43 protein-coding genes, 1 tRNA gene and 3 rRNA genes (2 of these 47 cut by a window edge) are annotated in these 57,671 nt (G+C 42.7%); 21 read left to right on the top strand and 26 right to left on the bottom strand.

Going from position 1 to position 57,671, the window contains the following annotated elements; all coding sequences use genetic code 11:
• On the top strand, positions 1-3 hold the final stretch of the coding sequence (locus PPIS_RS22985) for a TonB-dependent receptor (RefSeq protein WP_010379253.1). It extends 2,379 nt beyond the left edge of the window; only the last 3 of its 2,382 coding nucleotides appear in the window; its start codon lies beyond the left edge, outside the window; its stop codon occupies positions 1-3.
• A 61-nt stretch (positions 4-64) separates the two neighbouring features.
• Here PPIS_RS22985 and PPIS_RS22980 read toward each other — a convergent pair whose 3' ends face one another.
• From PPIS_RS22980 to PPIS_RS22955, 6 genes are all read right to left on the bottom strand, one after another.
• The gene (locus tag PPIS_RS22980; protein WP_010379251.1) at positions 65-2,074 is read right to left on the bottom strand and encodes a TonB-dependent receptor plug domain-containing protein; all 2,010 of its coding nucleotides are present in this window, start codon (positions 2,072-2,074) and stop codon (positions 65-67) included.
• Positions 2,075-2,210: 136 nt separating this feature from the next.
• A complete protein-coding gene (locus PPIS_RS22975; protein ID WP_010379248.1) occupies positions 2,211-2,471 on the bottom strand; it encodes a CBU_0592 family membrane protein in 261 nt (86 codons plus the stop codon).
• A 171-nt stretch (positions 2,472-2,642) separates the two neighbouring features.
• Positions 2,643-2,894 carry a hypothetical protein gene (locus PPIS_RS22970; protein WP_010379245.1) on the bottom strand — a complete coding sequence of 84 codons (252 nt, stop codon included), beginning with the start codon at positions 2,892-2,894 and terminating at the stop codon, positions 2,643-2,645.
• Positions 2,895-2,900: 6 nt separating this feature from the next.
• A complete protein-coding gene (locus PPIS_RS22965; RefSeq protein ID WP_010379243.1) occupies positions 2,901-3,311 on the bottom strand; it encodes a DUF1761 domain-containing protein in 411 nt (136 codons plus the stop codon).
• A gap of 51 nt (positions 3,312-3,362) precedes the next feature.
• Complete coding sequence (locus tag PPIS_RS22960) at positions 3,363-3,878, bottom strand: response regulator transcription factor (protein WP_010379240.1); 516 nt, start codon at positions 3,876-3,878, stop codon at positions 3,363-3,365.
• Positions 3,859-5,043: a sensor histidine kinase gene (locus tag PPIS_RS22955; RefSeq protein WP_248694224.1), complete on the bottom strand. Its 1,185-nt coding sequence runs from the start codon at positions 5,041-5,043 to the stop codon at positions 3,859-3,861. Before PPIS_RS22955 ends, PPIS_RS22960 begins: the two co-directional genes overlap by 20 nt.
• Before the next feature lie 237 nt (positions 5,044-5,280).
• Here PPIS_RS22955 and PPIS_RS22950 point away from each other — a divergent pair, with 237 nt between their 5' ends.
• Positions 5,281-6,351, top strand: a complete 1,071-nt coding sequence (locus tag PPIS_RS22950; RefSeq protein ID WP_010379235.1) for a ketoacyl-ACP synthase III — start codon at positions 5,281-5,283, stop codon at positions 6,349-6,351.
• Positions 6,352-6,458: 107 nt separating this feature from the next.
• Positions 6,459-7,931: an aminoacyl-histidine dipeptidase gene (locus PPIS_RS22945; RefSeq protein ID WP_010379233.1), complete on the top strand. Its 1,473-nt coding sequence runs from the start codon at positions 6,459-6,461 to the stop codon at positions 7,929-7,931.
• A 260-nt stretch (positions 7,932-8,191) separates the two neighbouring features.
• Here the strand turns inward: PPIS_RS22945 and PPIS_RS22940 are convergent, their stop codons facing one another.
• Both PPIS_RS22940 and PPIS_RS22935 read right to left on the bottom strand, forming a co-directional pair.
• Complete coding sequence (locus tag PPIS_RS22940; RefSeq protein WP_010379231.1) at positions 8,192-9,553, bottom strand: leucyl aminopeptidase family protein; 1,362 nt, start codon at positions 9,551-9,553, stop codon at positions 8,192-8,194.
• 55 nt (positions 9,554-9,608) lie between these two features.
• A complete protein-coding gene (locus tag PPIS_RS22935) occupies positions 9,609-9,983 on the bottom strand; it encodes a hypothetical protein (RefSeq protein ID WP_010379229.1) in 375 nt (124 codons plus the stop codon).
• A 532-nt stretch (positions 9,984-10,515) separates the two neighbouring features.
• On the opposite strand from PPIS_RS22935, the gene PPIS_RS22925 reads away from it, so the two are divergent.
• On the top strand, positions 10,516-13,113 hold the full coding sequence (locus tag PPIS_RS22925) for a TonB-dependent receptor plug domain-containing protein (RefSeq protein ID WP_010379225.1): 2,598 nt from the start codon (positions 10,516-10,518) through the stop codon (positions 13,111-13,113).
• Positions 13,114-13,211: 98 nt separating this feature from the next.
• A complete protein-coding gene (locus PPIS_RS22920; RefSeq protein ID WP_019647617.1) occupies positions 13,212-14,678 on the top strand; it encodes a tetratricopeptide repeat-containing sulfotransferase family protein in 1,467 nt (488 codons plus the stop codon).
• On the opposite strand, the gene PPIS_RS22915 is transcribed toward PPIS_RS22920, so the two are convergent.
• Positions 14,620-15,540: an alpha/beta fold hydrolase gene (locus tag PPIS_RS22915; RefSeq protein WP_010379222.1), complete on the bottom strand. Its 921-nt coding sequence runs from the start codon at positions 15,538-15,540 to the stop codon at positions 14,620-14,622. The two genes, PPIS_RS22920 and PPIS_RS22915, sit on opposite strands and share 59 nt — an antisense overlap.
• Positions 15,541-15,716: 176 nt before the next feature.
• On the opposite strand from PPIS_RS22915, the gene rlmF reads away from it, so the two are divergent.
• Entirely contained in the window at positions 15,717-16,574 is an 858-nt protein-coding gene (rlmF, locus tag PPIS_RS22910; protein WP_010379220.1) for a 23S rRNA (adenine(1618)-N(6))-methyltransferase RlmF, read from the top strand.
• 290 nt (positions 16,575-16,864) lie between these two features.
• Here rlmF and rrf read toward each other — a convergent pair.
• The 3 genes from rrf to PPIS_RS22895 all read right to left on the bottom strand — a co-directional run bounded on the left by rrf (position 16,865) and on the right by PPIS_RS22895 (position 21,956).
• Positions 16,865-16,978: ribosomal RNA gene (gene rrf / locus PPIS_RS22905) — 5S ribosomal RNA — on the bottom strand.
• Positions 16,979-17,144: 166 nt separating this feature from the next.
• A 23S ribosomal RNA gene (locus PPIS_RS22900) occupies positions 17,145-20,029 on the bottom strand.
• Positions 20,030-20,423: 394 nt separating this feature from the next.
• A 16S ribosomal RNA gene (locus tag PPIS_RS22895) occupies positions 20,424-21,956 on the bottom strand.
• The 16S, 23S and 5S rRNA genes sit together here, the layout of an rRNA operon.
• A gap of 587 nt (positions 21,957-22,543) precedes the next feature.
• Between PPIS_RS22895 and PPIS_RS22890 the strand changes: the two genes are divergently transcribed.
• The 3 genes from PPIS_RS22890 to PPIS_RS22880 all read left to right on the top strand — a co-directional run bounded on the left by PPIS_RS22890 (position 22,544) and on the right by PPIS_RS22880 (position 25,647).
• Positions 22,544-23,962, top strand: a complete 1,419-nt coding sequence (locus PPIS_RS22890; protein WP_010374768.1) for an alanine/glycine:cation symporter family protein — start codon at positions 22,544-22,546, stop codon at positions 23,960-23,962.
• 163 nt (positions 23,963-24,125) lie between these two features.
• Positions 24,126-24,202: transfer RNA gene (locus PPIS_RS22885), tRNA-Pro, on the top strand.
• A gap of 677 nt (positions 24,203-24,879) precedes the next feature.
• A complete protein-coding gene (locus tag PPIS_RS22880; RefSeq protein WP_010374770.1) occupies positions 24,880-25,647 on the top strand; it encodes a DNA/RNA non-specific endonuclease in 768 nt (255 codons plus the stop codon).
• Between the two features lie 98 nt (positions 25,648-25,745).
• Here PPIS_RS22880 and PPIS_RS22875 read toward each other — a convergent pair whose 3' ends face one another.
• The gene (locus tag PPIS_RS22875; protein WP_010374772.1) at positions 25,746-27,374 is read right to left on the bottom strand and encodes a cyanophycinase; all 1,629 of its coding nucleotides are present in this window, start codon (positions 27,372-27,374) and stop codon (positions 25,746-25,748) included.
• A gap of 489 nt (positions 27,375-27,863) precedes the next feature.
• Here PPIS_RS22875 and PPIS_RS22870 point away from each other — a divergent pair, with 489 nt between their 5' ends.
• The 3 genes from PPIS_RS22870 to iadA are packed head-to-tail and all read left to right on the top strand — an operon-like array spanning position 27,864 to position 33,408.
• Positions 27,864-30,788 (top strand): TonB-dependent receptor domain-containing protein, encoded by a 2,925-nt coding sequence (locus tag PPIS_RS22870; RefSeq protein ID WP_010374773.1) that lies wholly within the window; start codon positions 27,864-27,866, stop codon positions 30,786-30,788.
• A 45-nt stretch (positions 30,789-30,833) separates the two neighbouring features.
• On the top strand, positions 30,834-32,237 hold the full coding sequence (gene yfcC / locus PPIS_RS22865) for a putative basic amino acid antiporter YfcC (RefSeq protein WP_019647440.1): 1,404 nt from the start codon (positions 30,834-30,836) through the stop codon (positions 32,235-32,237).
• Positions 32,238-32,241: 4 nt separating this feature from the next.
• Positions 32,242-33,408 carry a beta-aspartyl-peptidase gene (gene iadA / locus PPIS_RS22860; protein ID WP_010374777.1) on the top strand — a complete coding sequence of 389 codons (1,167 nt, stop codon included), beginning with the start codon at positions 32,242-32,244 and terminating at the stop codon, positions 33,406-33,408.
• A gap of 91 nt (positions 33,409-33,499) precedes the next feature.
• Here iadA and PPIS_RS22855 read toward each other — a convergent pair whose 3' ends face one another.
• Positions 33,500-34,201 (bottom strand): MauE/DoxX family redox-associated membrane protein, encoded by a 702-nt coding sequence (locus PPIS_RS22855; protein ID WP_019647441.1) that lies wholly within the window; start codon positions 34,199-34,201, stop codon positions 33,500-33,502.
• A gap of 358 nt (positions 34,202-34,559) precedes the next feature.
• Here PPIS_RS22855 and PPIS_RS22850 point away from each other — a divergent pair, with 358 nt between their 5' ends.
• Positions 34,560-36,104, top strand: a complete 1,545-nt coding sequence (locus PPIS_RS22850) for a methyl-accepting chemotaxis protein (protein WP_248694173.1) — start codon at positions 34,560-34,562, stop codon at positions 36,102-36,104.
• A gap of 325 nt (positions 36,105-36,429) precedes the next feature.
• Here PPIS_RS22850 and PPIS_RS22845 read toward each other — a convergent pair whose 3' ends face one another.
• On the bottom strand, positions 36,430-36,822 hold the full coding sequence (locus PPIS_RS22845; RefSeq protein ID WP_010374783.1) for a tellurite resistance TerB family protein: 393 nt from the start codon (positions 36,820-36,822) through the stop codon (positions 36,430-36,432).
• Positions 36,823-37,248: 426 nt separating this feature from the next.
• On the opposite strand from PPIS_RS22845, the gene PPIS_RS22840 reads away from it, so the two are divergent.
• A complete protein-coding gene (locus tag PPIS_RS22840) occupies positions 37,249-37,656 on the top strand; it encodes a hypothetical protein (protein ID WP_010374784.1) in 408 nt (135 codons plus the stop codon).
• Positions 37,657-37,747: 91 nt separating this feature from the next.
• Positions 37,748-38,665 (top strand): M14 family metallopeptidase, encoded by a 918-nt coding sequence (locus PPIS_RS22835; protein ID WP_010374786.1) that lies wholly within the window; start codon positions 37,748-37,750, stop codon positions 38,663-38,665.
• A gap of 121 nt (positions 38,666-38,786) precedes the next feature.
• Here the strand turns inward: PPIS_RS22835 and PPIS_RS22830 are convergent, their stop codons facing one another.
• Positions 38,787-39,374, bottom strand: coding sequence for a CBS domain-containing protein (locus PPIS_RS22830; protein WP_010374788.1), 588 nt, complete (start codon positions 39,372-39,374; stop codon positions 38,787-38,789).
• Between the two features lie 589 nt (positions 39,375-39,963).
• Between PPIS_RS22830 and PPIS_RS22825 the strand changes: the two genes are divergently transcribed.
• Complete coding sequence (locus PPIS_RS22825) at positions 39,964-40,920, top strand: FHA domain-containing protein (protein ID WP_010374789.1); 957 nt, start codon at positions 39,964-39,966, stop codon at positions 40,918-40,920.
• 48 nt (positions 40,921-40,968) lie between these two features.
• Here the strand turns inward: PPIS_RS22825 and PPIS_RS22820 are convergent, their stop codons facing one another.
• The 8 genes from PPIS_RS22820 to norR form a co-directional block, all read right to left on the bottom strand.
• On the bottom strand, positions 40,969-41,481 hold the full coding sequence (locus PPIS_RS22820) for an Mpo1 family 2-hydroxy fatty acid dioxygenase (protein WP_010374791.1): 513 nt from the start codon (positions 41,479-41,481) through the stop codon (positions 40,969-40,971).
• A gap of 90 nt (positions 41,482-41,571) precedes the next feature.
• Positions 41,572-41,940: a DUF1294 domain-containing protein gene (locus tag PPIS_RS22815; protein WP_010374792.1), complete on the bottom strand. Its 369-nt coding sequence runs from the start codon at positions 41,938-41,940 to the stop codon at positions 41,572-41,574.
• A 1-nt stretch (position 41,941) separates the two neighbouring features.
• Positions 41,942-44,095 (bottom strand): exonuclease domain-containing protein, encoded by a 2,154-nt coding sequence (locus PPIS_RS22810; protein ID WP_010374794.1) that lies wholly within the window; start codon positions 44,093-44,095, stop codon positions 41,942-41,944.
• Positions 44,096-44,173: 78 nt separating this feature from the next.
• Positions 44,174-47,485 carry a response regulator gene (locus tag PPIS_RS22805; RefSeq protein ID WP_010374796.1) on the bottom strand — a complete coding sequence of 1,104 codons (3,312 nt, stop codon included), beginning with the start codon at positions 47,483-47,485 and terminating at the stop codon, positions 44,174-44,176.
• The gene (locus tag PPIS_RS22800; protein WP_010374797.1) at positions 47,482-48,711 is read right to left on the bottom strand and encodes an ABC transporter substrate-binding protein; all 1,230 of its coding nucleotides are present in this window, start codon (positions 48,709-48,711) and stop codon (positions 47,482-47,484) included. The genes PPIS_RS22805 and PPIS_RS22800 overlap by 4 nt, the downstream gene beginning before the upstream one ends.
• 152 nt (positions 48,712-48,863) lie before the next feature.
• Positions 48,864-49,346, bottom strand: coding sequence for a bacterioferritin (bfr, locus tag PPIS_RS22795; protein ID WP_010374799.1), 483 nt, complete (start codon positions 49,344-49,346; stop codon positions 48,864-48,866).
• A 3-nt stretch (positions 49,347-49,349) separates the two neighbouring features.
• Positions 49,350-49,820, bottom strand: coding sequence for a bacterioferritin (gene bfr / locus PPIS_RS22790; RefSeq protein ID WP_010374801.1), 471 nt, complete (start codon positions 49,818-49,820; stop codon positions 49,350-49,352).
• A 241-nt stretch (positions 49,821-50,061) separates the two neighbouring features.
• A complete protein-coding gene (gene norR / locus PPIS_RS22785; RefSeq protein ID WP_010374803.1) occupies positions 50,062-51,624 on the bottom strand; it encodes a nitric oxide reductase transcriptional regulator NorR in 1,563 nt (520 codons plus the stop codon).
• A gap of 161 nt (positions 51,625-51,785) precedes the next feature.
• Here norR and PPIS_RS22780 point away from each other — a divergent pair, with 161 nt between their 5' ends.
• The 5 genes from PPIS_RS22780 (at position 51,786) to PPIS_RS22760 (ending at position 55,733) form a co-directional block, all read left to right on the top strand.
• Positions 51,786-52,010 (top strand): hypothetical protein, encoded by a 225-nt coding sequence (locus PPIS_RS22780; RefSeq protein WP_010374807.1) that lies wholly within the window; start codon positions 51,786-51,788, stop codon positions 52,008-52,010.
• Entirely contained in the window at positions 52,011-53,228 is a 1,218-nt protein-coding gene (locus PPIS_RS22775) for an NnrS family protein (protein WP_010374808.1), read from the top strand.
• Between the two features lie 25 nt (positions 53,229-53,253).
• Positions 53,254-54,423, top strand: a complete 1,170-nt coding sequence (hmpA, locus tag PPIS_RS22770) for an NO-inducible flavohemoprotein (protein WP_010374809.1) — start codon at positions 53,254-53,256, stop codon at positions 54,421-54,423.
• A gap of 128 nt (positions 54,424-54,551) precedes the next feature.
• Positions 54,552-55,025 carry a low molecular weight protein-tyrosine-phosphatase gene (locus tag PPIS_RS22765; RefSeq protein WP_010374810.1) on the top strand — a complete coding sequence of 158 codons (474 nt, stop codon included), beginning with the start codon at positions 54,552-54,554 and terminating at the stop codon, positions 55,023-55,025.
• Between the two features lie 63 nt (positions 55,026-55,088).
• A complete protein-coding gene (locus PPIS_RS22760; protein ID WP_010374811.1) occupies positions 55,089-55,733 on the top strand; it encodes a 2OG-Fe(II) oxygenase in 645 nt (214 codons plus the stop codon).
• A gap of 39 nt (positions 55,734-55,772) precedes the next feature.
• Here PPIS_RS22760 and PPIS_RS22755 read toward each other — a convergent pair whose 3' ends face one another.
• Entirely contained in the window at positions 55,773-57,062 is a 1,290-nt protein-coding gene (locus tag PPIS_RS22755; protein ID WP_010374813.1) for a sensor histidine kinase, read from the bottom strand.
• Between the two features lie 8 nt (positions 57,063-57,070).
• Positions 57,071-57,671 carry the end of a sigma-54-dependent transcriptional regulator gene (locus PPIS_RS22750; RefSeq protein WP_010374816.1) on the bottom strand. It continues 740 nt past the right edge of the window, so 601 of the gene's 1,341 nt are visible here — the last part of the coding sequence; its start codon lies off the right edge, out of view; its stop codon occupies positions 57,071-57,073.

The following is a 57,671-nucleotide window of genomic DNA, read 5'->3' as shown; positions in this document are numbered from 1 at the left end:
TAAGTGATAAAAATGTGCCACCGTGTAGGTGGCACATCCATTCTAGAAACACCTACCCCATCAGCTAATTAAAATTCTTAATATACTGAATCACTAAATTTCTGCCCTGTTGTGGCACATGACCGTCAATCAATCTTGGATCAAATACGGTGTATTTTTTATCAAAAAGATTTTCAGCTTTCAGTTGAATTTTAGCGTTATTATCCAAATTGAAAGAAACGGTGCCGCCGATGAGGTAGTAATTTGACTGCTCGAAATCATCAACAATTGACTCAGGGGGAGCTGGTATAAATGTTGTGTCTCGCCAAATTGCATTTAAAGTTACTTCTACCGCCTCTCTTTTATGAGTAAAGGCAAGTGCAGCAAACTTTTTAAAACTGCCATTTAATGGCTCGTCAAATAACTGGGTGTATGCGCCTTGTATCCAAGTTGTGCCACTCAGATTAAAATTAGCATTAACTTCAATACCCTGCATGCTCGTCTCAAAGACGTTATCAAATGTAAACTCCGCTTGTTCATCGTCTATTGGTACTAGATTAATGAAGTCTTCAAGCTCATTATCAAATAACACTACATCAAACTGTTTAGACTCATCTTGATAGTGCCAAACAAGCTCTGTGGTTTTTACATATTCTGAAGTTAACTCCGAATTACCTGATGTAATATCATCGTTTGAATTAAGTTCGTTGCTCACAGGGGTACGAAAAGACTCACCATATTGCAACTTAAAAGTGTTAGCCTCATCGTAACCATAAACGAACGCTAGTCTAGGCGATAATTTATCATCTATGTCTTTCACTTCGTCGTATCGTGCACCCGCGAACATACTCAGTTGCTCGCTAAACCGATACTTTGCTTGAACGTATCCAGCATAGGAATCAAAGTCTTGTCGCAACGGATAAAAAGGGGTGTAATCAGATATGGTTTGAATATCACCTAAATAAGTGTGGTTATAGATGATGATATCATCGGCACTTTGATCGTAATATGAGGTTCTAACACCTGCTTTACTTTGTTCTTCTTTTGATAGCTCAACGCCAAAATTCCACTGTAACCGGTCGTTTTGTTTATAACCACCATCTAAGTTATAAGTTAAATCTCTGGATTGCCAAGCTGGACCAACTAAGAAGTCCCCTCCTTGCGTGATACCAATTTCTGCTGCTGTAACGATGAGTCCTGCACTTTCTATATTATGCTCAATAAAGCTTAGCTTATGCGTTAACTCTAGTTGCTCAGTAGCTTGCCAATGATACTCAAATGTTGCTGCATAGTTCTCACTTTTATGCTCGTTTTCAGGGGAATAACGGGAAAGATTTAAAAACTCATCGAGTTGAGTACGGTTAAACCTTACTTGCCATGTTAACGCTTGGTGGCTACCTCCAAATACAGCAAAAAGTGATTCTAATGGGTCTTTTACAGCACCTCCAAAATAGCTATCCCCTGAGCGTTTATTAAATGCTACATTGGCATAGAGCCGCGTTTTATCCGACACTTGCCTTGAAAGATTAATTGCTGCTTGCGCACTACCATGCTCACCATAGCCAACAGAAAGCTGATTATTACGTTTTTTGGTAATAATATTCATCACACCAAGAAAGGCGTTACTCCCATAGAGGGCAGAACCAGGACCTCGGATAAATTCAACTTTATTGATAATCTCAATCGGAATGTAGGGTGTGTAGACTGATGCTTTACCAAATGAGGACTCATTGAGCCTTTGACCGTCAATCATCACTAACACGTGCCCAGTATCCAAGTATACACCACGGGTATGCTCTTTTGGCACAGCTCCTACCCAATCGCCTCGAGTAGATTGAAAGCCAGGTACGAAGTTCATTAAATCATAAACATTGTCGACACCTAGGCTATTTATTTGCTCTGAATTAAAAACAGTAATACTAGAGGGAACCGATGCTCTCGTTTCGTCGGTTTTGGTTGCGATAGAGACATTTACATTCAACAGCTCTTCAAATGAAAGCTGATAAAGGTCGGAGTCCGTAGCTTCTGGTTCAGCGACTACCGCAAAAGGAATTAATAATGGCGTGACTTTAATTAAAGCGCTTAAGTTTTTCATATTATACGAGCTCTATGTTCCCACACTTCACTCGTAGTGTTAGATTACTCTAACCTACGTAGCAGCATATGATTAACTTAATAATACTTGCTCCTAGCCACTACGCAAGTTTTTGATTAGCCTTTTCTTTTAGACTCTAAGCCGATGCCAACTTTCTCGCTTTGAAATATTTAAATAAACCAATTAAAGACGCTGCGATCCAAAATAGCTCAATCACAAAGCTTGCAAGGTTAAAGTTATAACAAAGACTAATCAGTAGTAGGATCGCACCACTTAAATTCATTAAGTTATACGTTAAACTATCGGGAGATGCCTTTTCCAGCTGTAGCATAAAGAATGCACCAACAACCAAGAAAGTGCCTGTCATACCGATGATATCGAACATTAAATCGATCATGTTTTTTCCATTTAGCGAGACCCAAGAGGCTGGCCCAGTTCCATGGGAAGGGTCATTTTCATTCGTTGAAACAGCAAAGCCAAACGGCGAGATAGTAACAAATTGGAAAATTCAAGACAGGACATTTGTCTGATAACAACAATAAGTGAGCAATAAGAATTGAAGTAATGACTACTTGAAGGTGACCTTGCCACCAATTATTTTCAGTGCTGGCGCACCTCTCACTAATGTATCGCGGGCAAACTCTTGCTCACAATGAGGGCAGTTTATTTGGTTGGTGGTAAAATCTTGGGTGATCCGTTCTTTAAAACATTTAACTAGGCTGCCCTTGCCTCCCTTACGATACTTAAATAGCTGCTGGCGGCATCCTGCACAATAAATATCGACAGTTCTAACAGGGCCTTTTTTATTGGGTTTTGCCATACCGAATTAACTCATAATCCTGAGTACAAATGCAATGAGCGTAAACTGTAACACATGATAGCCACCGTTGACTAAAAACAGTTTCATCGGGCGCTGCTCAAATATATAGCTTATTCCTAGTGAACAGGCGACGAAAAAGATCCCCACACCAAACCCAACTCCGGTAGCCGCTAGCAAAGAGAGCGATAGATCAAGCATCACCGCCATAAACACAGCGGATAACAAAGACAACAAAAATGCGACGCCAAAAGTCATCTTGGGATCGCTCGTTTGTAGGTCAAGCTCTGTCAGTCCACATCCCTCCATCCAGGCTTTTTGAAACAGCATAGGCGAATACCAAATACCACCTAACATAAAGGAAGACAAAGCGGCGAGAATAATTGCCCAAAGGTTTAATGCTTCAAATGAGAGTATCATCGACTAACTCAGCATATTTCATTTTATTTAATAATGAGTATAAGTGAAAACCTACTTATAAACAGGTTTCTTTTGTAATTTCCTCTGCAGCGTTCTTCTGTGCATGTTAAGTTGCCGCGCGGTTTCAGAGATATTACCTTCATTTGCCTTTAAAACTTGCTGAATATGTTCCCACTCTAGTCGTTCTGGAGACATGACTTCTTCCACAATTTCTTGGCCTTTCTCTCCCAATAGCGTTTGTACTATCAAGCTGGTACTTGCAGGTTTAGTTAAGTAGTCGTCAGCGCCCAATTTTATCGCCTCAACCGCAGTCGCAATGCTGGCATAACCCGTTAATAATACAATGCGAGCATTTGCATTGAGCTGCTTGATTTGTGTTATGAAGTTTATTGAGTTGGCCTCGCCAAGTTTCATATCCAATAATATGTAGCCGAAAATCTCTTGTTTACACGCCACCTGCATATCTTCAATGGAAGTAACATGTTCAACACTAAAACCTTGTTTTTCCAAGCGCCTTATTAATGTCTGCGCATAAGGCAGATCATCTTCAACAAGCAGTAACTTCATCACTCACCTTTGGTAGTTTAACTGTACATTTAGTGCCATAAGTAAGGTCGCTTTCAATCAGCAGATGTCCACCAAGCCGTTCAATTGTCGCATGACTCAGCAGTACCGCCATGCCAAGCCCTGATTCACTATTCACTACATTGTGCCCTAACTGCGCTAGCCTTTCTTCTGCAATTCCCTCACCTCTATCAAGTATGGTGATCACATGTTCAGTCGACTCTGAGGTAAATGTCACGTCGATGTCAGTCTGTTTTGCTTGCTCATTTGCTCGCACACCGTTGCTAATCAGGTTTAAAATCGAAGGCATCAACATAGGATCATCGCACAGTGCCCCCTGAACATTCGTGATATCGAATCTAAAATGCTGCTGTGGAAATTGTAAATTCGTTAATTCTTTTAACTGCTCTGCAAGACGCTCTACAGTTATCATTTGTTTAGACGCTGACTTTAAATAATCAGTAAATTCTCTAAAGACATTAAGCTGCTCCTTACATTTCCCAAGCGGTTCTGACATTTCTTGAACACATGCCTCTTTTGGATACGACTCCTCCAGCTCTTCGTGTAATAGAGCCAAATGTGCGATTGGCGTGGCGAGTTGATGGGTAGCTTGTGCAGCCGCACTACCTAGTGCAATTAATTGCTCTTGCTGAAGTTGCTGCTCTCGTAGCATAGCAATTGCCCTTTCTTTTTTTCGATTTTGCTTTACCAATATGCTTACGACGGTAACAACGACTATGATAGTGAAAGTAAAGTTTACTAACATCCCGAGCAAGTGAGTGCTCATGTCCATGTGGTGGACATGTTCATGAGACATTTTTATATAAAGATAAAGATAAGCGCCAATCGCCCCAGCCGACACCATCAACATATTGATAGTTGGAATCGTTACTGCTGCAATAACCGTTGGCAGTACCAACAAGGACACGAAAGCATTGGTTGCTCCGCCGGTCAGGTCCAACAAAATAGTAAGAAACAAAATATCCGCCAACAATTGCATTGTCATACCAATAGGCGCTGCTTCTTTTGTGTTACGGTAGGCGTATATACTTAACAGCTGAAATACCGACTCCGCAGCTACCACTGCAACTACCGAAACAAAATCAAATTGTTTACCAAAAACGACAGCCGCTATCGCTAGCATCACAATTTGGATAGCGATTGCCACTGACCGCAACAACAAAAGTTGGCCCAATGCAGAGTTCGGAGAAAACGCAATTTTCATGAAAATGTAAGAAGCTAAGCTAAGATAAAAGAATTATACCTAATCTAACAAAAATAGGTGTGATCGAGGTCAGTTATATCGCGTTAATACGAACCTCTGCTTCGCTTTTATGGCAATACTGTGAAGGATTTGGTATAAATAAAAAATTGGCCAACTGGTCGGATTAGATTAAGAGACACTATGGTTTATGCAAAAATTACGGGCTGGGGAAAGTGTATTCCACCAGCTAGCATCAGTAATGATGAAATTAGTACTATCGTTGACACAAATGATGAATGGATAAGTACGAGAACAGGTATCAAATCCAGACGCGTTAGCCATGTTAGCACTGCAGAGCTTGCAACAGTGGCCAGTCAACACGCTTTGGCATGTGCAGGGCTTGAAGGTAAAGATATCGATCTTGTGCTACTTGCCACCTGTACACCGTCAACTATGGTGGCAAATACAGCTTCTTTAGTACAAAAAAATATTGGCGCTGTTGGTGCTGCAGCATGTGATACCAATGCAGCCTGTTCAGGCTTTTTGTATGCATTACAAAATGCTACCGCACAGATCCAAGCCGGTATGATTAAAAGAGCCGTAGTTGTTGCAGCTGAGCGTATGACTTGGTATGTAAACTGGGCAAAGCGTGACAGCGCAGTATTATTTGGCGACGGTGCTGGTGCTGTCGTGCTTGAAGCAAGTGACGAACCAACCGGGTTATTAGGCACCAAAACTGGCTGTGATAGCACAGATAGAAGTATATTACACATTCCAAACTATGGTACTGATATGGACCGCTGTGCAGGCACCGGACCTTCTGACCTCTCTTTTGAGGGACGTGAAATCTTTAAGCGTGCTGTAAAAGGTATGAGTGAAGCATGTGATGATGTACTCAACCAAGCACAGCTATCACTAGAAGACATCGATGTACTTATCCCGCATCAAGCTAATCTTCGTATCATTCAAGCTATCCAAAATCGCTTGGAAATTGCAGATGATAAAGTCATGGTTAATATCGACAAGTATGGTAATACCTCAGCTGCAACAATTGCAATTGCACTGTGTGAAGCTGTCGAAAATGGTCTTATTAAGCCACACGCTAATATTATGTCGGCGGCATTTGGCGCAGGATTAACCTGGGCTGCCAGCTATTTGAAATGGGGAGAAAGAACGACCCCAATTGCGGTGTCGGATGCACGTTTACCTGATTGCGATAAAACAGGCCTTGAATTGATTGCACCAGCAGTGGCCGCAAGTCAAGCTCAATAAGTAACCAACTCTCTCTAGTTACTGAAACTTAGGGTCAAATGCTCGATCTTGCCCTTGGGTGGGTGGTAATATTGCAATATTATTATCGCTCATCCAAGGAGTCTACTGTGCTCAAAGCGCATACTGAGATCAGTCAATTAGAACCACAAGCAATTTGGAAGTTTTTTGACCAAATTTGTGCCATTCCCCATCCTTCAAAACACGAAGAAGCACTAGCAAGCTTTATTGTTGACTGGGCTAAAAGCAAAAATTTAGACGTACGTCGTGATGAAACTGGTAATGTGTTCATCAAAAAACCTGCGACAAGTGGCATGGAAAATCGTAAGCCCGTTGTATTGCAAGCGCACATTGATATGGTGCCACAAAAAAATGATGATACAGCACACGACTTCGTTACTGATCCAATCAAGCCATATGTTGATAATGGCTGGGTAACTGCAACTGGCACGACGCTAGGTGCAGACAATGGTATCGGCATGGCCTCATGTTTAGCCGTTTTAGACGCTGACGATATCAAGCACGGTCCACTTGAAGTATTACTAACCGTTGATGAAGAAGCAGGTATGAGCGGCGCGTTTGGTTTGCAATCTGGCTGGTTAGACGGTGAAATCCTACTTAACACCGATTCAGAGCAAGAAGGCGAGATCTACATGGGTTGCGCAGGTGGTGTAGATGCATCCTTAACTCTACAACTCTCGCGAGAAGCGTTACCTAAACACCATAAAATCTTTGAGCTGTCTCTAAAAGGCTTACGCGGCGGACATTCTGGTGTTGACATTCACACAGGTCGCGCCAACGCCAATAAATTGCTCGCAAGATTCTTAAAGCATCATATCGCAGACTTTGACCTAAGACTTATCGAGATCAGAGGCGGCTCCCTGCGTAATGCAATTCCGCGCGAAGCATACGCAGTCATTAGTTTTAATGAAGCGAAAATAAGCGAGTTCCAAACGCTGATTGAAACTTATGAAACCATCATTAAGCAAGAGTTATGTGCCATAGAAACCGGGATCACATTTGCACTCAGCACTTCAACAAGCACCACATTGCCAATGAGCCAAGCTTCTAAAAGTAAAGTATTAGCGCTTCTCAATGCTTGCCCTAATGGTGTTGTACGCATGAGCGACGATATACCTGGTGTTGTTGAAACCTCACTTAATATGGGCGTAATTTCTACTACAGATAACAGTCTAGAAGTCCTATGTTTGATCCGTTCATTAATTGATTCTGGTCGCAGTGATGTCGAGGGTATGTTGCGTTCACTGGCTGAGCTGACGCAAGCTGATATTGAATTTAGTGGTGCTTACCCAGGCTGGAAGCCTGATCCAAGCTCAGAAGTATTAGCTATTTTCCGTGATATGTATGAATCAATCTACGGTGAAAAACCGCATATAATGGTTATTCATGCTGGCCTTGAATGTGGTTTGTTCAAAGAACCTTACCCGAACATGGATATGATTTCTTTCGGTCCAACCATCAAATTTCCACACTCTCCCGAGGAAAAGGTAGAAATTTCAAGCGTTGGTCTATATTGGCAGCAAATGAAAGGGATCTTAGAAAACATTCCTGAAAAGCAGTAAAATTAATCCAAAACTAATACCAATTTGACTTAATACTTGCTCAATTTGAGGGATTATATCTGACGCTAGCTGTGTTAAAAATTTATCATTTAGAACAACTAAATAGCAAAATTTTTGCCGGGCTATCGACAAGTTTTCTTGCCTAAAAATAGACCACTTAACTAAGTAAATTGGTATAATTACCATGAAATCATGTTGTTAGATAAACAAAAAGCCCAGCTAACATAGCTTGGGCTTTTAATAGAGTTAAGACTCTGCGATTAGCTAAACTTTTTCTCAAGATAACTAAACATAGTTCTAAGACCCAATGCTTCACCACCAACAGGTCTACCCGGTAATGCTCTTACGTTCCATGCCATCACGTCAAAATGTAGCCAAGGTGTCGTGGCTGGCTCAACAAATTCTTTTAGATACAATGCTGCTGTTATTGAGCCACCAAACGGCGTCGAACCACAGTTAGCAATGTCTGCGATATCGCTCTTGAATAGCGCCTTATACTGATCAAACAAAGGCAGTTGCCAAATAGGATCCGCATTACCCAGACCAATTTCCATTAGCTCAGAAGCAATCGCTTGATCTGTAGAATAAAAACCAGGCAGTTCAGTGCCAAGGGCGATGCGACACGCACCTGTCAAGGTTGCAAAATCGATCAATAGCTCTGGCGCTTCTGTTTGCGCTTCAGCCAATGCGTCACATAAAACCAAGCGTCCTTCGGCGTCGGTATTATCAATTTCAACCGTAATACCTTTACGTGTTTTGATCACATCACCTGGCCTAAAGGCATTGCGAGACACCGCATTTTCTACCGCAGGGATAAGTACGCGTAATCTAACAGGCAGCTTAGCCGCCATAATCATATTAGCCAACGCGATAACATGAGCCGCTCCGCCCATGTCTTTTTTCATATTACGCATTCCAGACGCTGGCTTTAAGTCCAGACCACCAGAGTCAAAACATACGCCTTTACCAACTAAAGTAAGTTTTGCGTGGTTTTCGTCACCCCAACGTAAATCAAGCAAACGCGGAGCATTATCACTCGCACGGCCCACCATGTGGATCGTTGGGTAGTTTTGCTCTAACAACTCATCACCAATGATTTGTTCAAATGATGCGCCATATTGCTCAGAGAGTTCTTCCATTACTTCAGCCATGTGCTGAGGCATCATATCAGCAGCCGGTGTGTTAACAAGATCTCTTGCAAGATTAATAGACTCGACAGCCGCTTTTACTTTGGCATATACCTTTGCATCTTCGATAGCAAGCTTTGCGACAATCGCTGGCAATTCTTTATAAGCAGAAAATTGATACGCCCCCAGTAAAAACGCAATAGCGTGGCTTTCAACTTGCTCTGAAGCGATATCAATAAAATAAGTGCCTTTTGGTAATTGCTTTGCAAGATCGCCCAATAGCCAAAAATCATCGTCTTCAGCAATAACAATAACTCGCTCAACTTCTCCAGAATCAGCATTCGGAATAAGAATATTTTTTTGCGATTGAAGTTGTGCGGTTTTTACGAAAAGCTGCGTCGTACTTGACTGCTGCGCTTGCCATGACGCTAATTCTGCAGCGGAGAAGATAGAAATGGGTGTACCCATAGCAGAGTGAACGAGTAGGTTGTTCATGTAGGCCTCAAATTTATTATATTCGTACTTAGATTACCAAGGCTAAAAAGAAAATTCACTGTTCCTTGGTTTTTGTTGGCTTTTTTTTCAAATTGAATGAGCTAGGCAAAACATCCACGCCCACTAATTGACCAACCTTTACGATTATCGGAATGGTAATGGGGGCAAAAGGTAAAACTGCAAACACACCCAGTCCTAACCCTTTGAGAATATCCACTAGTTGAGCGTTTGCTGTTTTTAGCTCAGCCTTATGCGCTCGCCCCAAAGTATATCGCTTGTATATCTCAAGCATTTCTTTAGTTTCTTGTTTCTCTTGTTCTAGTGCGCATTTGAGCGCAATCATTGCTCTGCGCAATCTTATTTGCTGTCTGCGTTTACTGATCCGAGCAACGCGCATCGGTGCTTTATGGACAACTTTGATCAGTTTCATTAATAAACTCAAAGATAGTGTTGTCCAGAGTCTATCAAAATTTTTAGCACTTTAGCTATTAGCCATTGGTACAAATTACCTATTCTAGCGAGCAAAGTTATACGTAAAGTGTGCAAAACAATGGACTAGTATAAAATCAACCCTAATTACCACACAAAACTGTACAATAATTACCCACACAAAGACTAGCATCCAATACTGTTTAATTAATCTACAAAAACTGAATAATGAAATTTCAGTAAACTAGCCAAATTTTGTAACAACAAATTTTAAGCTGCTGGGTGTTTATCTAGAAAAGCAGTTAAAGTGCTCAAAATTTCATTTTCAACAATAACTTATCATGCAAATTTTGTAATTCTTCTTAGCCTAAACAAAAAGTTATTAAGAAAGTTGCAGTTTCAGAAATCACTGCTAATTTTAAAAAAGCGCTTGCCAACACATAGCAAATTAAATTATATGTGTATTAAAGGTAAAAATATTATAAATGACCTTTTTTATTGGTATGACAACAACAATCAACTGGGGAAACAGGATGAAACTACAAAGTAACACGCTGCGCCGTGCAATTCGCTTCGCGCTCGCTTCAGCAGCAACTACTTCACTTCTTACCACTACCGTAATGGCTGAAGAAGCCAATCAAACAAAAGCTAAAGCAGATGAAAAAGTCGAAAAAATCGCCGTTGTAGGTTCTCGAGCGGCGCCTCGCTCTGTGGGCGAGTCACCGGTACCTATCGACATCATCGGTGCAGAAGATATGTCAAAGGCGGCAGGTTCTGACATGCTCGAGTTACTGAAAGGATCGGTACCGTCTTTGAACGTACACGCGAATCCAATCAGTGATGCAGCAACGTTAGTAAGGCCAGCTAACTTACGCGGATTGCCTGCGGATAGTACGCTGATTTTGTTAAACGGTAAGCGTCGCCACCGTTCATCGGTGATTGCCTTTTTAGGTGGTGGTATTAACGACGGTGCACAGGGCCCTGATATTTCAGTGATCCCGAGTATTGCACTAAAACAAGTTGAAGTACTTCGTGATGGTGCAGCAGCACAGTACGGTTCAGATGCAATCGCAGGTGTAATGAACTTTGTACTTAAAGACGCGAGCGAAGGGGGTTCTTTCTCTATTCGTCAAGGCGAATACTACGAAGGTGACGGCGATACGACGGTGATTGAAGGTAACGTAGGTCTGCCATTTACGGATGATGGATTTGCTAACTTAAGCTTTCAGTACAAAGAAGCGGACGCGACTAGCCGCAGTGTTCAACGTCCTGATGCAGCAGCATACATTGGCGCCGGGGTTGAAGGCGTTGGTGACCCAGCACAAATTTGGGGTGCACCAGAAATCAAAGACGATATCAGTATCTTTGGTAACATTGGTGTAGACGTCACTGACAATGCTCGATTCTATATGTTTGGTAACTACTCTGAGCGAGACGTTAAAGGCGGATTCTATTATCGAAACCCTCAAACCCGTCCAGGTGTTTATTCTAACGATGGTGGCGAAACCTTACTCGTAGGCGATCTAGATGGCGTAGGTGTTGGCATTGAGTGTCCAGTCGTTAATCTAACGGATAAAAATGTAGCGAATATCCCGGCATATCAATTAATTGCGGCTGATACAGAGTTAGGTAGAAACTGTTTTGCCTTTAATGAAATTTTACCAGGCGGCTTTACTCCAAACTTTGGTGGTAACATCACTGATACCTCTCTAACTATTGGTGTTGAAGGGGAATTTAAAGATGGTTTCCTTGAAGGCGGTTTTTGGGATTTGAGTGGCTCGGTGGGCCGTAACGAATCACGTTATTTCATCACTAATACTGTGAATGCCTCTCTTGGCGCTGATACACCAATGGACTTCAGCCCTGGTAAATACATCCAACTGGAAAAGAATTTTAATTTCGATGTGTCGAAAGGCTATGATTTTGACCTAGCTTACGATGTAAACGTTGCAGCAGGTCTTGAGTGGCATGAAGAAACATTCGAAGTACTTTCAGGTGACGAAGCATCATTTATTGCAGGACCGCTGACTGAGCAAGGCTTTGGGATAGGTTCAAATGGTTTCCCTGGATTTAAACCTTCTGCAGCAGGAGAATACACTCGTCGTAACTATGCCGCTTATGTAGATATTGAAACACCATTTACTGAAGACTTTATGATGGGGTGGGCACTTCGTTACGAAGATTACGATTCATTTGGTTCGACTACAAACTTTAAGATCACAGGTCAATATCATGTTACCGAAGACTTCTCGGTTCGTGGTTCAATCAGTACCGGTTTCCGCGCGCCAACGGTAGGTCAAGCTAACGTGTCTAACGTACAGACAAACTTAAGCAGTGGTGTATTGGTAGATTCAGCACTATTACCACCAACAAACCCTGTTTCAGAGCAGCTTGGTGGTACTGAGTTGACTCCTGAAGAGTCAGAAAGTTATACACTAGGTGCGGTATATCGCTCTGGCGACTTATTTATTACGTTAGATTACTACAACATTGAAGTAACTGACCGTCTAAGCCAGTCTGAAAAAATCGTTTTAAGTGATGCTGACAAAGCAGCCCTTAAAGCGGCGGGTGTTCCTAACGTTGATAACTTGGCGCAGGTGAGCTTCTTCACTAACGACTTCGATACCACGACTCAAGGTATCGACTTAGTTGGTAACTATTCTATGGATATGCTGGGTGGCTATGCCACATTCAGTGCAGCATACAACTGGAATGAAACTGAAGTAGACCGCTTCTCTGCTATCACAGGTGACTTCAAGGTATCTCGTTTAGAAAACGACTTACCGAAGCACAGAGGCACATTAACTTGGGCTCAGCAATGGGATAACTTCTCAGGCTTTGTTCGTATGAACTACTTTGGCGAATACCAAGGCGTTCACGTCGATTATGATGCAACAGCAAAAACAGCGGATGCGACAATCACATTTGATGCAGAGCTTACCTACTTTGCAACAGATTCAATCAGTCTGTCTGTTGGTGCAAATAATATCTTTGACCAAGATGCAGAAGAACTAGACTTCTTTGACGCTACAGGTATCCCAAATAACAACTGGGGTGGCAAATACTATGAAACTTCACCATATGGTATTAATGGTGGTTTCTACTATGTGAAAGCAACCTATACGTTCTAACTTTTACTGTAACCCAGAAACAAAGGCGAACTAGCATTAGCTATTTCGCCTTTTTATTTTTATCCTATATAGCAAAGCAGTTAATTTTGAATACAAACATGTTGTTATTAAAGCGAGCCAACGAATTATTAGCCGAAAACAAGCTTAGAGAAGCTGAGTTTATGTACAAGTCGGTACTTAAACAGTCACCTAACAACGGTCCTGCTCTATTTGGTTTAGGCCGCATTTGCATGCGTTTAGAGCAGTACGATAACGCAATCTACTATTTAAAAAGAGCATGCGAACATTTACCAAAAATGCTTGAGCCACTCTTCGCATTGGCCGATGCGTTTTTAGCCGTAGGTTCACCGGTTGACGCAAAAACCGTACTTGAATACACCTTAAGCGTGGCAAAACATAATGCCCAAGCTCATTACCAGCTCGGTCAATTTTATCTGGACTACGGCTTTATTGAACAAGCTAAAAATGTCTTTAAAGCGGGGTTAGATTGCCCTCATAGTACAGTGACTGCCTTTATGCTATACGAACTGGTACAGATGTCCTCAGCCAAAGAATTACCTGCATACTTAGCAATTCTAGAAAAATTGGAAAATGAGTTTGAAGCACCGAGACTAAAAACTGTGGTTCACTATGCGCTTGCTAAGTGTCATGAACAATTAGGTAACTTTAATGCAGCTCAAGATAACTATGCTTTAGCGAATGATACACAGCTGCTGATGAGCGAGTTTCGTACTGTAGACATGCTGCCATTTTTTGAATCAATCAAGCTGCATTGTGGCAAAGCGTTTTTTGATAAACCTAGTGATAGGGTTAAGACAACATTTACGCCTGTTTTTATTGTTGGTTTGCCAAGAACTGGTTCGACTCTCCTAGAACAAATGCTAGTGCAACATTCTAATGTTGGTACACTAGGCGAGAATACCGTGATCAGCGATAAAATTGTCCCTTACCTCAGTAAACGCAATAATGCAGAGTTCCCAGCTTGTTTAGACCAACTAAGTAACTCTATGTTAGACCATTGCCGTATACTCTATGTCGACGAGATAAAGCGGCATCGAGTGCCGGAAGAAGTGGTGATCAATAAACTTCCAGCTAACTTTCAAAATCTTGGGTTAATCCACAAACTTTTCCCTGAGGCACGAATTATTCATTTAACTCGTAACCTCAATGCTACAGCCTGGTCTGTCTATAGTAATCATTTCGCCGAAAGCGAGCCCTACTTTTGCTCCTTAAGCGAATTTGCCTTGTATGCGCAAGCGCAAAGCGACTTGATGTCACATTTTAACCAATTTATGAAAAGAGATATTTTTACGCTCAGTTACGAACAACTTATTGCAGAGCCTGAAAAGACTATTAAACAATGCTTAAGCTTTTTATATCAAAAATACGAGCCAGAATGCTTGGAGTTTCACAAATCTAAAAAGCCGGTCCATACCTTAAGTAAGGCGCAGGTCAGAAAGCCAATCAGCACGCAGCCACTAGAAAAGTGGCAGCGCTATGAAGCGTTTATCGAGAAGATGATTGCTCAACCGCAAAGCGACCAAACCACGCCAGCAAATCTTTAAACTGATCATCACGTGCATGTTTATGGGTTAACATGTCTATGTGCCCATAATTGTGCCGATGGCCGTGCTTTTTCCCATAAATTCTGAGTTCTTGCATCCCCTTTCCCGATTCACGAATAAATGCTTGAATATCGACAGGTTGTGCCAGTGCTTTATCTTTAACGCCCGCAATATGCAAGATTGGAGGTAACGTCATGTCTTGTAATACTACGGCATAATTAAAACCGTCATCGGAGTCCACCCATGGGTGCTTCCGTGCCCAATCAGCGCTTTGAGCATGTGATTTTAAAGACTCATCATCACTTCCCCAACCAAGTCTTTTCGCAGGTAAGTATCCATGCTTTTTCGAATAATAATGCGCAACGTTAAACCATATTAGATTTGCTTTCAGTAATTTGCTCGGGTGATTGTTATGTAAACTACGCTTAGAACCAAAATAAACACATGCATTAACATGTTGGATTTCTTCAGGAAAGCGTGCAAAAACACAATTCATCAATACACCTCCCCAAGAATGCGCAATCCAATATTGTGCTCTAGATCCGGTATATCGTTCGATAAAATTCAGCATTTCAGGGATTTCGTGCAAGATTGATTCAGTTTGACCATAATCCGCTTCAGCGTCGATTTTAGGTATGCTCTCTCCTCGCCCACGAAGATCACCAACAAAACAGCGATAGCCGTGTTCAGCTAAAAAAGGCGCTAGCCCTTTATTGCTTTCAGTATAAAAAATTTTGCCATTTTCAACCGCACCATGCATAAAAAACACAACAGGGCCGCTACTACCCGGTTTCGCTATATATCTGAGGTGGAGTTTATGTCCATCTTCTATATCTACTAATAGTGATTTTTGCTCTATCATTTCTTTGTTTTCATTCTTTGAACACTAGCCTCATCGTACCAGTTGACTGATTGATAAGTAAACGCTTAAACGAAGCAAATAAAGAGGTTGATATGCTTTTAAGATAAAGCCCGTATTCAAGACTTAAGCGTTCGATTAAAAGTGTTATAATCCTTTTTATTTATTCGAAGAATCCTGTGCACCCAAGAAACAAGCATAATTCAGGCTATGATCTAGACAAGCTCATGGCGATTGAGCCCGCTTTAAAGAATTTTACTTACAACCGAGCTGATGGCATAAAAAGTATCGACTTCACTAATCCAGATGCCGTAAAACTGTTGAATAAAGCACTGCTTAAGTCAGACTACGATATACAAGTTTGGGATATCCCCGCACAGTTTTTATGCCCTCCGGTTCCGGGCAGAGCAGACTATATCCATGCGCTGAAAGATCTCTTAGATGAAAGTAACTTGCCCGATAAGGTGCAAGGCGTAGATATTGGCACTGGTGCCAATTTGATCTATCCCATCTTAGGATCAAGAGAGTATAACTGGCGCTTTGTTGCCTCTGATATCAATCCTCTTGCTGTGAAGTGTGCCAAAACCATCGCAGAACTAAATAGGTTGCCGGTAAAAGTGATGCAACAAAAGCAGCCTAATCACTTTTTTAAAACGATAATAAAAGCAAACCAGTTTTATCATTTTTCAATGTGTAACCCGCCCTTCCATGCCAGTGAAGCAGATGCAAACAAGGGCACGCAAAGAAAGTGGAAAAACCTAAACAAAGCACCACAAGCGTCGCTAAACTTTGGCGGCCAAGCTCAAGAGTTGTGGTGTGACGGTGGAGAAAAGCGCTTTATACTGGATATGATCTCTGAGAGCGTCACTTTCAAAGAGCAAGTTTACTGGTTTACTTCCCTTATCTCGAATAAAGACAACGTAAAACCACTTAAACAACAACTTAAACAGGTCGCTGCCGAGCAAGTGAAAGTGATCGAGATGGAACAAGGTAATAAGACAAGCCGTTTTATCGCCTGGAGTTTTTTCAAACCTTAGCGATGTGTATATGGTGGACGCGAGTTCACCTCGCGATGTGTTAATTGGCTTGCAAGGTTTTAAATCCCAAACAGAAAAAACCGTTGTATTGTTGAAACGGGTTTTGGAATACATGTTTTTTACTGAAACTTCATTGCAACCCATCGGTGGGTGAACCACCCCCTACGATGCAGTGTATATGGTAGTAGGAGCGAGTTTACCTCGCGATGTGTTGATTGGCTTGCGAGGTTTTCTATACCCCAAACAGCAAAAAACCCGTCGCATTACTGCAACGGGTTTCTCTTATTTGGCCCTGGCGATGTTCTACTTTCACATGGGTAATCCACACTATCATCGACGCTGTTTTGTTTCACTTCTGAGTTCGGCATGGGGTCAGGTGGGTCCAAAACGCTATAGTCACCAGGAAATTCTGTTCATCAATGAAGTCTCCCTCATTAATGTAAATCCGGAAAAAGCTATTAAATTCTTTGTCTACTTTAGTCTATTAACTTCTGTTAGCTAAGGCCTCCATGGATGGAGGTCATGCTAGGAATTGTCTGGAACAATTCTAGTAAACCACTTTGGCGTTGTATGGTTAAGCCTCACGGGTAATTAGTACGAGTTAGCTTAATGCCTCACAGCACTTCCACATCTCGCCTATCAACGTTGTAGTCTTCAACGGCCCTTCAGTTGACTCTAAGTCAAAGTGAGAACTCATCTCGAGGCCTGCTTCCCGCTTAGATGCTTTCAGCGGTTATCAGTTCCGAACGTAGCTACCGGGCAATGCAATTGGCATCACAACCCGAACACCAGCGGTTCGTCCACTCCGGTCCTCTCGTACTAGGAGCAGCCCCTCTCAATTCTCAAACGCCCACGGCAGATAGGGACCGAACTGTCTCACGACGTTCTAAACCCAGCTCGCGTACCACTTTAAATGGCGAACAGCCATACCCTTGGGACCGACTTCAGCCCCAGGATGTGATGAGCCGACATCGAGGTGCCAAACACCGCCGTCGATATGAACTCTTGGGCGGTATCAGCCTGTTATCCCCGGAGTACCTTTTATCCGTTGAGCGATGGCCCTTCCATTCAGAACCACCGGATCACTATGACCTACTTTCGTACCTGCTCGACGTGTCTGTCTCGCAGTTAAGCTTGCTTCTACCATTACACTAACCGTACGATGTCCGACCGTACTTAGCAAACCTTCGTGCTCCTCCGTTACTCTTTGGGAGGAGACCGCCCCAGTCAAACTACCCACCAGGCACTGTCCTCAACCCCGATTCAGGGGCCTAAGTTAGAACATCAACACTACAAGGGTGGTATTTCAAGGTCGGCTCCACAGAAACTAGCGTCTCTGCTTCAAAGCCTCCCACCTATCCTACACATGTAGGGTCAATGTTCAGTGCCAAGCTGTAGTAAAGGTTCACGGGGTCTTTCCGTCTAGCCGCGGGTACACAGCATCTTCACTGCGATTTCAATTTCACTGAGTCTCGGGTGGAGACAGCGTGGCCATGGTTACACCATTCGTGCAGGTCGGAACTTACCCGACAAGGAATTTCGCTACCTTAGGACCGTTATAGTTACGGCCGCCGTTTACCGGGGCTTCGATCAAGAGCTTCGCCTAAGCTAACCCCATCAATTAACCTTCCGGCACCGGGCAGGTGTCACACCGTATACGTCATCTTACGATTTTGCACAGTGCTGTGTTTTTAATAAACAGTCCCAGCCACCTGGTCACTGCGGCTCTCGTTTGCTTACAGAGCAAGTCCTTCACAAACAAGAGCGTACCTTCTCCCGAAGTTACGGTACAATTTTGCCTAGTTCCTTCACCCGAGTTCTCTCAAGCGCCTTAGTATTCTCTACCTGACCACCTGTGTCGGTTTAGGGTACGATTCAGTATGAACTGAAGCTTAGAGGCTTTTCCTGGAAGTAGGGCATCAACAACTTCACCACCTTAGTGGCTCGTCTCGACTCTCAGCCTTGGTAACCCGGATTTTCCTAAGTCACCAGCCTACAGCCTTTCACATGGACAACCAACGCCATGCTTGCCTAGCCTGCTCCGTCCCCCCATCGCATTCATACCGAGTACGGGAATATTAACCCGTTTCCCATCGACTACGCTCTTCAGCCTCGCCTTAGGGGTCGACTCACCCTACCCTGATTAACATGGGATAGGAACCCTTGGTCTTCCGGCGGAGGAGTTTTTCACTCCTCTTGTCGTTACTCATGTCAGCATTCGCACTTCTGATATGTCCAGCATGCCTCCCGGCACACCTTCAGCCACTTACAGAACGCTCCCCTACCCCGCATACTTACGTACGCAGCCGTAGCTTCGGTGGTATGTTTAGCCCCGTTACATCTTCCGCGCAGGCCGACTCGACTAGTGAGCTATTACGCTTTCTTTAAAGGGTGGCTGCTTCTAAGCCAACCTCCTAGCTGTTTTAGCCTTCCCACATCGTTTCCCACTTAACATACACTTTGGGACCTTAGCTGACGGTCTGGGTTGTTTCCCTCTCCACGACGGACGTTAGCACCCGCCGTGTGTCTCCCGGATATTACTTTACGGTATTCGGAGTTTGCAAAGGGTTGGTAAGTCGGGATGACCCCCTAGCCTTAACAGTGCTCTACCCCCGTAAGTATTCGTCCGAGGCTCTACCTAAATAGATTTCGGGGAGAACCAGCTATCTCCCGGTTTGATTAGCCTTTCACTCCTAGCCACAGGTCATCCCCTAACTTTTCAACGTTAGTGGGTTCGGTCCTCCAGTTGATGTTACTCAACCTTCAACCTGCCCATGGCTAGATCACCGGGTTTCGGGTCTATACCCTGCAACTTAAGCGCCCAGTTAAGACTCGCTTTCGCTACGGCTCCCCTAAATGGTTAACCTCGCTACAGAATATAAGTCGCTGACCCATTATACAAAAGGTACGCAGTCACCCAACAAGTAGGCTCCTATTGCTTGTACGTACACGGTTTCAGGTTCTATTTCACTCCCCTCACAGGGGTTCTTTTCGCCTTTCCCTCACGGTACTGGTTCACTATCGGTCAGTTGGGAGTATTTAGCCTTGGAGGATGGTCCCCCCATATTCAGTCAAAGTTTCACGTGCTCCGACCTACTCGATTTCACTTTAGATAAGTTTTTGTGTACGGGACTATCACCCTGTTTCGTCATGCTTTCCAGCATGTTCCACTAACTACACTAAAGCTTAAGGGCTGGTCCGATTTCGCTCGCCGCTACTTTCGGAATCTCGGTTGATTTCTTTTCCTACGGGTACTTAGATGTTTCAGTTCTCCGCGTTCGCCTCGTTAACCTATGTATTCAGTTAACGATACCTGCAAGCAGGTGGGTTTCCCCATTCGGAAATCCTAGTCTCAAGCGCCTCTTACTGGCTTGACTAGGCTTATCGCAAGTTAGTACGTCCTTCATCGCCTCCAACTGCCAAGGCATCCACCGTGTACGCTTAGTCACTTAACCATACAACCCAAAGTAGTTTTTCTTCGCTTTTGTCTTTTATGCTGCGTTCCTCGATATTTTTGCTTGGTCACATAACACGTTATGCTCCCGTCGACAAAAATCTCAAGCGCCTTGCCTAAAAACCAAAATCATTGAAAATATCTAATTTGACATTGTATATCAAAGACTGATTTAACTTCGCCAGAAGTTAATATTGAATACTAAAGTAGACGCTAATTAATCATCAAATGATTAATCGGCATTTTCTTTCGAAAACTCGATAAATAACTTTCGTTATCTATCAGAATTTAATTTTTCAGCTTTTCCAAATTTTTAAAGAGCAATATCACTTAGCCATCAGGCCAAGCAACAATCATCTGTGTGGACACTTCGAACAAATAAGTTCTAAATCGTATAAGGAGGTGATCCAGCCCCAGGTTCCCCTAGGGCTACCTTGTTACGACTTCACCCCAGTCATGAATCACTCCGTGGTGAACGTCCTCCCGAAGGTTAGACTATCCACTTCTGGAGCAACCCACTCCCATGGTGTGACGGGCGGTGTGTACAAGGCCCGGGAACGTATTCACCGCAACATTCTGATTTGCGATTACTAGCGATTCCGACTTCATGGAGTCGAGTTGCAGACTCCAATCCGGACTACGACAGGCTTTAAGGGATTCGCTCACTATCGCTAGCTCGCTGCTCTCTGTACCTGCCATTGTAGCACGTGTGTAGCCCTACACGTAAGGGCCATGATGACTTGACGTCGTCCCCACCTTCCTCCGGTTTATCACCGGCAGTCTCCTTAGAGTTCCCGACCGAATCGCTGGCAACTAAGGATAGGGGTTGCGCTCGTTGCGGGACTTAACCCAACATCTCACAACACGAGCTGACGACAGCCATGCAGCACCTGTATCAGAGTTCCCGAAGGCACCAAACCATCTCTGGTAAGTTCTCTGTATGTCAAGTGTAGGTAAGGTTCTTCGCGTTGCATCGAATTAAACCACATGCTCCACCGCTTGTGCGGGCCCCCGTCAATTCATTTGAGTTTTAACCTTGCGGCCGTACTCCCCAGGCGGTCTACTTAATGCGTTAGCTTTGGAAAAGTTGTCCGAAGACCCCAGCTCCTAGTAGACATCGTTTACGGCGTGGACTACCAGGGTATCTAATCCTGTTTGCTCCCCACGCTTTCGTACATGAGCGTCAGTGTTGACCCAGGTGGCTGCCTTCGCCATCGGTATTCCTTCAGATCTCTACGCATTTCACCGCTACACCTGAAATTCTACCACCCTCTATCACACTCTAGTTTGCCAGTTCGAAATGCAGTTCCCAGGTTAAGCCCGGGGCTTTCACATCTCGCTTAACAAACCGCCTGCGTACGCTTTACGCCCAGTAATTCCGATTAACGCTCGCACCCTCCGTATTACCGCGGCTGCTGGCACGGAGTTAGCCGGTGCTTCTTCTGTCAGTAACGTCACAGCTAGCAGGTATTAACTACTAACCTTTCCTCCTGACTGAAAGTGCTTTACAACCCGAAGGCCTTCTTCACACACGCGGCATGGCTGCATCAGGCTTGCGCCCATTGTGCAATATTCCCCACTGCTGCCTCCCGTAGGAGTCTGGACCGTGTCTCAGTTCCAGTGTGGCTGATCATCCTCTCAAACCAGCTAGGGATCGTCGCCTTGGTGAGCCTTTACCTCACCAACTAGCTAATCCCACTTGGGCCAATCTAAAGGCGAGAGCCGAAGCCCCCTTTGGTCCGTAGACATTATGCGGTATTAGCCATCGTTTCCAATGGTTGTCCCCCACCTCAAGGCATGTTCCCAAGCATTACTCACCCGTCCGCCGCTCGTCATCTTCTAGCAAGCTAGAAATGTTACCGCTCGACTTGCATGTGTTAGGCCTGCCGCCAGCGTTCAATCTGAGCCATGATCAAACTCTTCAATTAAAAGTTTTTTTGAAACCTAAGTTTCATGCTCAATGAATTCTGATTGTTTGTTTCTACTTTTCAAAAAAGTAAAATCAAAACGAATTGACTATATAGTCACTCAGTTACAATTGAGACTCTAAATTTGTTTGCGTCATCTAGCGAACTAGAATCTGCTGTTAGAACTCAATCTGTACGAGTGCCCACACAGATGATTGCTTCATATTTTTAAAGAACATTTCGAAACATTTCGTTGTTTCGAGGGATGTGCATTCTAAGCACTCCCGATTTTTTGTCAATACTTAATTTTGAATTTCTTTAGCAGAAGTTTCGAACTTAAGTTTTACTTGTTGACGCTAACTCGTTGCTGCTTTGCTTTTCAGCGTGGCGCCCCGTGTCAGTGGGGTCGCATTATAGGGCGATCCGATTTTAGTGCAACCCTTTTTTTCGGTTTTTTCTATTTATTTTTCAATTGCTTTTTAGCCCACCGAATCCTAACAACTTATCCACATTTTCTGTGGATAACCCACAGGAATTTCGGCTTTTGCTTTTCTTTGTGGTAGATTACCGCCCCATTATTTACTCGTTCTTAGAAAAAGGCTAAATACATGGCTGATATCTTAAACTCGATAAGTGGTCTTTTATGGGGCCATCTACTTATCTACCTCTTAATAGCTGCTGGTGTATTCTTCACAATTAGGCTTGGCTTTATTCAATTCACCCAATTCCCATATATGGTGAAGGTAATGATGCAAAGTCGCGAAGGTGCTGAAGATGGTATCTCCTCTTTTCAAGCATTCTGTACTTCACTCGCCGCACGGGTTGGTACCGGTAATATGGCAGGTGTTGGCGTTGCGCTCTATTTAGGCGGTCCTGGTGCGATATTATGGATGTGGCTCATTGCCTTGATTGGTATGGCGACCAGTTTTGCTGAAAGTTGCTTAGCGCAGCTATATAAAACAAAAGATGATGACGGAAACTTCCGTGGTGGCCCTGCTTATTATATGGAGCTAGGTTTAAAACGTAAGTGGATGGGGGTGTTATTCTCACTTTGCCTTATCCTTGCATTTGGTTTCGTCTTTAATGCAGTACAAGCCAACTCCATTGCTGCAGCATTTAACGTTGCCTTTGATGTGCCTAAATATGTGATGGGTATTGCGTTAGTAGCAGCTTCTGGGATTATCATCTTCGGTGGTTTAAAAACTATTGCACGCTTTGCCGAACTTGTCGTACCTTTTATGGCCGTTGCTTATCTTATACTTGCACTTTACGTCTGTGCTGTGAACTTTGCGCAGCTACCAGATATATTCATGCTAATAGTAAAAAGTGCAATGGGTATTGAGCAAGCGGGTGCTGGTGCGATTGGCTACGCCGTAATGCAAGCGATGCTTCAGGGGATCAAGCGCGGCTTATTCTCAAATGAAGCCGGTATGGGTAGCGCAGCAAACGCTGCTGCAAGTGCAACACCAAATCCAAACCACCCAGCATCACAAGGTTATGTACAAATGCTAGGTGTATTTGTAGATACCATAGTGATCTGTACCGCGACCGCTTCGCTTATTCTTTTATCTGGTCAGCTTGAACCAAACTCTGGTTTAACTGGCATTGAATTAACACAATCTGCATTGGTTCATCATGTAGGTGAATGGGGCGCAATTTTCGTTGCGGTCGCTATTCTATTTTTCGCTTTTACCTCCATTGTTGCCAACTATAGTTATGCAGAAACCAACCTACTGTTCTTAGATCACCATTCAAAGAAAGGCATGATGGTATTCAGAGTTTGTGTATTAGGTATGGTAATGTTTGGTGCGGTAAGCGAACTTGGACTGGTTTGGACACTCGCTGATATTTCAATGGGTTTAATGGCTGTAGTTAACGTGATTGCACTCTTTATGCTTCGCAAAGTCGTGCTATGGCTTGCCAACGATTATAAAAAGCAGCTTAAAGCTGGCGTAACCCCAGAGTTTGATCCTAGTACTAACCCTGAAGTAGAAAAAACACTACCAAAAGGCATTTGGACTAAATAGACCAATACAGCGCACTAATGCTTATATTTAGTGCGCTTTCTTCTTATAAAACCCAATTTAAATGAAGAAGAACACAAAAACACGCCCTTGAGTTCATTTAATGTCCAAACAAACCAACCACTTATTGCCTTTCAAAAAAAAATCCGTATAGTAAAGCACAAGTCGGCATATAGCGCAGCTTGGTAGCGCACTGTCATGGGGTGTCAGGGGTCGCAGGTTCAAATCCTGCTATGCCGACCAGCTTTTCCTTACCCTGTTCAATAAGTTAACTTCATTCATTTCCTTTCGTAAATACCCGCTATTAGTACGGTAGTATTGAACTTTCTGATTTTCGCTCGTTATTCCAGTTTAGACTTATGAACTTTGTTTTCTTTGATGTATTAGAAGCTCACCTCAATGAGCATCGCTAGCGACTTCTTTCAATGTCAGCGCCTTAAAACAATGTAAGAACCATTCCTCGTCAGAGGCAAGGCTTCAAAAACGAATAACTCTGATGGCTAATTCAGCTTGAATAGATTTGCCGAAATAAGAACACTAAAAATAGATTGCTGATATGAGCTGCTAAATGCTTTCTCCCGACACAACCTCTCACTTTAAACTTCAAACAGTGTAATTTCTATTTCCAGTACTCTACGTGACCAGGCCAAAACGCATGCATTACTCAGTTTTGTATAGTTTGTGCCCGTTCCAATATGTCGGCTCTGCCCCTAGCCTCTATTTTCCAGTTAATTAGTAAAATGAACATGATGGGCTATTAACATACTTTATAGCTATAACACCGTATAAATCGGCTCTTTCATAGTAGTTCTCAACTAACAGCAGCAATCACAAAACACAATACATTTACATTAAAGTAATAATACTGACAAATAACCTACCTAGTATTGCGTGACTTTCAATTAAGCACGGAGATTAAAATGAAATTCGCAATACTTATGCTTGCAGTCAGTGCGACTGCAAATGCAAACACCAACATATGTAGCAACTACGGTTGCCCAACTGGCACACCATCAAGTAATGATATCGTTGAGCGACCTATATATGTGCTTAGCAATAATCGCGCAACAAAGTTTGCGGACTGGGTAGCATACAAAGTCACACCAAGCACAATTGATGGCCCAAGCCGTTCAAGGACTTGGAAATCTGACCCTAAAATTGCAAGTAGATACACGCTAGAGCCAAGTGACTACAGCGATGCATGGGCAACTATTCATACAGATAGAGGTCATCAAGTGCCTTTGGCATCGTTTTCCAATACATCCAATTGGAGCGATACTAACTACCTCTCGAACATTACCCCGCAATCATCAAACCTTAATCAAGGCCCATGGGTTAAATTAGAAAATGCAGTGAGAAGTTTAGTGCGCACGGGCGAAAATGCTTATGTGTTCACGGGTCCCTTGTATGAATATTACTTTGCTACCTTGCCTGGTGCTGATGAATCTCACACTATTCCGTCAGGCTATTTTAAGGTCGTTGTCACAATAGCAGGCTCAAATGTGAAGGCTTCTGCTTTTATCATGGAGCAAACTTCAGGTAGATATCTTGATTACTGCAAAACAGAAGTAACCATTGACGAAGTAGAGCAAAGAGCAGGCCTGAATATCCTACCTAGCCTGCCAAGCTATAAAGCCACCGACATTGAGGGTCGAGTCGGTGGTCTTAGCTCACAACTAGGTTGCTAGTTATGAGGGCTATCAGTTGGTAGCCCTTTAATTTACTTTGTAATTTGCACCAAGGCATTTACTCGATGAATACCCGCCTCATTTAAGGTTTGATTACATTACTTTTCATGCCATTTTACGGCTATGTTTTTGACTCGGAATTTCCCATTGGCCTGCCTGTCACAGCGGCTCTGATTGGTACGTTCAATATGAATGTTTGGCAGGTCTACCTGCGAGGCTTCCACTTCACTAAGTTGCTCTAAACACATAAGTTGCGTCACTTCACGGAGCGAATTATCTTCGACTAGATTTTCAACTAGACGTTTGCCTTTAGCCTTGTTCACCACATTACTGTTGCTTTTATTCTTTGAATGTAACTTGGGCATTGAAAACGTACTGCCTGCTGGATAAAACGAATAGTAGAAATGCTGTGGCTTATGAGTTTCAATCACAACTACGCCCTGCTTACCAAGTACCGAGAACTCCTCTTCAGTACTTTCAAATTTTAGTGCTGTGGTTTCATCCACACCAAAACCAAATTTTTGGCCGCTTTTAAGTGCTAACACCGCAAGCCTAAAACTTCTGCCTCTTTCACTAAAATGCGTATCTAAAACGCCAAAGGAAAAGACTCCTAAGCCACCTGTAGCATCATAAGTTAATGCATCGGCATTTAGCTTGCCACATCCACCATGCTTTTCGCAGTGTTGTACTGGAGCAGAAGCATTTATCGCGCCATTTAATATAGCTTCGATGCTGCTACCATTGGTGATCATGGGAACATAACCGAAGGCATTTTTACCACCGGCCTGCACCGCTGTTCCGGCACTTGTACCGATAATTATTGGTATCTCCTTTAGCACTTCAGTCCAAGGATAAGGCGTTTGCTTATCGGTAGCATACATTACTAGCTTAGTGAGTGATTGATCACCGCCGTTAAACATGATCGCATCCGCATTTACCAACTGCTGTTTCACCTTCTCAATCCCTTGCTGGCAAAGATTATATTCGGTTAATGTTCTATCTGGATAAATGACTTCACGATTATAAACCCCATTGAGCTGGTTACGATAGCTATCTAGGTTTTCACAGTCACCGCTACTAAGCGCCCCAGCTAATGCCGGAGTAAGGGGGAACCACAGGGCATTAACATCATAGCTTTGAAATAATCCTTCATAGAAATCAGCAGACTCATAAGGATCACGAGATGATGCAGTGACAAGCAGCAGTCTTTTGGTTTTTGTCTTGCCAATGCGTTTAGCAATATCTTCTATGATTTCAGTGCTCGCTGGCTCATTGTTTCCGTTAGTATTAACTATTTCAGGTATACGTTTATGCTGATACAGCAAGGGCAGTTCAAGCATATCGAAGAAGAAGTTATATTCTTTATCACTCCAACTGCGATATAAGCCTTCATCAAGTTGTTTCGCATGCTGCGCAAGCTGTAGTTTAGATAAGACTTTGTTCGATGGTAATTTCTTAAGCAGTTTAAGGGTGCGCCTTAGGTGCGCGCGATTGTTAGTTGGCCAACCTTTAGCGAACGTATTTATTGCAATTTCATCAACAGAAAACAACAAATGTGTTTTCACAGCCGCTGAAAATTCGACATTTTCTGCACAGTTTTTTGTGGCCATACTAGAACAGGTTTTGAGTGCCCCGCCAATCAAATAAAGTGTTTGTGCAGAAGAGGTTAAGCTGAAGAAAAGCGTACCCACAGTTAACACTGTGGTTATAAAAAACACAACATTCATGATAAATTCCAAACAAATTTGTTAAAAACGACTTGTCAGCACAAAAACGCTTGTGCTATAAATTTTAATGAACATTGCGAAGCGCAAGCTAGCACACGCTGGTTTGCATTGTCAAAAAACACGAGATGAAAATATGTTGAAGAATGCGTTCAAATTTGTTTGCTACTTCTACTCACCTCACTACCTTTCTGAGTGGTTCGACGAGTAGACACACGGTGTAAAGCCGTGGCGTTGTCTATTAATTGCAACCCCACCTCTTGATTTCTATAAAAATTAAACGGCTGACTTAAGGCGTACTATCGCGATTATTTTTCGTAGTGGCGTGGCTTTTATCTGTCCAATTGAAACTGACCTATTGTTTTTAACGCTTTTTAAGCACAGACGATTGCGAAGTTTCAATTCAGTAGAGCAATAAACACAACAAATAAATTCTACAGCAACGCCATTCGCCTGTACTAAGCCGCTCATCAACAGAAAGTAGGTGAAGTAATGTACAACAAACTATTCGTAGCAATTTCAGCAGCCTTGGCTGCTTCAAGTTTTAATACTCATGCAGAAGAACAAACAGATCAAAACGTAAAAGCCGTTGAAAGAATTGAGGTCACGGGCTCTCGCATAAAAGGCGTTGATTTAGAAGGCACACAGCCCATTACTATCTTGAGCTCAGAAGACATAGACCGCTCAGGTGCTTCCTCAATTTTCGAGTTACTTCAAGACCTTCCTCAATTAAAAGGTGGCTCTGGCACGTTCTCCACAAGCGAGAGTGGCAGTACATCAACCTCAACACCCGCGGGGCAAGCAGCAGCCAGTTTACGAGGCATGGGTCCTTCAGCGACGTTAACCTTGATCAATGGTCGTCGTGTCGCGCCAAGCTCTTTTGCGGCGGGCACACAAAACTTTGTAGATGTAAACGCCATCCCCTTAGCGGCAATCGAACGAGTTGAGATCCTAGCGACTGGGGCATCCGCAATCTATGGAGCCGACGCCGTTGCGGGTGTGATTAACTATATTCTTAAAGACAATTACGATGGTGCAGAACTTGAGGTTAGCTATGGTAACAGTCTTGAAAGCTCTGATGAGGGCAAAACACAAGTCAATCTAATTTGGGGAACTGAAGTTGGTAATGGCAGCCTTATGTTGTTTGCAGATTTTTACGACCGAAGCCAATTTAACGCAACAGATAGAGACTTCTTAGCAACACCCAACTTAGTTAACGGATATTCTTATCTTCCTAAACTCAACAATACGCCTAATATTTATTATTACAGCAGTCGCGACGGTAATGAGCTTCCAGCACCTGGCTGTATGAGCCAGCTGGTCACCACTGAGTATGGGGAGCAGATCTGTGCTTACTATGGTAATCAAGATGATGTCCTAAGCACTCCATTTGAGAGTGTGTCTGGTGGTGCAATGCTCAATCAGCAGGTTGGCGAGTTAACTTGGAAAACTGAATTTTTTATCAGTAAAACAAAATCAACCGCTTATTCAACCCCAGCCGCAATCAATCAGATTGATGACAGTGAAGGTCCGTGGGTGAGAGAGGATTCCCTCTTCATTTATAACGACGCAAGCGGTAACAACTCGCTACTTGATTCACTTTACATCGACCCATTCAACACACAACTTGGACAGGAGCAATGGGGGTTTCAGTTTGATGCTCGCTTTACCTCACCACGCACCATTGAAGTCGAAAGCCAAAATATGCGATTGGTTTCGAGCCTAGAAGGGCAGCTAGGCGAATGGGATTGGGTATCAGGGATTATGTTCTCTGAATCTAAATCAGATCAGGTGGCCACCGATGGGGTATACAATCGTTATAAGTTTCATGCCGCTTTGGCCGGGGAGCTATGTGGTGATGGGAACATTGCCAGCATTAACGACGGCCAGTTAAGCTGTGCTAATAGTAACCTTCTCGACTTTTATAACCCATTCTTAGCAGGCAATGCCACTAACGATGCAACACTTGCACTTACCAAAGCACGTCCAACCCGAGAAGGTACAAGCCGTATTTACAGCTGGGATTTTACTGTATCGGGTGAGCTCTTTTCTTGGCAAGATATCGCGGTACAGTCCTCGTTTGGTGTCGAAGCACGAAAAGAAGAGCTGTCGGACACCCCTTCAAATGATGCGGTTGCAGACGCTGCCAACGATTACTTAGTTGATGTATTTGGTTATGGCTCTAGCATCGCGGACGCAAAAAGAACGCAGCTAGGTGCATTTGTAGAGCTATACATTCCAGTAACAGAAACAGTAGAAATGCAGGTGGCTGGACGATATGACCACTTTGACGACTTTGGCTCAACTTTTAATCCAAAAATCGGCATAAGCTATCGCCCTACTGATGCCCTAATGTTACGAGCCGGTTGGTCTACTTCTTTTAGAGCACCGTCTTTAACGCAGGCAGGGGTAAAGCTGAGAACAACGACTTCAACCTTCGATTGCGGCGCGAATCAAGCTGTCGCCGATCTGTATTGTGAGGGTGATGGCACGCAAGTTACGGTTAACTCCTTAGAGCTTGGTAACAGCCAACTTAATGCCGAAGAGTCTGAATCTATTTCTCTAGGTTTAGCCTGGAGCCCAACTCGAGATACCACTATCGCGATTGATTACTGGCAATTTGAATATACCGACGTTATTGATACAAATATGACCGCTGTACTCAGTCGTGCGATTACAGATCCGTCGTTGCGTCATTGTGGCCATGTGCCTGATGGTCAGATGGGTATTTCGTATGATGAAGATGTGTGTAGCGTAACCGATACACAAGGTTTGAGCATAGATCAAAGCGGCGCTGATCTAAGCGAAATTTTGGCGGCTTATATCGATGAGTTTGACCCTCGCGCTCAAAGCCTACAACTATATCGCGATCATGTTATTCAATTAGAGAACACAGGTAACCAAGATATTGCTGGGTTGGACATTAAATTTAATCATAGATTTAGATTAGATAACGCTGACTTAACCGTGAAACTGGATGCAACTCATTACCTTGAATACGAACGCAATAAACCGGGTTCTGATCAGAGTGAAGAACTTGTTGGGACCTTTAGATACCCTGAAAATATAGGCAGGGTTTCAGTGACTTATAACGCTGATAATTTTTATGTCTCGCTGGGTGCAAACTATACTGACAGTTATGAGGACGACATCGAAGGGCTACGTGGGCGAGAAATCGACGAGTTAGCTGAACTTGGGCAACTCGATAGCGAAGGGAAACGAGATGTTGATAGCTGGACAGTGGTTGATGTTAGTGCGGGTTATGAGTTCTCAGCGCACCTAAAAGTGAGGCTCAGTATTGATAATCTTTTCGATAAAAAGCCTCCTGTGGTTTATGGCTCATCGCGAGGCTTCGACTCAATCAATCACAACGCGTTAGGCACCAACTATACTCTCGGATTAACTTACCAGTTCTAATGGTTCTAATGGAGAAATGGGGGTAACCCCATTTTCGTTTTTTATATGCGAAAAACTATAAAAATGCCTGACGCATTCGTTATTTTGCTGGTGATCGCAGGGCTGTGCTATGCGGTGTCACACTTTATTTTGCCCGGCTCGTTCGAGCTAACAAGAGCTAATGATACCGTTGCACTTTCACAGTTTTCACAAGCACAAACACCTGCACCTTTACCTTTGTTTGCCACTCAAGGTGAAGCAGGATTGTTCAACGTACTATTTGAGGGGCTCGTGAGTGGAGACAGAAATGGAGCCGCTATTGGGGTTATCGCTTTTATCCTCATAACAGGTGGTGCATTTGGCGTGTTAATGCAGACCAAAGCAATAGACAATGGCATTATGGCGCTGATCAATTCTACACAAAGGATTGATTGGCTATTTATCCCTAGTCTGTTCATCACCTTTGCTTTGGGTGGTGCCATATTCGGCATGGGTGAAGAGGCTATCGCATTTTGTATTGTGCTTTACCCTATCATGATGAGGCTTGGCTATAACGCCCAAGTTACCGTGCTTGTGACTTATGTTGCAACGCAAATCGGGTTTGCTACTTCCCCCATGAACCCTTTTAGCATTGCCATAGCACAAAGTATCGCTCAGTTACCGGTATTCTCAGGCACAGAGTTTAGGGTTGCTCTCACCACCCTATTCACATTCGTTGGACTGGTTTTTACGGTGCGCTACGCTGCGAAAATACGAAAAAAGCGTGAGGATATCATTGCAAGTACTTCGCCCTCAGAGCTACAGCTTGTTGATAAGGCGTTATTGCTTGCATTTTTCATGGTAATTATTTGGGTCATTTACGGTGTGACTGCAAAAGGATACTACATCCCCGAACTTGCCACTCAGTTTTTTGTGCTGGGGCTGGTCATCGCCCTAATAGCTAAATTTGGAGGACGCCAGTCTATTAGCCAATCAGTTACGGCATTTAAAACAGGAAGCGCAGATCTGCTGCCTGCAGCTTTGCTAGTTGGTCTCGCCAAGGGACTTGTACTATTACTAGGCGGGAGCGATCTCCAAACACCTTCAATCTTAAATACTGTGCTTTATTATGCGGCTACCTTAATAACCCAAGTCCCTGATGCGTTGGCAGCTTGGTTTATGTATGTATTCCAATCTTTATTCAACTTCTTTGTTTCTTCGGGCTCCGGACAAGCAGCTATTACTATGCCCATTATGGCACCTCTTTCAGACTTAATTGGTGTTTCTCGGCAAACTTCTGTACTGGCTTTTCAGCTTGGAGATGGACTGAGCAACATCATTATCCCAACCTCAGCAAGTTTAATTGGCTGCTTAGGGGTTGTTAAACTTTCTTGGAACGATTGGGTGCAGTTTATTTGGCGCTTTATGTTACTTCTTTTCACATTAGCAAGTGTGGTCACCATATTTGCTCACTTAACAAATTACCAATAAATTTATGCTAACACTTATTAAAAATGTTGAGCTTTTTACGCCTAAAAAGCTCGGAAAGCGTGATGTCCTTTTTGCTGGGAAAACAATCCTCGCCATTGAGGAGGATATCGAAATAAACAGCAACTTGGAGTTCGCTATCGTTGACGGACAAGGATTTATATTAGCCCCCGGATTTGTCGACTCTTTAGTGCACTTTAGTGGCGGTGGTGGCGAAGCGGGTTTTGCGAGCCGTACCCCGCAAATGAACCTCACTGATGCAACGCTATATGGGATCACGACTGTCATTGGCGCACTTGGCACCGATGATGTCAGCCGAACACACACCGATCTAGTTGCTAAAGCGAAAGGGTTAAAACAAGAGGGGTTGAACGCCTTTTGCCATACAGGCTCTTACCACTTGCCAATAAAAACGCTTGGTCACAGTATCCGTCACGACATTATGTATATCGACGAAATCATCGGTGTTGGGGAAGTTGCAATCGCCGATCATCGAGGTACGCAGCCTTCGGTAAAAGAGCTTACGACCATTGCAGCAGAAGCGAGAACTGCAGGTCTATTGAGTGGCAAACGTGGTACCGTTTCCATTCACGTTGGAACAGGTGTTGAACACTTACAGCTCCTCCATGAAGTAGCACTGTCTAGTGAAATACCGCTCAGTCAGTTTTACCCAACTCATATGAATCGAAATGCCGAATTGCTAACTGCGGGGATTGCATTTTGCAAAGCTGGCGGAACCATCGACTTTACCACTAGCACCACCGAGTACGACTTAGCCAATGGTGAGCTAGCAGCAGCCGAGGCGTTGGCATATTGCTTAGACAAAGGCGTGAACGCACAGCAACTAACCATGAGCTCCGACGGACATGCGAGCTTGCCAATTTATAATGAACAAAATCATTTAGTTGGATTTGAAGTGGGTTCAGAGTCTTCGCTGCTTGGGGCGTTCCAGCAAGCGGTGCAGCAATTTAATGTGCCGCTTGACTTAGCTCTGCAATCTATTACGTCCAATCCAGCGAGGATTTTAGGATTAAATAAAGGTGAGATCTCTGTCGGTAGTGATGCCGACCTTGTTTTGCTCGACGCAAACACGCTAACGCCACATAGCGTTTGGTGTAACGGTCAAAAAATGGTTGAAAGCCATAAGCCACTAGTCACTGGTTTCTTCTCTTAAAGTTTGGCAGGTAGCACTATGCTGCCTGCTAATTTACGGAAGTTTTAAAAGTAATCAACCAGCTCATATCTAATCCGAGCCTCAGGATAAATCAAAAATAGCTGTACAACATAAGTGCCCCAGCGCTAAACATAACCACATTTTCAGTTAGTGATATAAAACCTAAAGGCACATCAGTGTCACCACCAACGCATGCACATTTGAGCGCTTTTTTATCAATGTATACGGCCTTGAACACCGAGATTGCACCTATAAGCCCTATGAATATTGCCACTGGTGCATAATAAATGGCAGGCAAAGTTGTTAGCATACAAACGCCGGCATATAACTCTAAGTAAGGGTAAGCATACGCGTATTTTAGATGACGCATCGCTAACAAGTCGTAAGTGATAAAGGAGTTTGTAAAGCTATGAACATCCCGTATCTTTTGTACCGCGAGTAACAGCATAGAAAACCCAATAAAAGGCTTTATCCATTCTACAAGATTATCAACAGGAAATTGTGTCGCGAATGTGAGCAGCAGCGCGACTAAAAATATCGAAAGTACTGGCCAGTATACGTTTTTCTTTTCCTTATGTGACGGCTTGCCTAGATATCGGCGTAGCGCTTCATAACCACCAATGTGTCGATCGTTGATAAATATTTGTGGCGTAGTGTCAACGTTATGAGTGGCTTTAAATTCATTCGTCTGTTCCCTTGATTTGAGCACATTGTCGTCTACACAAAAACCCTCTCGTGAAAGCAAATCCCTAGCTCTGAGACCAAAAGGGCAAATGTGCGATGAGGTATGCATTCGGAAAAGTGTCGCATTTTTCACTGGTGGCTCCCCCTATTTTATTACAAACATAAGTAGAAATTACCGACTGAGTAAATCAGCTAAGAAAAATCTGCCGACATTAGTGCAATTTCAGCTTAATGATTGTAACTAAAGCGAATTCCATACCACCTTTAATTACACTCAATAACATGAAAACGGGTTGAATTTATTGATGTATCACAATCAAATTAATCTCGGTTAAGGTAACCATGGATAAACCTGATCTTGGTCAGCAAACCTTTTATTAAACTACGGTTTGGTTAAAAAAACCTTCTGACTATAAAGTCTTAGATTTATATTTCGCCTTGTCTTTAGCTACCGAGATAAAAAACAAATGTCAAAAATAATGGGTAGGGAAATAAAGTTAGGCAAGCACAGTGTATTGCTTTCAACAACGGATCTGGACAGTCGAATTACATACGCAAATCAGTCATTTTGTGACATCGCGGGTTTTAGCATTGAAGAAATGCTTGGTCAGCCGCACAACTTAGTGCGCAATCAGGATATGCCAAAAGCGGCATTTAGAAATATGTGGTCTACCATTCAAAACGGCCAATCTTGGATGGGACCTGTTAAAAACTTAACAAAAAATGGGGATTACTATTGGGTAAACGCTTTCGTCACTCCAATTAAAGACGAGCGAGGCAACATAGTTGAATACCAATCTGTAAGAACTTGCCCTTCTTCCGAGGTAATCAAACGCGCAGAAAATGCTTATCGCACTCTTGATAGCCAACAAAAAACGAGTCGCTATGACAGCACTCGCCTCTCATTTATGTTATTGCTTTTCGTCGCGATAACTTTGCCTCTAGCCCCTCTATTAAACAATCATTGGTTTACCCTGCTACCATTGACTCTGTTATGCATCACGATTGCGTTAACCGCACGTTTTCGCTCTAAATATAAAGCTTTGCTCACACAAGCCAAAACGATTTTTGATAATGATTTAATGTCTGTGATATACGGTCAATCTCGAGACAGAGTTGCCGATATTACACTGGCATTAGAAATGCAAAAGGCGAAAATTTCTGCGGTAGTAGGCAGAGTGAACGATGTATCTGTTCGAGTAAGTGAAAATGCAAAACTTACCACACAAAGCGGTCAATTCGTTGCCGAGTTACTAAAACAGCAAACAAGCGAGGCAAAAGAAATGGTTGTTTGCATGGACGAGTTTTCGCAAACGATTGATGAGCTCTCAGAAAACGTAAACCATGCTGCAGATGCAGCCAATAATTCAGAGCACCAAGCTGGGCTTGGTAAAGCCGCAGTAAAAGACGTTATCGATTCTATTCACTATCTTGATGAGCATTTAATGGAAGTGAACAATGCCGTAAATCGCTTAGTATCGGGAAATGACCGCATTCAAAATATTCTTAGTGTTATCAACTCTATTGCCGATCAAACCAACTTGCTTGCGCTAAATGCGGCAATTGAAGCCGCCCGAGCGGGCGATCATGGCCGGGGATTCTCAGTTGTAGCAGATGAAGTTCGCACGCTTGCACAGCGCACACAAACTTCCACAGAAGAAATCACGCAATTACTTAAAGAACTAAATGATATTTCCAGCTCTGCTGTTGATTCAGTGCAAAAAAGTAATAGTCTATCAAATCAAAGTGTTGACCTTGCAAAGAATAACGGTTCAAGCCTTGATACCATTCAAAGTCATGTCATGCATTTAGCCGATTTAAATCGCAGTGTTGCCGCCGCCATTGAACAACAAAGTTGTGTGGTAAAACAAATAAGCATAAACGTTGACAGCGTGACTACGCTCGCAGAGAGAGGCACAGAACATGGCGAGAAATCTTTTACTTTAAGTCAAGAGTTACTATGTCAAATTGAGCAGCAAACACGCCTGATACAGCAATTTTCTCAAACATGAGAAAACCAAATAAACCACAACTTATTATTTAACCTGAGGTTTGGATAAGGAATGTTCCAACTCATTGTTGCTAAAGCACAACTTAGTTTTTTCCTTGTCTAGCCAGCAAGTTTTAGGGAAAACAAGGCAAATTTACGCACCAATAGCTGGCTATTGGAAGTGAATTCAACGCAGTTAGCGCTAAAACTGGCTGCTAGAAAGGCATTAATTATCCGCAGCTCAGGTTATTTACGTAGTTCAAAGTCAAAAAGACGCTTAGATATCAGTGGACCTTAATATTTAATTGGATACCTTGGGTCCACTGACCTTGCAGCTAAAGACAGTATTATAGTTCGGCCTCAAGAATGGCGAGTGCGTCCTTTTCTGCCTGTTTCACATTGCCATCGGCTTCAATAACACGCACGGCTAAGTCTTTTGCAAGTTTACGCATCGGCTCATCGATAATGTTATTCATGCGGTGTTGCACATAAGCTTCAATGTCATTATTTTTTATCGCAATAACAGATTTTGAAAGGCTATCTTCGATGTAATCGTCTAATGCGATTGCAGAGTTCCACTGCAGACTTTTTGCCCACTTTCTCACAACATGTTTTTCACTTTCACTGATGACCCCATCAACACCAATAAATAGTAATGCGATATCAATTAGGGCTTCTTTTTGCATCTGATCGACACAAATACCTGTGTCAAAGTGATTGAGTAGCTGTTCAAATTTCATAATTCTTCCTTAACCCTTTTCTGCAAGACAAGATCACAGATATTTCAAGACGGAACAAAAAACGCTAAGATTTAAACATATGCTAACTTTTTCCATTTGTCATATTAAAAAAGTGCAAGTTCAATTACGCCACATCCCGTAGGCCGTAAAAAAGTCGAAAAAATAAGAAGGCTCCACTTATTACATTTCACTTTTCACAATTAAAAAATTCCCAAATACTGCCAACTTTATTACCTCTACCGCTAAAAAGCGTTATCCCTGCAAAGCAACACCTCTAATACATACGACTAAAGAAGCAGCCCTAAGAGAAAATATCAATTATAAAGTTTGATTTAGTAAGAAAAGATCATTACCTCCACAATTGATTCATTTTGTTGAAATAATTTGCACACTCTCAGAATCAATCGAAGAAAAATAGGAACAACAATGAAAGAGTTAAAACTAGGAATGAACTTATCATTTTTCATTTCCCTTTCTATTATAGCGTTTACCTTACTTGTTCTAGATGCCTTAATCGTGTCAGAAAGAATCAGCATGGTTTCTTTTGTCCAATTAACGCTATCTGCAGCAATCATGTTTTATATTGTTACAGGGTTATGGGCAATATTCAGTGGTCAAAGCCGAGTAATCATCTGCAATCAAGGCGTGGTTTATCACAGCCTGTTAGGCCAAAAGCATTATATTCCAGCAGAAGAAGTGGAAAAAATCTCGGTGGAACGATTACTTTGGTTTAGTTATACCAAGCTTTATCTGACAAGCGGTGTACTAAGAATTTGGTCTTTCAAACCCAACCTTGCGCAACAGCAAAGCCTTAAACTACTGGGATATATTTAATCCCAAGTTTATTGGTGTGTAGTAGACCTTATAAATTTGCTTTCAAAACGAGGCATTGAGTAAGATAACCTAAATTCATAACGAGGTTATTATGCAAAGACAATATGCGATAGGTACGCCCGGCGTACCTTGGACTTCCAAAGAAAAAACAGTGTGGTTAGAAAGCCAATCGATCAAACGCTCATACTCTGAAGAGGTCATAACTCAAATAGAAACGCTCAAACACGTTTTTGACGTCACCGAGTATGGTCAGCTTGACTACCCAAATCAAACTTATTCTCTATATGCATTAACAACAAAAAACTGGCAGCAAAACAAACCAACCATACTCGTTACCGGTGGCGTGCATGGTTATGAAACAAGCGGTGTACATGGAGCGCTCGCTTTTGCAAAATCAGAAGCGCAACAATATGAACAGGCTTATAATTTCATTATCTTGCCTTGCTTGAGCCCTTGGGGCTATGAAACGATAAACCGCTGGAATCCACAAGCCATTGATCCTAACCGCTCTTTTTATGCAGATAGCCCAGCGCCTGAGTCTCGATTGGCAATTAACTTTGTCGACAAGAAAGCAGCAGATATTCTGTGTCATGTTGATTTACACGAAACCACAGATTCTGATAATTCTGAATTCCGCCCTGCATTGGCAGCAAGAGATGGTAAAGAGAATCACAATTGGAACATTCCTGACGGTTTCTATTTAGTTGGACATACTCAAAAACCGGAAGCTAAATTTCAAAAACGCATTATCGAAGAAGTGGCTGCGGTAACGCAAATTGCCGACGCCGATGACCATGAGCAGTTAATCGGTGTTGATTTAGAGCAGCACGGTGTAATTAATTATGATGGCACTGCGCTCGGTTTATGTATGGGTATGACAAATGCCGCTTTTGTAACAACAACTGAAGTTTATCCTGATGGTCAAAACGCAACACCAGAAAACTGTATCGCGGGTCAAGTGGCAGCAATTAGAGGGGCCATTAAGTACTTACAAAGCGAGAGCCAATAAGATTTAAGAAGGTGTGGTTTGTTAAACCACACCTAGGAGAATGAAAAGAGCCTACCAAATTGTCATATTGTGCAGCATTAAACTTTTCCGATGAAAACAACTCGTCCCGTTATAATAAAACCTAATTCGCTAAGTCTTCCTTACCGCTAACCACCCCAAAGATTTCTTTAAATGAAGTCGGCTTTTGCAAAATACTCACTGGAATATGCAATGCTCTTGCGATATCACTAGCAGAGATCATACCCCGGAGCCCTTCCGGACCAACCAATAAAACGTGCTGCAATCCTAAACTCTGTAATGTTTCAAGCACATCTCCTATCGTACTTTTGGCAACCATTTCATAGGGAACAGCATATAGCTCTTCTTTACTCACCATCACATCTTCAACGCACACATCTTCTCTCGACACCTGTTTTCTTTGTGCAACACTTAAGACCTTTCTGCCGGTGAGGTCACGACAATTTACCACTCCCAAGAAATTATCATCTTCGTCAACAACGAGCTTTGAGCGCACATGGCCATTTTTCATCATGTATAAAGCATGATCAAAATCGACGTCTTTTGCTATCACTTGAGGCTGCCTGCGAGTAAAGTCAGTCACTACCTTAACCGCACTACTGTCCATATTTAAAGGTTCTGAATCGAAGTGATCACAAAGCTGAAATACCCCTTCCAACTTAACGGTTTTTAACGCTTTGTATTGGCCCATTTTATACTCCTGCTTTTATAAAGCCCTTCGAAAGTCTGGTTTTTATGTTGTGGTTAACAATCCACAACTAAAGATAAAAAGAACAACCAGTGTAAAGGCAGTAAAAAATTATTTTTGGTAACTGGAAAAGTAAGAGAGGTTACGAAGCTCGAGCACATGAGAGCTAATCTCACACCTCTCTAATTAAAATATGGTTTATACCGTGAATATATTCAAGTCAATGAAGTCTAAAACTCCTGTAATCTCAGTGTAATGCCGTGTAATAGCTAAATTAAAGTAAACGAATTAGACTGAAGATGTTTGCTAGGATTTATCACCCTAATATCAAACAATTGGTTTAAGCTTTGGGATTCTGCGTCAAACTAGAAAAACTGTAATTCCAAATTAGACCAAGCCGGTACGTAAGTACTGGTGAATTCTTCCCTCAACGAGACCCACCTCGTGGGTCTTTATCATTGAGTAGAAGGAAATAAAATTGTATGCTTCACGGCACTTATACATTGATATAGATGAAATTTACGCCTTGCTGAATTGTGATATCTATTTTGTATAAGCATGTAATTTTCATCAAAGTTATACGGAACTAACTATGGCTTATTTAATCGACGAACAGAAACTCGAACGAGTCTATCTTAAAAGCTATCATACGGTAGGCCGCTATAAATATAGTGTAGATACCTTGATAGACAAGCCGGGAGTGTCGCGACATCACGCCATTATCGAACTCAATGAAAACAAATGGTTTATTAGAGATGTAAGTACAAACGGCATCTGGATAAACGATAAAAAGCTCGACAAGAACCTGCCGTATCAGCTATTCGAAAATGATAAGATTGATTTTGCAGCACCTGGTCAAAACTCGTTTGTCGCGGCGAACTTGCAAACCGAGTGTCAATATTTAGTTTCTCAGTCAAACAACCAAAAAGTAGTAGAAGTAACGAATCAACTTCTACTTCCTAGTGAAGATGACCCTAAACACATCATTTACTATGATAAATTGCTCAACTATTGGTTTTTAGAAGATCTAAATACCTCAGATCGACAAGCCTTAATAGATGGCAGTATTGTATCGCTGATGAACGACCAATGGATGTTTTTTTCTGCCACGACAATCGCGGTAACTAAACACCTTGAATGCCAAAAAGCTGCCAAGCCAATGGCATTAGAGTTCAATGTAAGTCAAGACGAAGAAGATACTCAGCTAACACTAAGTGTTGACGATAAACACCTAGATTTAGGCGTCAGAAGTCATCACTACTTACTGTTGCTGCTTGCCAGAACTCGGATCCAAGATAAAGATGCAGGCCTTGAATCGGATGTTCAAGGTTGGGTTTACCGCGATGACTTAGCAAAAGCACTCGGCGTACAAACAAACCATATGAACATTATGGTTCACCGCGCACGCAAGCAATTTGTCGATTCCGGTGGCGAAGATTACCCGGAAGCAACCTTTTTATTGGAAACCCGCTGTGGCCGAGTAAGATTAAATTGCCAAGATATCACGATAATAAAAGGCTCTAAATTAGAAACACGCATGACAACTTAAGCGATATTGTTAGTTGGGCAGAAATCACATTTCAGCCCAACTATTTGCCTATGCTTTATACTCTCCAGCATTATTCACTATTTTGTTTTCGAGCTCTTTACATAGCCCCAATACGAATAAAAGCTCCACAAGCACAAACAGTGGTCCAATTGCTAAACCAATCAAATCATCGACAAACGCAGGCTTTTTTCCTTCGAAATAATGCCCTATAAACTGCAACACCCAACCTACAAAGAAAACACCAGCCCAAAACAATACGGTCAATATTCCAGCATTAACAATGAGTGGGTTCAGCGTTTGAACAAGGAAATAAAAAGCCAGTATGATGGCGCTCATCATGAGCCCGAGAATGGGGGATAGCATCAGGTAATAGCCACATAAAATTACCCCTATCAGCGCGGCAAGCGTGATGGTCACTCCTGATACATCGAACAACGGGATAAAAGTCATACCCACAACAGCAATGACAATTAACGGGATCCCAAAAAAGTGAGTCAGAATGTTTCTTTTGCTGCGATGATACATGGCATACTGACTTAATAACGTCTCTAGTTTGTTCATTATTGTTCTCTCATTGATACCAATTATCCTACTGATAATTAGTCAACAAAGAAAATTTATCAATAAAAAATTCTATTAGCGTATTAGGGCCTATATAAATAACCAAATAAACAGCATACCGAATACAATAGTCTGCATTATGAGCACCATCAACAGCTTAAAATTAAAGCTCGGTTTGATGGTTTTATGCCTGAGCATATACATTGCCACTGGTGTGATAATATTGAGCCCAAGTAACCCACACAGTAGTAAATTACGCTCAGGAATACGCGATTGAGCAAACGTTGAAGCGCGCTTATCCCACCAAAAAAGTGCAAATATAAATACATTGATCACCAACAACACCACTGCAGAAATAACCGCTTGCCAAGGTAGCTTAGATACGCAAAGTGTCCCTAACCACACGCCAGCCCCCCAAAATAGACCCATCTGCTGATGCATTAAACGAACCGCTGACATGCTACCTTTCCTGCCTTATTGTATTGATTTTAATGAAAATTTCAGCGGTAGCATAAGCATCATCCATCGCTCGGTGATGATTAATCAAAGGTACATTCATCGCCTGGCAAAACGCCTCGAGCGCATAAGAGCGCAGGCCCGGCACGAACTTTCGGCCTAACTGCACAGTACATAACTTCGCACGAGTAAACTCTCGGCCGACTCGAGCAAATTCCTGCCGAATAAAGCCATAATCAAAGTTCACATTGTGCGCGACAAAAATAGCACCTTGGCTAAACAGCTCAACTTGCTCCAAAATTTCAAAAAAACTCGGAGCATCACTTACCATTGCTTGAGTGATCCCTGTCAGTTCAGTGATTTTTTGTGGGATACGACGCATCGGATTAACAAGTGATTGCCATTTAGCAACAACCTCGCCGTTAACGACTTTTACCATGGCTACCTCGGTAATGCGATCAAACTCTTTATTGCCACCGGTGGTTTCAATATCAACAACGACATAAGGTTGCTCTTTGCAAATATGCCATTCAACGGTTTGCAGTCGGGTGGGAATATTGCATTGCAAGAGTTTAGAAATGTTAACTAGCTGACTTCGGCTAAGACTATCTCCAGGTGCCTTGATTTCTTCAAACCTTAAACCCGCTTTTTTGTCGACTATCATCAGATCGGGAAAACCAGATTTCATCAGATGAAAGTCACTACACATTAGCCTTAAAACGGATTTAATACCCTCAATTGACAAGTTAGACAATAATATTTTTATTGAGTCGAGCATCTTATCGTGCCAAATAAACAACCGATTGGGTTCTCCGTAATGTTCGCTCATCTGGCGTAGAAGCCAGTTCATCCAAGCAGAAGTATCTGTAAAATTCGCTAAGCGACATTCAATCTCTTCCTCAAATTCGCTGTAAAAGCGATTTTCTTTTAATGCCAGTGGAGTTCTAGAAAACCCATTCGCTACGATACTTTTTGGGTGATAAAACAGTTCTTGCCAAAAGGTCAATCCAAATAAGGCCAGCCAAATTTCATTCTCAACATGATAGGCCTCAATGTCATGACGTTTATAATAAGCAATGACGCCAGCCTCTGTTTGTCCCTTAAAAGCCTCATCAATTTGGATTGCAGGTTGACTTTTTCTTAGCATATCCGTAAGTACAGAAGTGCGTTTTTGGTTAAATTTACGCTGATAAAAGTCTTCCGCGAAGATCATCAATGTTTCATCGCTTTCCCCCTGTAATATGCGCTCTAGTTGCTCACGAACCTGCTCAACTTCACCTTGCTTATAATTATGTCGTATCAACATCTCACAAGCTTGAGGGTGCTCAGTCATACCTAGTAAGGTTTTAAAATGGGAAAATTCAGGACCTAACTTTCTGGCAAGCGTTAACAGGTACTTTGCATGTGCTGTCACTGCATATTGCCCATCAACCTTGGGCAATTGTTGCGCTGCGGCCTGTCTAGCACGCTTGACTAATTCTTCTTCAGAGGCGTTTTTGAGCTCACTGAGTGCATTTGCATAATAAAACGCGCTCACGGCTTCCGCTTTTTGTTCAAAATGTGCATGGTAAGCGGCGTCAGCGCTCCTGATATTCATTACACCAAGATCTCGCATCGAAAATTGCGCTAAGCTAAAGCCTACCTTGCCAAAGTACAAAAATAGAAAGTAGTCAATATCGGCTTGAAATGAGAGCGTGAGATACTGGGATAGGCATTCTTGTGCATTTAGATGTTCAACGCAGACAGATTGATTGATATGCGCTACCCAGAGCGATTTTTTTGCCGATTTACTTGGCAGTGTAGTTAAGCTCTCTCGCTCGGCAAGTTCCATTAAACATGGTTTAGTTAAGCAATATAATAGTGCTTGAAAGTCGTCTTGCTTTACCTGACGAAGTAATCCCTTAGCCTTTAATGAAAACGCGACTTCACAAATATTATTGATCTCTTCGTAGCGCAGTGAATTGATATCCAGAAAAGGAGTCTTGCGGGAAATAAACCGCACTAACAAACACAATTCATCTTCAGGCAAGCGGTGTAGCTCAGCCAGCAGCTCACGCTGTGCACTACTTAATAGCGGTTGACATACTTTCAGTAAATAATCGCTAAGCTCACTAAAGTGGCTTAAGTAATATTTGGCGGGTAATTCTTTTCTCAACACAAAGTCAGACAACTGTTTTTATATACAGTGCAGATTATCATAGATAGGAAATATTGCCAATTTGCTTCAGTTACCCCCTTAAGTCGTTTCTTCTGTATCGTCTGAGGAAGCGTATTCGCTTTTGTATAGCCAATATTGTAGTTTCTCGCTCAGAGGCTCTTCCGAAATGGGTTTTGTGAGATAGTCATTCATGCCTGCATTTAGACACTTTTCCCTATCACCGGACATTGCATTGGCTGTCATGGCTAGTATTTTTACTCCTTGATAACTTTCACCTGCGGCTCCGTCTCGGATCAATTCGGTAGTCCGATAGCCATCCATTTCTGGCATCTGACAATCCATTAAAATTAGCTCAAATTGACATTCATCTTGATGTGACTTGAGCAGTTCAATAGCAAGCAGTCCGTTTTCGGCAACTTCAATATGGGTTATCCCCAATTTTTTGAGCATACTTAATGCGACAACTTGGTTCACCTTGTTATCCTCAACCAGTAGAATACGACAAGGTTTTGGCCACGTAAATTCGGTTTCGGTCGCCTTTCTTACCAGCTTCAGATAGTGACTCGTAACCAGTGGTTTCGCATTCGCCAGCGCCTTGCCATCTTCAGCTAAAATGGTTAACGCATCAAAAAGGTCTTTGGTTGTCACGGGCTTTGGAAAATAACCTGAATAGCCACGCTCCGCGTAAAACTGGCCATCCCCCTTGGTACCCATTTGCGTCATCATGATAAGTTTTATCGCTTTGAATCGCTTATCATTTTTTAGTGCAGCACCGAGTTGCTCACCCGACATGCCTCTAAGCGTCATATCCAATAAGGCGATATCAAACACATTTTTATCACGCTGGTATTCAGCTTCACACAGAGATAGTGCTTGTATTCCAGAGCTGGCTTTATACACATTCGCCCCCCAATGCCTCAATTGAGATTCCAAACTCGTCAAGGCGGAGAGGTTATCGTCAACTAGGAGTATTTTGATCCCTTGTAAATCAATTTTTGCAGCTTCGAATTGAGTATTGTTACCATGGATCAAAGTCACGAAAAATTCAAATTGACTACCATGCCCAAACCGACTACTCACGGTGATATCACCATCCATTAATTCACAGAGTTGCCTGACAATGGCAAGCCCCAGTCCAGTCCCTCCATACTTTCTAGTAGTAGAGGCATCAACTTGAGAGAATTTAGCAAAAAGCCTATCTGCTTTGTCCTCTGGTATCCCTATGCCGGTATCTTCAACTGAGCAATGAAATCTCAGTTTATTATCCACTTCACTAAACCAAGCTCGGATGATGATCTCGCCTTGCTCGGTAAACTTGATTGCATTACTAATTAAGTTGGTGATTATTTGTCGAATGCGGCTCGGGTCCCCCTGCACCAATGGCTTTTCAAGTTGGGTAACATCTAGAATAAGTTCAAGTCCCTTTTTCTGCGCTTGCAACGCAACGGATTCAACCAATTCGCCAAGCAATGCCCTAACATCGAAATCTAGTGACTCAAGCTCAAGCTTACCCGCCTCAATTTTAGAAAAATCTAAAATATCGTTGATGAGATTTAATAACGACTTGGCGCTGCCCATTGCTAAACTCACTTTATGTAATTGAGTTTGAGTAAGGTGCTCATCTTCTAGCAGACTTAACATGCCTATTACGCCATTCATTGGCGTGCGGATCTCATGACTCATTGACGCTAAAAACTCGCTTTTAGCTTGCGCGCCCTGCTCCGCCGCTTGCTTCGCTTGTTCTAGCTCCTTTTTCGCCTCAACAGCAGCGGTAATATCTTGCTGGATACCGACGAATGCCGTTAATTGATTTTGTTCGTTGAACACCGGAGAGATCTGCAAACTATTCCAAAATGCCTTTCCAGATTTGGTGTAATTGATCAATTCAACTTTGACGAATTCGTGAGCTATTATTGCTTCCCTGATTTCCTCTAACGCTTGCTGTTGGGTATGTTCACCTTGCAAAAAACGACAGTTTTCACCCAGTACTTCATCACCATATTCGGTGATTTGTTGAAATGTTTTATTCGCAAATACGATTGGCAATTCAGGCTTAGTCGCATCAACAATCGTTATGCCGACATTTGCGCACTCTATTGCTTGAGCGAGTAAATCATTTTGTTCCTTGGCCTTTTTCAGCGCTTCTTGATGAAGTTTTTGATCGGTAATATCCGAAAGTGAGCCAACTATCCGTTTCGCTTGTCCATCTTTAAGTGCCGCAGCACCTTTTAGCCAAAAATAGCGATAGCTGTTTTGCCTCGTTTTTATTCTGCACTCGACACCAAAAGGCTCTTCTTCCGTCATATGAAACTTAATTGAGTTTTCTAAATTAGGGAGATCTGCAGGGTGGACTCGGTCAAATAAACTAGAAATATGCGCAGAGAATAAAGCTTGTGTCTCTTGCGAAAAGCCTAGTAAAGATTTGAATCTGTCTGAATAAAACACCGCATTCCGCTCAAGATCCCAGTCCCAAAGGCCATCATCGCTACCAAATATTGCAAGTTTAAATCGCTCTTCACTGCGTTTGAGTGTTGTCCTTGATTCCTCTAGCTTTTTGAACGGGTTTAACAAAAGTTGCTTACCAAACAAATAGAGCAAGCCAAATGATAGGAATAGTCCAAAAGCAATAGCACCAATAAGATCCCACACAAATATTTTCACTTCGTCAGTGACCTGACTTTTCTCTACACGATAGTCCAATACTAAATCGGTGGAGCCAACATCGAGACTGCTTACACTAAAGTAAGTTTCAACTTTTTGGGTGTTAGAAAAGTTAATCCACCTGCCTTTTAAACCAATGCTGTGAAAAGATTTGGATGATGAGGAGCTCAGCAGACTCTCTAAACTCGTAGAAAACTCGCCAATAAGTGCTCCCTCGGCAAAGCCGTTATAGTAAATCGGTACTGCTATTGTGAAATAGTGCAAGTTGCCAATCTGAGTGAGATCTATCGCACTGGCCAGCTCTGCATTGATCACTTTATCGAGCCACTTTGGTTTTTGGCCTAACACTTCATGAGAATCAAAGTTTGCGTAAACCACATCGCCCAATACATTGATCACCATTAACTTTTCTTCTCTACCTATAATTTGAAAACTACGCATAAAGTCTCGTAACTTAGCCGCGGAGAGCCCCGTGCCCATCGCACCATTTACGATAATAGGATGTAGAGAAAGATCAGAGAGGATCTGCTTACGACTTTCAAGATACTGAGTTAAGTTGTTAACTGCGAGTTGAGCTTGGGTTTCATTCGTTTCTCTTACTAAATCTTCGACTATGACATTTGATCTCAGCCCAACAAAAAGTGCACTGAGCAGAAGTGAAACGATAGCCGTTAACCCTAAAAAGGTGTAAAAAGCGCGATTACTCGTTAAGGTGAATTTAGTTTTCAATGCGACCCCGGGTAACTATAAACTAGTTTAATACTGCCATTAGACTGGTACTGTCCCATACACAAGTCTTGCACGGTTAGCGCTTCATGGGCTGAATCGTTTTTTTCACTCCAGACACTAAAAGGCCGTTGATACGTTTTTACTAGACCGTTAACCGGCGATTGCAAATCCTCAAATGCGCTTTTTAACAAGGCTCTGTTGGTCGCGACCGAATCTGTCAGTTTTATTTGCTCCGTTGCCGCAATAAGAAGCTTGGCAATATCATAGCCATGGATAAACCCGGGAGCGGCTTGAACAAATCCATGCTTGGCAAACTCGGTCGGGAAAAGCTGTTTTGCACGATTAAATACTCGTGCCGAAAACGCACTTAATGGTTTATTCTCAAAAGAAAAACAGCTTTGTAGGACCGACAATGAAACGTCTGCTGATAACTTATCCCCAATAATCTCAAAAAAGTTACCCGCAGTTACTCCCCAATGACTGACAAAGGGCAGGCGCTGCACCTTGTCAATACTTGCCATGGCTTTTACAAACTCAGCGCCCTCAATCGCATTGCCAACGAAAATGATACATTGTGGCTCACTTTCAATAATATTATGGATAATGATCCGCGCCTCATTTTTCTTAGTTGCCCAGTTAAACCAAGATACTGGCAGTGCGTTGTTAGGCTTGGATTTTTTATATTCTTCTAACAGTGTGTCGTAATTGGATCGCCCCCATGCGGTATCCTCAAGGAGTAAATGAGGTGCAACACAGTCTTGTTGCTTTGCATAATTGATGAGTACTTTACCCGCTTTGGTGTCATCCACAGAAAGCCTAAAAATCCAATTATCCTTACTCGGGTATCTTGTAATTGGCCCACCAGCGGCCCAAGGAACCAACAGCAGCGCCTTATTCTCGTTGATAAACTGACGAAATTTGATATAGGGGGGAGAATGCACGCCTCCAAGTACTAACAAAGCATTGGGATCTTTTAGAAATTGCTTAAAGTGAAGCAAGCTACGATTACTATTACCACGATGGTCTTTGGCCACCAATTCAATCTTATAACCTTGGATTTGATTATCTACTTCATCTAATGCGGTTAAAAATCCCATTTTTATCGCTTCAGCTGACTCATTTAAATTAGAATAGTCAGCGTCATGGTAAATACGAAACACTTGCTTGGAGTTTGCTGCGAGACAAACTGAGCTCAGGAAGCAGAAAAACAGTAATAATATTTTCATCGTATTACTAATCACTCAACACATAACTAAACTTTAGTTCAAATCATTGTGATTGCTTAATTTTATAACGAATACCTTGCTCGTTATAAATCACCAAGATAATGCATGGCAGACAAAGAAACCGCACCCAAAGGTAGGCGCGGTGGTTGGGATCATTCAGGGCTATTAGCAAGTTGGCTCTGAATGTAGTTTGGTAAACCAATTAGTTTGATTAAATTGATATGCTGTTCAAGCCAATAAATGTGATCCATTTCGGTGTCATCTAACAGGGTTTCGAGCATTTCACGGGTAACATAATCTTGCGCTTGCTCACACACAGCTATCACCTTTTTCAAATGATCTTTTACCAGAATTTCCGCAGCCAAGTCATTTTCTAGCATTTCTTTCACGTCAGCACCGACGTGAATTGGCGCACGAGAAGCAGTATCTGGCGTGCCTTCCAAAAACAAAATGCGCTCCGTGATCCGCTTAGCGTGATCAAGCTCTTCTTCGTATTCGTGAGATAACTTATGGTGTAGCTTTTCCAGTCCCCAATCTTCATACATTTTGGCATGAGCCAAATATTGATCCATAGAAGAAAGCTCAAGCGTAAGTTGCTTGTTGAGTAAGTCGATAACGGTAGAATTGCCTTGCATAACTTACCCCTCAATCTGCGATTGCAGATAGTTTTCAATGCCGGTATTTTTGATTAAGAAGTGCTGCGTTTCGAGCCAATCCACATAGCCCTCTTCATATTCAAGAATGTCTTCTAGTAGCTCTCGACTAACATAATCCTGTTCGTGTTCACACAGCGCAATTGCATCGCGCAAAGTCGGAAGCTGATCGAGTTGAAACGCCAAGTCGCACGCCATCATCTCTTCGGTATGCTCACCTATTCGTAACTTTTCTAAATGCTGGAGGTTTGGTAACCCTTCAAGGAATAATATGCGCTCGATAAGATCATCTGCTTGCTTCATGTCCTTGATAGATTTTTTATATGCTTTCTCGTTTAGCTCTTCAAGCCCCCAATTTTTGTACATTCTTGCGTGTAGAAAAAACTGGTTTATCGATGTTAACTCTAGCGTAAGCACTTGGTTTAGCGCTGTTATGACTTGCTTATTACCCTGCATAGGGCCCCCTAATAATGTCGAGTGACGCCCTATAACCCTAGTTCAATATTTATTCTTCGCAAGATTAAATAAAAATAACAGTTTTCTTAATATACCCTTTTAAAATAAACAACTTATAAGAGTATTAATAACAATTTTCATTACATTTAGGATTTCATTTTTTGAACCGCTTGTATTCAATCAAAACTCAAAATAAAAAATTTGCTAAGTTATTGAAACTCATAAAAGCAGCTCCGGCTGCTTAACTCATCTGCTTTTTAACATCCAACCCTAAACGCTTTGCCAGTCGAACTAAATTTGCTCTATCCATTTCCAGCTCTCTCGCAGCTGCCGACCAATTTAACCCATGACGTTCCATCGCGTTAACGATCATGTCTTTTTGTAGTAGCTCGACGGCGAATTTCATAGCGACAGGAGGTGTTTTCTCTTGCGTGGTAAGGCACTCAGCCTGCTGAATTTGTTGATGGTGTTTTGGCGCGATATCTATGTCATGGATCTCAATGATATTAGCCTGCCACTGTTGATGCTTAGCTTTTAACGCTGCACGACTGACACAATGTTCAAGCTCTCTGACATTGCCCGGCCAGTCGTAACGCATTAATAGGCTGAGTGCTTGCCTATCCATCACCACTTGTTTTGCGTTGAGCGTGCCTCTTAGCTGCTCTAAAAAGAACCCAACCAGCAGCGGGATGTCATCTAGCCTTTCGATCAGTGGAGGAACAAATAAAGGATACACACTCAAGCGATGATAAAGATCAGCCCTAAATTTTCCGCGCCTCACCTCTTCTTTTAAATCACGATTAGTCGCAGCAACCACTCTAACATCGACAATATGAATGTGGTCAGCACCTACCGCTTGCACCTCACCGCTTTGCAGCACACGTAATAGTTTGCTCTGTAAAGTCAGACTCAGTTCGCCAACTTCATCCAAAAACAGCGTGCCGCCGTCCGCGGCTGCAAATTTGCCTAATCGGTCTTTATCGGCCCCGGTAAACGCGCCTTTTTTGTGACCAAAGAGTTCGCTTTCTGCTATCGAGTCAGGAAGTGCCGCACAGTTAATTTGTACGAACGGTTTGTCATTTCGTTGGGAGTTAAAGTGTACGTGTTTTGCTACTAACTCTTTACCCGTTCCTGTATCACCTTGAATAAGCACATTAAATTCAGAACCAGCAACCAGTTCAATTTCTGATTTAAGCGAGTGCATCACCGCACTCTCTCCTACCAAGATTTGCTTTTTAACGGACTTTTGGGATTGAGTAAGGGTAGATGCACGTGCTTGCTCATAGAGGCACTCAGCTTCAAACATACGTAATGCACTACTTGAGACAATTGCTTGTAGGGTTTTCATATAAACCTCAGACAAGTGCTCAAAGCTATCAGGTTTAAGACAATCGAACGTCATCAATAAGGTGCTACTTTGCAGCGCGACCTTAAATCCCATGCAGGCATGTACTGGTAAGCGACTTTCTTCGGCGAGCAACAGACCATCGTAAGGGTCCGGTAAGTCGCTATTGGCAGGAAAACTAACTAGTTCGTCAGACTCGAAAATGGACATCAATCTAGGTTGCTCTGTAAGCAAAAATTGCCGCCCAACAGCGTCCGCACTCAACCCATTGCAAGCTAGGATAGTTAATGCATGCTGATCGCCATAGAGAATGGCGATGGCATCAGCGGTAACAGATTGACTCAATGCTGAAAGCAAGGACTTAGCGTATTGCTTAACCTCACGACCCTCTTGCGCCAACGAAAGTCGTGACAACGACATACTAAGCTCAAGCAATTTGGAGAGCGCTAACGAATTCATGTCAAAAAGACTCAATTTATTCAAATAAACACCATTTAAGATAGGTCAATTTGACTCAAACATCAATAAGATAATACTAATCCAATGATTTATATAGCATTTTAAAGTTGGCGTGACACCTGCAATGTGCAGTCTATATATCAACATTCGCAGAGTTAACGATGAGCCGCGCATACCAACTTTTAAGATATAGCAACATCGCCATTTTCACTTCACTCGCAGCGTTTATGCTGTCACTGCAAGTGAGTTTTTTTAGCGTTGAAAGCTTCAGCCTCTTCTCACAAATTGCAGCACATATTAGTACTATCGTATTGGCCGCCTTGATTAAGCTTGCCTACGTCATCCGCCTTGTTTGTCTATACCACCTAGGTTTGGAGGTTAAATAAATGAGCTTAATCCAGCTAGAAGAGCCCAGTCCAAAAGCCGTGTGTTGGTATACACCATCTACTTGGCCCGTGTTAATGCTCGGCTTTAGAGCGCTATTTTTACTCGCGGGGTTATTCGCTGTCGTGAGCATTTCTGTATGGGCTTTATTGCTCAATGGCAATGTTGTTTGGCGTAATGGCTACCCAGCGACCTATTGGCACGCCCACGAGATGCTGTTTGGCTTTGGCGGTGCTGTCGTCGCCGGATTTTTGCTAACCGCAGCAAAAAATTGGACGCAAAGACAGACATTACATGGTGGCGCACTGCTGTCACTCTGTATTATTTGGTGTGCCGCTAGGCTGAGCTTTTTTGTGGCAACTCCATCAATCATCATCACCTTGCTACTACAACTGAGTTTTTGGCTCATTATACTATTCAATTTAACGAGCGTAATTGTTGATGCAAAATCCAAAAACAATCGTGTTTTTATTTTTGCTGTAAGCATGTTGTGTGGCTGCAACATCGTATTTTTAATTTTACTTCACAACCAGCACTTCTCATTGCTAAGCGCTGCAAGCCAAGCAACGCTTATTGCTTACATGTTATTGATTGGTGTAGTGGGTGGCCGCGTTATTCCGTTTTTTATTGCCCGAGGATTGCAGCAAGCACAAAAACCACATACTCCAAGGTTAGACAGGGCGCTCTTTTACCTCGCCATCATCTGCGTTTTCACCTATATCCTGCAATTTACAATAGCCAATACTCACTATTTAAGTGCTGCACTACTACTCCTTGGGCTACTGCACTCGATAAGAGCAATTTATTGGTTTAACGGTAAATTATTTAACGTACCGCTGCTTTGGTCACTGTACCTGTCATATTGTGCAATCGCAGTGGGTTTAATAATTAGCGCATACAACAATACCTTTGCGCCAGAGCATTTACGTAGCCACCTTCACTTAGTGGCAATTAATGGCATGGGATTAATGATTTTAGCCATGATGACTCGCGTTACCTTGGGCCACACAGGTCGACTATTACAGGTAGGTACGACAACTACACTGGCATTTATCTGTATCGCGATATCAGGTCTTATCCGCGCATTCCTTATTCATTTTATAAACCCACACAATGCATGGCTGTTAAGTGCAGTGGCTTGGGTTTTTGGTTTTTTGCTTTTTTTCATTACCTTCGCGCCCATGCTGATACAAAAACGCGTCGATGGGCGAATAGGTTAACTCTACTCTCAAATTGGAGATATTAATGCTTACACACAATACGATTGAGTTGGTAAAACAAAGTGCACCGCTATTGGCTCAGGTCGGTCCCGAAATCACCGCCAAGTTTTATCATCGGATGTTCAATCAACACCCAGAGCTAAAAGGGGTATTCAACCAATCCCATCAGGCTTCGGGAAAACAGCCATTGGCACTATTTTCAGCATTAGCGGCCTATGCCAATTACATTGATCAACCAGAAGTGCTCAGTGACGCCATTTTACGTATCAACCATAAACACGTTAGCCTTGGGATTTTACCGGAGCAATACGCTATTGTTGGCCAGCATTTAATTGCAACACTCAAAGCCGAGTTCAGCGAGCAATTCACAGACGAAATAGAGCAAGCTTGGCATAGTGCCTACCAGTTTTTAGCCGATTTATTTATCACCGCAGAGCATGGCCTTTATCAAACCGCGCTTAAGCAACAAGGTGGGTGGCAAGGAACTCGTGAATTTACGATTGAAAAGGTGATAAGCAATACTGAAAATATTAAAAGCTTTTATCTCAAACCAGTCGACGATAAAGCCCTACCTCATTACCAAGCTGGGCAATTTGTTTCTGTCTTTGTACCAAAAGAAGTGGCAGGGTTTCAGCAGATCCGCCAATACTCTTTGTCTGTTGCCCCTAATGGTTCGTACCTTAGAATTTCGACTAAACACGACGGTGCTGTATCGCAATACCTTCATTCGCTTAAGGCGGGCGACATCCTCAAGCTCACTCCCCCCGCTGGAGACTTTGTCAGACAACATACAGCCAGTCCAAAGGTATACATTAGCGCTGGGGTTGGAATAACCCCTATGCTTTGCATGCTGGGCGTTCATAGCCAACATTCACCTGAAGTCGAAGCACACTTTTTACACGCGAATAAAACTCACAGTGACTTAGGTTTCAACCAAGAAATCAATGAGCTTGGTAGCAATATCCGAAATTTTAATGTGGTTACTTGGTTGGAGTCAGAAGCCGACGATACGCATTCCGGACTGATGGATATCAACGCAATCAAAGATACTTTGCCGCTAACAGACGGAGAGTTCTACCTATGCGGCCCGGTTGCCTTTATGCGCTTTATCAAAACCCAACTGATGAATGCCGGTGTACAAACCGAGCAAATATTCTATGAGGTATTTGGTCCTCACGAAAACCTTCCAAACTAACGAGTTAAATTTGGCGTCCTAATACTGTTGGTATTAGCCAGCGCCTTATATTTTGCTCTGAATTAAAAAGTCGGTAGACTTGGAGAATGAATACTATTGGTATAAAAGCGTACTTGAAGGACAACAATATGAGCGCAATTTCTAGTATCTTAGTCGTCTGCATGGGTAATATCTGCCGCTCTCCAACTATGGAGGCGGTATTAAAGCATAAACTCGCAGCAGCAGAGTTAACAATCCGTATCGATTCCGCTGGTACCATTGGCTATCATCAAGGTAACCCTCCAGATCCACGAAGTGTCGCAGCAGGCAGCGCAAGAGGGTATGACCTTTCAGGCATATCAGCGCAGCAAGTAAAACCCAGTGATTTTGAAGATTACGACTTAGTTTTGTGTGCAGACAACGCTAATTACCGCGACCTACTCTCCATTTGTCCTAACGACTTAGTGCATAAAGTTCAGCTGTTTTTAGCGTTTGGTGACATGAGTGAGCATGAAGTGCCTGATCCATATTATGGCGGTGAACGTGGCTTTGAACATGTGCTTGATTTAATCGAAGTAGCCTGTGAAAACATCATTAACAAAATTCGCTTATCGACAAGGTGAAATTAACTCGCTGGATCGGTACCAAACAAAGCGGTAAAAAGACCTTTTTCAGAGGCGCCGCTATTGTTAGATTTAGACTTAGAATTTCCGTTCGAGAAATTAGCTCAGGACTTACAAACCACAGGCATTAGTATTTTGCCAAATTTCGTCAGTCCCGACATTTTATCCAAGTTAGAATTGAGAATAGCAGAGCTCAGCAGTGACGACTTTAAGCAAGCTGGAATTGGTCGTTTAGCCTCTCACGAGCAAAATAAGAAAATTCGCAGAGATAAAATTCACTGGCTAGATAGCAGCAATGAGTTGGAATCTGTTTGGCTCAACTACATGGGCGAGCTAAAAGCCTATTTAAACAGACGGCTGTTTATGGGACTCTTTAGTTATGAAAGCCACTTTGCCATTTATCCTCCAGGGGCGTTTTACAAAAAGCATTTGGACGCCTTTAAGGGAAAGACCAACCGAATTTTGACCACGGTATTGTACTTAAATCAGTCTTGGGCACCAGACAATGGCGGCGAACTAGTTGTTTACAATCCCGATAATCACGACGAGATACTCACAACGGTGCTGCCAAGTTATGGTACGCTAGTTACCTTTTTAAGTGATGAATTCCCTCATGAAGTACTGGTTGCCAACGAAAAGCGCTATTCAATTGCAGGGTGGTTTAGGGTTAACGCCAGCATTAATCATTCGATTGACCCACCAAAATAATTGATGAGCTCAGTCTTAAGTTTATTATCCTGAGTAAATTCAGGATAATTTGTTCGGTAACCGAATTTCGACGCACAAGCCTTTACCATCGCGATTATAGAGGCTGATCTTACCGTTGTGTGCTTCCACAATTTCTCTGCACAGCGCTAAACCAAGCCCTGTTCCCGACGCTTTGGTAGAGTAAAATGGAATTAAGGCATTCGCCATCACGGTGTCACTCATGCCTTCACCTCTATCAAGCACCCAAATATAAACCTCGTCGCTGCGCTGCTCAGATTGAACACAGATTTCCTCTATCTCTGAGCCAGACTCGGTCGCATTCTTTATCAAATTAATAAGTAACTGTTCTAACTGTGTCGTGTCTGCCTGTAATTGCGTTTGACTAAGCTGATATTGGAATGACCAATGGCTTTGCAGCCGCTCACACAAAACCTGCAGATCCACAGATTCAGTGTTTGGCAAAGGAAGCTTGGCGAACTTACCATAGCCCTGAACAAACTCGCTAAGGTGCACAATGCGCTCTTCTATCGTCGCAAAGACTCGGCTTAGTCTAGGTTCATCCACGCGTTCAGCCAAGATCTGTCCGCTGTGCAACATAGATGAAATTGGCCCTAATGAGTTGTTTAACTCATGGCTAATGATGCGGATCACTTTCTTCCAAACTTGCACTTCTTGGCGGCTCAACTCTCGAGTGAATTGCTTAAAAATATATAATTTGTGAAAGTGGTTGTTGAGTAATAACTCACCGTTGGCGAGATGCCACATTTGCGACTCACCACTGCTGTTTTGTATTGAGAACAAGCCATCAAGTTGGTTGTTTGCAGCGTGCTGAAGTTCATCGGGAACTTCAGATAACAACTTACTAAAACGCTCACCTTCAAGGCGATGCTCAGAGTTAAAAAACGTTTTTGCACTATTGTTAGCAAATACCACCACATCCTGTGAGTCGACGAGGACAAGTATCTGAGGTGACGACTCTAGCACTTTATCAAGCATCAGCTCACGCTGATAAATCCATTGCTTTTCATCTCTCAGCTGTTTTGCCGTTTCATTGAATAATTGACACAGTCTACCGAGCTCATTGTTAGCGTTATAGGTAATGGACGTAGAAAATTCGCCATCCTTAAAGTTCATCAAGCCGACTTCTAACGCCTCCCACCCCGCTTTGTTTTCACGCATTAATAGTTTATACAACAGTAGTGCAACACTGACGGAGCCCAGTACTATTACAATGAAACCGCTGTGATCATCGAGTAAAAACCATAAAGGAATAAGGCCAATCATAATACTGATGGCAATGATCAATGCATGTTGCTGCGAGGTCGTCATTATTGTCCTTAATATTCAATGCCAAACTTTTGCAAGCGACGATAAAGCGCTTGTCTACTCATGTTAAAGTGTCGCGCCACTTTCGCAATCACGCCAAGATGAGTCTTGAGCGCCTGCTCCAATTCTTCTTTACTGGGTTCTCGTATGGTATGTGATACGCTAACTTGTGCTGTATTTGTCTGCACATCAAGACCAAAATCCTTAGCACTGAGCTCGCCATCATGGTTCAATACAGCCGCACGTTTACAGGCATTTTCAAGCTCCCGTACGTTACCAGGCCAAGGGTGTTCACATAATGCTTGCTGGGCATCCGAAGTAAGCCCCCTTGCAGGTAAAAAATGCGCGACCAAAGGTAAAATATCATCCACCCGCTGTGACAATGCGGGTAAGTTTAGCTCGATGACATTTAAGCGATAATATAGATCCTCACGGAATTTCCCCCCTCGAATATCCGCTAGCAGATCCGCGTTCGTTGCTGAGATGACACGAACCGAAACTTTTTTTGTCTCGACTGACCCTAGCCTCTCAAACTCACCACTTTGTAAAACACGTAGCAATTTTGTTTGCCCTGGAAGAGGTAAATTACCAATTTCATCCAAAAATAACGTG

It is taken from the genome of Pseudoalteromonas piscicida (assembly GCF_000238315.3).
GTDB classification, from domain to species: Bacteria; Pseudomonadota; Gammaproteobacteria; order Enterobacterales; family Alteromonadaceae; genus Pseudoalteromonas; species Pseudoalteromonas piscicida.
The sequence above is the reverse complement of the archived record's forward strand: the minus strand, read 5'-3'. Positions and strand labels throughout refer to the sequence as shown.

What these genes read in the sequence shown, in the direction of transcription:
- PPIS_RS22975 (WP_010379248.1), bottom strand. Translation starts at nt 2,471, where the DNA reads ATGATCGATTTAATGTTCGATATCATCGGTATGACAGGCACTTTCTTG.
- PPIS_RS22950 (WP_010379235.1), top strand. Translation starts at nt 5,281, where the DNA reads ATGGTTTATGCAAAAATTACGGGCTGGGGAAAGTGTATTCCACCAGCT.
- PPIS_RS22970 (WP_010379245.1), bottom strand. Translation starts at nt 2,894, where the DNA reads ATGGCAAAACCCAATAAAAAAGGCCCTGTTAGAACTGTCGATATTTAT.
- PPIS_RS22780 (WP_010374807.1), top strand. Translation starts at nt 51,786, where the DNA reads ATGAGCCGCGCATACCAACTTTTAAGATATAGCAACATCGCCATTTTC.
- PPIS_RS22850 (WP_248694173.1), top strand. Translation starts at nt 34,560, where the DNA reads ATGTCAAAAATAATGGGTAGGGAAATAAAGTTAGGCAAGCACAGTGTA.
- PPIS_RS22775 (WP_010374808.1), top strand. Translation starts at nt 52,011, where the DNA reads ATGAGCTTAATCCAGCTAGAAGAGCCCAGTCCAAAAGCCGTGTGTTGG.
- PPIS_RS22840 (WP_010374784.1), top strand. Translation starts at nt 37,249, where the DNA reads ATGAAAGAGTTAAAACTAGGAATGAACTTATCATTTTTCATTTCCCTT.
- PPIS_RS22845 (WP_010374783.1), bottom strand. Translation starts at nt 36,822, where the DNA reads ATGAAATTTGAACAGCTACTCAATCACTTTGACACAGGTATTTGTGTC.
- PPIS_RS22830 (WP_010374788.1), bottom strand. Translation starts at nt 39,374, where the DNA reads ATGGGCCAATACAAAGCGTTAAAAACCGTTAAGTTGGAAGGGGTATTT.
- PPIS_RS22835 (WP_010374786.1), top strand. Translation starts at nt 37,748, where the DNA reads ATGCAAAGACAATATGCGATAGGTACGCCCGGCGTACCTTGGACTTCC.
- PPIS_RS22960 (WP_010379240.1), bottom strand. Translation starts at nt 3,878, where the DNA reads ATGAAGTTACTGCTTGTTGAAGATGATCTGCCTTATGCGCAGACATTA.
- PPIS_RS22925 (WP_010379225.1), top strand. Translation starts at nt 10,516, where the DNA reads ATGAAACTACAAAGTAACACGCTGCGCCGTGCAATTCGCTTCGCGCTC.
- iadA (WP_010374777.1), top strand. Translation starts at nt 32,242, where the DNA reads ATGCTAACACTTATTAAAAATGTTGAGCTTTTTACGCCTAAAAAGCTC.
- PPIS_RS22800 (WP_010374797.1), bottom strand. Translation starts at nt 48,711, where the DNA reads ATGAAAATATTATTACTGTTTTTCTGCTTCCTGAGCTCAGTTTGTCTC.
- norR (WP_010374803.1), bottom strand. Translation starts at nt 51,624, where the DNA reads ATGAATTCGTTAGCGCTCTCCAAATTGCTTGAGCTTAGTATGTCGTTG.
- bfr (WP_010374799.1), bottom strand. Translation starts at nt 49,346, where the DNA reads ATGCAAGGCAATTCTACCGTTATCGACTTACTCAACAAGCAACTTACG.
- PPIS_RS22915 (WP_010379222.1), bottom strand. Translation starts at nt 15,540, where the DNA reads ATGATAGAGCAAAAATCACTATTAGTAGATATAGAAGATGGACATAAA.
- PPIS_RS22880 (WP_010374770.1), top strand. Translation starts at nt 24,880, where the DNA reads ATGAAATTCGCAATACTTATGCTTGCAGTCAGTGCGACTGCAAATGCA.
- PPIS_RS22825 (WP_010374789.1), top strand. Translation starts at nt 39,964, where the DNA reads ATGGCTTATTTAATCGACGAACAGAAACTCGAACGAGTCTATCTTAAA.
- PPIS_RS22890 (WP_010374768.1), top strand. Translation starts at nt 22,544, where the DNA reads ATGGCTGATATCTTAAACTCGATAAGTGGTCTTTTATGGGGCCATCTA.
- PPIS_RS22815 (WP_010374792.1), bottom strand. Translation starts at nt 41,940, where the DNA reads ATGTCAGCGGTTCGTTTAATGCATCAGCAGATGGGTCTATTTTGGGGG.
- yfcC (WP_019647440.1), top strand. Translation starts at nt 30,834, where the DNA reads ATGCGAAAAACTATAAAAATGCCTGACGCATTCGTTATTTTGCTGGTG.
- PPIS_RS22820 (WP_010374791.1), bottom strand. Translation starts at nt 41,481, where the DNA reads ATGAACAAACTAGAGACGTTATTAAGTCAGTATGCCATGTATCATCGC.
- PPIS_RS22935 (WP_010379229.1), bottom strand. Translation starts at nt 9,983, where the DNA reads ATGAAACTGATCAAAGTTGTCCATAAAGCACCGATGCGCGTTGCTCGG.
- PPIS_RS22765 (WP_010374810.1), top strand. Translation starts at nt 54,552, where the DNA reads ATGAGCGCAATTTCTAGTATCTTAGTCGTCTGCATGGGTAATATCTGC.
- PPIS_RS22870 (WP_010374773.1), top strand. Translation starts at nt 27,864, where the DNA reads ATGTACAACAAACTATTCGTAGCAATTTCAGCAGCCTTGGCTGCTTCA.
- PPIS_RS22980 (WP_010379251.1), bottom strand. Translation starts at nt 2,074, where the DNA reads ATGAAAAACTTAAGCGCTTTAATTAAAGTCACGCCATTATTAATTCCT.
- PPIS_RS22855 (WP_019647441.1), bottom strand. Translation starts at nt 34,201, where the DNA reads ATGCATACCTCATCGCACATTTGCCCTTTTGGTCTCAGAGCTAGGGAT.
- PPIS_RS22940 (WP_010379231.1), bottom strand. Translation starts at nt 9,553, where the DNA reads ATGAACAACCTACTCGTTCACTCTGCTATGGGTACACCCATTTCTATC.
- PPIS_RS22920 (WP_019647617.1), top strand. Translation starts at nt 13,212, where the DNA reads ATGTTGTTATTAAAGCGAGCCAACGAATTATTAGCCGAAAACAAGCTT.
- PPIS_RS22965 (WP_010379243.1), bottom strand. Translation starts at nt 3,311, where the DNA reads ATGATACTCTCATTTGAAGCATTAAACCTTTGGGCAATTATTCTCGCC.
- hmpA (WP_010374809.1), top strand. Translation starts at nt 53,254, where the DNA reads ATGCTTACACACAATACGATTGAGTTGGTAAAACAAAGTGCACCGCTA.
- PPIS_RS22755 (WP_010374813.1), bottom strand. Translation starts at nt 57,062, where the DNA reads ATGACGACCTCGCAGCAACATGCATTGATCATTGCCATCAGTATTATG.
- bfr (WP_010374801.1), bottom strand. Translation starts at nt 49,820, where the DNA reads ATGCAGGGTAATAAGCAAGTCATAACAGCGCTAAACCAAGTGCTTACG.
- PPIS_RS22875 (WP_010374772.1), bottom strand. Translation starts at nt 27,374, where the DNA reads ATGAATGTTGTGTTTTTTATAACCACAGTGTTAACTGTGGGTACGCTT.